Origin of the sequence: Providencia zhijiangensis (assembly GCF_030315915.2) — a bacterium.
Taxonomy (GTDB): Bacteria; Pseudomonadota; Gammaproteobacteria; order Enterobacterales; family Enterobacteriaceae; genus Providencia; species Providencia zhijiangensis.
The window spans coordinates 2,998,569-3,056,239 of record NZ_CP135990.1; the positions used below are offsets into that span (position 1 = coordinate 2,998,569).

Annotated in this window: 47 protein-coding genes, 3 tRNA genes and 1 riboswitch (2 of these 51 cut by a window edge); of the genes, 19 read left to right on the plus strand and 31 right to left on the minus strand. The window is 43.0% G+C overall.

What is annotated here, in order from left to right:
- The 8 genes from rseP to rpsB all read right to left on the minus strand — a co-directional run.
- On the minus strand, nucleotides 1-1,266 hold the 5' portion of the coding sequence (gene rseP, locus QS795_RS13675) for a sigma E protease regulator RseP (RefSeq protein ID WP_318626539.1). The gene continues 87 nt to the left of window position 1, outside the view; the window shows 1,266 of its 1,353 coding nt (coding positions 1-1,266); it begins with the start codon at nucleotides 1,264-1,266; its stop codon lies beyond the left edge, outside the window.
- A gap of 8 nt (nucleotides 1,267-1,274) precedes the next feature.
- Nucleotides 1,275-2,141 (minus strand): phosphatidate cytidylyltransferase, encoded by an 867-nt coding sequence (cdsA, locus tag QS795_RS13680; protein WP_154599812.1) that lies wholly within the window; start codon nucleotides 2,139-2,141, stop codon nucleotides 1,275-1,277.
- Between the two features lie 6 nt (nucleotides 2,142-2,147).
- Nucleotides 2,148-2,900 (minus strand): polyprenyl diphosphate synthase, encoded by a 753-nt coding sequence (uppS, locus tag QS795_RS13685; protein ID WP_036956360.1) that lies wholly within the window; start codon nucleotides 2,898-2,900, stop codon nucleotides 2,148-2,150.
- A gap of 181 nt (nucleotides 2,901-3,081) precedes the next feature.
- The gene (ispC, locus tag QS795_RS13690) at nucleotides 3,082-4,275 is read right to left on the minus strand and encodes a 1-deoxy-D-xylulose-5-phosphate reductoisomerase (protein ID WP_154603344.1); all 1,194 of its coding nucleotides are present in this window, start codon (nucleotides 4,273-4,275) and stop codon (nucleotides 3,082-3,084) included.
- A 149-nt stretch (nucleotides 4,276-4,424) separates the two neighbouring features.
- Nucleotides 4,425-4,982: a ribosome recycling factor gene (gene frr / locus QS795_RS13695; protein WP_036956356.1), complete on the minus strand. Its 558-nt coding sequence runs from the start codon at nucleotides 4,980-4,982 to the stop codon at nucleotides 4,425-4,427.
- A 108-nt stretch (nucleotides 4,983-5,090) separates the two neighbouring features.
- The gene (gene pyrH / locus QS795_RS13700) at nucleotides 5,091-5,819 is read right to left on the minus strand and encodes a UMP kinase (RefSeq protein WP_006814045.1); all 729 of its coding nucleotides are present in this window, start codon (nucleotides 5,817-5,819) and stop codon (nucleotides 5,091-5,093) included.
- Between the two features lie 206 nt (nucleotides 5,820-6,025).
- Nucleotides 6,026-6,877 (minus strand): translation elongation factor Ts, encoded by an 852-nt coding sequence (gene tsf, locus QS795_RS13705; protein ID WP_036956353.1) that lies wholly within the window; start codon nucleotides 6,875-6,877, stop codon nucleotides 6,026-6,028.
- Between the two features lie 134 nt (nucleotides 6,878-7,011).
- Nucleotides 7,012-7,737 carry a 30S ribosomal protein S2 gene (gene rpsB, locus QS795_RS13710; RefSeq protein WP_036956352.1) on the minus strand — a complete coding sequence of 242 codons (726 nt, stop codon included), beginning with the start codon at nucleotides 7,735-7,737 and terminating at the stop codon, nucleotides 7,012-7,014.
- Between the two features lie 687 nt (nucleotides 7,738-8,424).
- On the opposite strand from rpsB, the gene map reads away from it, so the two are divergent.
- The 4 genes from map (at nucleotide 8,425) to QS795_RS13730 (ending at nucleotide 13,755) form a co-directional block, all read left to right on the plus strand.
- Nucleotides 8,425-9,222: a type I methionyl aminopeptidase gene (gene map, locus QS795_RS13715; RefSeq protein WP_036956350.1), complete on the plus strand. Its 798-nt coding sequence runs from the start codon at nucleotides 8,425-8,427 to the stop codon at nucleotides 9,220-9,222.
- 106 nt (nucleotides 9,223-9,328) lie between these two features.
- Nucleotides 9,329-11,968, plus strand: coding sequence for a bifunctional uridylyltransferase/uridylyl-removing protein GlnD (glnD, locus tag QS795_RS13720; RefSeq protein ID WP_286270633.1), 2,640 nt, complete (start codon nucleotides 9,329-9,331; stop codon nucleotides 11,966-11,968).
- 60 nt (nucleotides 11,969-12,028) lie between these two features.
- The gene (gene dapD, locus QS795_RS13725; RefSeq protein ID WP_132496506.1) at nucleotides 12,029-12,856 is read left to right on the plus strand and encodes a 2,3,4,5-tetrahydropyridine-2,6-dicarboxylate N-succinyltransferase; all 828 of its coding nucleotides are present in this window, start codon (nucleotides 12,029-12,031) and stop codon (nucleotides 12,854-12,856) included.
- A gap of 512 nt (nucleotides 12,857-13,368) precedes the next feature.
- Nucleotides 13,369-13,755 carry a DUF3461 family protein gene (locus tag QS795_RS13730; protein ID WP_154603346.1) on the plus strand — a complete coding sequence of 129 codons (387 nt, stop codon included), beginning with the start codon at nucleotides 13,369-13,371 and terminating at the stop codon, nucleotides 13,753-13,755.
- A 62-nt stretch (nucleotides 13,756-13,817) separates the two neighbouring features.
- On the opposite strand, the gene QS795_RS13735 is transcribed toward QS795_RS13730, so the two are convergent.
- Genes QS795_RS13735 through QS795_RS13745 form a run of 3 tightly spaced genes read right to left on the minus strand, consistent with a single transcriptional unit; the run spans nucleotide 13,818 to nucleotide 15,394 of the window.
- Nucleotides 13,818-14,270: a flavodoxin gene (locus QS795_RS13735; RefSeq protein ID WP_286270630.1), complete on the minus strand. Its 453-nt coding sequence runs from the start codon at nucleotides 14,268-14,270 to the stop codon at nucleotides 13,818-13,820.
- Between the two features lie 23 nt (nucleotides 14,271-14,293).
- Nucleotides 14,294-15,052, minus strand: a complete 759-nt coding sequence (truC, locus tag QS795_RS13740) for a tRNA pseudouridine(65) synthase TruC (RefSeq protein WP_181477515.1) — start codon at nucleotides 15,050-15,052, stop codon at nucleotides 14,294-14,296.
- A 3-nt stretch (nucleotides 15,053-15,055) separates the two neighbouring features.
- On the minus strand, nucleotides 15,056-15,394 hold the full coding sequence (locus QS795_RS13745) for a YqcC family protein (protein WP_154603349.1): 339 nt from the start codon (nucleotides 15,392-15,394) through the stop codon (nucleotides 15,056-15,058).
- Nucleotides 15,395-15,642: 248 nt separating this feature from the next.
- Between QS795_RS13745 and QS795_RS13750 the strand changes: the two genes are divergently transcribed.
- Nucleotides 15,643-16,539 carry a VirK/YbjX family protein gene (locus QS795_RS13750; RefSeq protein ID WP_154603350.1) on the plus strand — a complete coding sequence of 299 codons (897 nt, stop codon included), beginning with the start codon at nucleotides 15,643-15,645 and terminating at the stop codon, nucleotides 16,537-16,539.
- A gap of 385 nt (nucleotides 16,540-16,924) precedes the next feature.
- Here the strand turns inward: QS795_RS13750 and syd are convergent, their stop codons facing one another.
- Nucleotides 16,925-17,485, minus strand: coding sequence for a SecY-interacting protein (gene syd, locus QS795_RS13755; RefSeq protein WP_154603351.1), 561 nt, complete (start codon nucleotides 17,483-17,485; stop codon nucleotides 16,925-16,927).
- Between the two features lie 158 nt (nucleotides 17,486-17,643).
- Between syd and queF the strand changes: the two genes are divergently transcribed.
- The 3 genes from queF to xni all read left to right on the plus strand — a co-directional run bounded on the left by queF (nucleotide 17,644) and on the right by xni (nucleotide 20,760).
- Nucleotides 17,644-18,489, plus strand: coding sequence for an NADPH-dependent 7-cyano-7-deazaguanine reductase QueF (gene queF, locus QS795_RS13760; RefSeq protein WP_286270615.1), 846 nt, complete (start codon nucleotides 17,644-17,646; stop codon nucleotides 18,487-18,489).
- Nucleotides 18,490-18,592: 103 nt separating this feature from the next.
- Nucleotides 18,593-19,960 carry a nucleotide 5'-monophosphate nucleosidase PpnN gene (gene ppnN, locus QS795_RS13765; RefSeq protein WP_154638747.1) on the plus strand — a complete coding sequence of 456 codons (1,368 nt, stop codon included), beginning with the start codon at nucleotides 18,593-18,595 and terminating at the stop codon, nucleotides 19,958-19,960.
- A 44-nt stretch (nucleotides 19,961-20,004) separates the two neighbouring features.
- Entirely contained in the window at nucleotides 20,005-20,760 is a 756-nt protein-coding gene (gene xni / locus QS795_RS13770) for a flap endonuclease Xni (protein ID WP_154603532.1), read from the plus strand.
- Nucleotides 20,761-20,817: 57 nt separating this feature from the next.
- Here the strand turns inward: xni and rlmM are convergent, their stop codons facing one another.
- From rlmM to QS795_RS13785, 3 genes are read right to left on the minus strand one after another with little or no spacing between them, the layout of a single operon-like run.
- A complete protein-coding gene (gene rlmM, locus QS795_RS13775; protein ID WP_286270614.1) occupies nucleotides 20,818-21,921 on the minus strand; it encodes a 23S rRNA (cytidine(2498)-2'-O)-methyltransferase RlmM in 1,104 nt (367 codons plus the stop codon).
- Nucleotides 21,914-22,309: a DUF423 domain-containing protein gene (locus QS795_RS13780; RefSeq protein ID WP_036956331.1), complete on the minus strand. Its 396-nt coding sequence runs from the start codon at nucleotides 22,307-22,309 to the stop codon at nucleotides 21,914-21,916. The genes rlmM and QS795_RS13780 overlap by 8 nt, the downstream gene beginning before the upstream one ends.
- A 27-nt stretch (nucleotides 22,310-22,336) precedes the next feature.
- Complete coding sequence (locus QS795_RS13785) at nucleotides 22,337-23,278, minus strand: transcriptional regulator GcvA (RefSeq protein WP_154603355.1); 942 nt, start codon at nucleotides 23,276-23,278, stop codon at nucleotides 22,337-22,339.
- Between the two features lie 658 nt (nucleotides 23,279-23,936).
- On the opposite strand from QS795_RS13785, the gene csdA reads away from it, so the two are divergent.
- Both csdA and csdE read left to right on the plus strand, forming a co-directional pair.
- A complete protein-coding gene (gene csdA, locus QS795_RS13790; protein WP_181477519.1) occupies nucleotides 23,937-25,142 on the plus strand; it encodes a cysteine desulfurase CsdA in 1,206 nt (401 codons plus the stop codon).
- An 11-nt stretch (nucleotides 25,143-25,153) separates the two neighbouring features.
- On the plus strand, nucleotides 25,154-25,615 hold the full coding sequence (gene csdE / locus QS795_RS13795) for a cysteine desulfurase sulfur acceptor subunit CsdE (protein ID WP_154603357.1): 462 nt from the start codon (nucleotides 25,154-25,156) through the stop codon (nucleotides 25,613-25,615).
- A 33-nt stretch (nucleotides 25,616-25,648) separates the two neighbouring features.
- Here csdE and tcdA read toward each other — a convergent pair whose 3' ends face one another.
- Both tcdA and mltA read right to left on the minus strand, forming a co-directional pair.
- The gene (gene tcdA / locus QS795_RS13800; RefSeq protein ID WP_154603358.1) at nucleotides 25,649-26,461 is read right to left on the minus strand and encodes a tRNA cyclic N6-threonylcarbamoyladenosine(37) synthase TcdA; all 813 of its coding nucleotides are present in this window, start codon (nucleotides 26,459-26,461) and stop codon (nucleotides 25,649-25,651) included.
- A 52-nt stretch (nucleotides 26,462-26,513) separates the two neighbouring features.
- On the minus strand, nucleotides 26,514-27,605 hold the full coding sequence (gene mltA / locus QS795_RS13805) for a murein transglycosylase A (protein WP_154603359.1): 1,092 nt from the start codon (nucleotides 27,603-27,605) through the stop codon (nucleotides 26,514-26,516).
- A gap of 227 nt (nucleotides 27,606-27,832) precedes the next feature.
- On the opposite strand from mltA, the gene QS795_RS13810 reads away from it, so the two are divergent.
- The 3 genes from QS795_RS13810 to QS795_RS13820 all read left to right on the plus strand — a co-directional run bounded on the left by QS795_RS13810 (nucleotide 27,833) and on the right by QS795_RS13820 (nucleotide 28,177).
- Nucleotides 27,833-27,909, plus strand: a tRNA-Met gene (locus QS795_RS13810).
- Between the two features lie 87 nt (nucleotides 27,910-27,996).
- Nucleotides 27,997-28,073: transfer RNA gene (locus QS795_RS13815), tRNA-Met, on the plus strand.
- Between the two features lie 27 nt (nucleotides 28,074-28,100).
- Nucleotides 28,101-28,177, plus strand: a tRNA-Met gene (locus QS795_RS13820).
- A gap of 157 nt (nucleotides 28,178-28,334) precedes the next feature.
- On the opposite strand, the gene amiC is transcribed toward QS795_RS13820, so the two are convergent.
- The gene (gene amiC, locus QS795_RS13825; RefSeq protein WP_286270609.1) at nucleotides 28,335-29,585 is read right to left on the minus strand and encodes an N-acetylmuramoyl-L-alanine amidase AmiC; all 1,251 of its coding nucleotides are present in this window, start codon (nucleotides 29,583-29,585) and stop codon (nucleotides 28,335-28,337) included.
- A gap of 393 nt (nucleotides 29,586-29,978) precedes the next feature.
- On the opposite strand from amiC, the gene argA reads away from it, so the two are divergent.
- Nucleotides 29,979-31,319 (plus strand): amino-acid N-acetyltransferase, encoded by a 1,341-nt coding sequence (argA, locus tag QS795_RS13830; RefSeq protein ID WP_154603360.1) that lies wholly within the window; start codon nucleotides 29,979-29,981, stop codon nucleotides 31,317-31,319.
- Between the two features lie 115 nt (nucleotides 31,320-31,434).
- Here the strand turns inward: argA and QS795_RS13835 are convergent, their stop codons facing one another.
- The 13 genes from QS795_RS13835 to rppH form a co-directional block, all read right to left on the minus strand.
- A complete protein-coding gene (locus tag QS795_RS13835; RefSeq protein WP_154603361.1) occupies nucleotides 31,435-32,010 on the minus strand; it encodes a hypothetical protein in 576 nt (191 codons plus the stop codon).
- A 29-nt stretch (nucleotides 32,011-32,039) separates the two neighbouring features.
- Complete coding sequence (gene recD, locus QS795_RS13840) at nucleotides 32,040-33,959, minus strand: exodeoxyribonuclease V subunit alpha (protein ID WP_286270661.1); 1,920 nt, start codon at nucleotides 33,957-33,959, stop codon at nucleotides 32,040-32,042.
- The gene (gene recB / locus QS795_RS13845; RefSeq protein ID WP_418055354.1) at nucleotides 33,959-37,570 is read right to left on the minus strand and encodes an exodeoxyribonuclease V subunit beta; all 3,612 of its coding nucleotides are present in this window, start codon (nucleotides 37,568-37,570) and stop codon (nucleotides 33,959-33,961) included. The genes recD and recB overlap by 1 nt, the downstream gene beginning before the upstream one ends.
- Nucleotides 37,567-40,461: a pitrilysin gene (gene ptrA, locus QS795_RS13850; RefSeq protein WP_318626543.1), complete on the minus strand. Its 2,895-nt coding sequence runs from the start codon at nucleotides 40,459-40,461 to the stop codon at nucleotides 37,567-37,569. Before ptrA ends, recB begins: the two co-directional genes overlap by 4 nt.
- Nucleotides 40,462-40,477: 16 nt before the next feature.
- On the minus strand, nucleotides 40,478-43,852 hold the full coding sequence (gene recC, locus QS795_RS13855) for an exodeoxyribonuclease V subunit gamma (RefSeq protein ID WP_286270604.1): 3,375 nt from the start codon (nucleotides 43,850-43,852) through the stop codon (nucleotides 40,478-40,480).
- The gene (locus tag QS795_RS13860) at nucleotides 43,830-44,198 is read right to left on the minus strand and encodes a type II secretion system protein (protein ID WP_154603365.1); all 369 of its coding nucleotides are present in this window, start codon (nucleotides 44,196-44,198) and stop codon (nucleotides 43,830-43,832) included. The genes recC and QS795_RS13860 overlap by 23 nt, the downstream gene beginning before the upstream one ends.
- Nucleotides 44,195-44,638, minus strand: a complete 444-nt coding sequence (locus QS795_RS13865) for a DUF2509 family protein (protein ID WP_154603366.1) — start codon at nucleotides 44,636-44,638, stop codon at nucleotides 44,195-44,197. The genes QS795_RS13860 and QS795_RS13865 overlap by 4 nt, the downstream gene beginning before the upstream one ends.
- Nucleotides 44,635-45,249 carry a prepilin peptidase-dependent protein gene (locus QS795_RS13870; protein WP_318626545.1) on the minus strand — a complete coding sequence of 205 codons (615 nt, stop codon included), beginning with the start codon at nucleotides 45,247-45,249 and terminating at the stop codon, nucleotides 44,635-44,637. The genes QS795_RS13865 and QS795_RS13870 overlap by 4 nt, the downstream gene beginning before the upstream one ends.
- Entirely contained in the window at nucleotides 45,243-45,764 is a 522-nt protein-coding gene (locus QS795_RS13875) for a prepilin-type N-terminal cleavage/methylation domain-containing protein (protein ID WP_318626547.1), read from the minus strand. The genes QS795_RS13870 and QS795_RS13875 overlap by 7 nt, the downstream gene beginning before the upstream one ends.
- A gap of 399 nt (nucleotides 45,765-46,163) precedes the next feature.
- On the minus strand, nucleotides 46,164-47,015 hold the full coding sequence (locus tag QS795_RS13880) for a thymidylate synthase (protein ID WP_154603369.1): 852 nt from the start codon (nucleotides 47,013-47,015) through the stop codon (nucleotides 46,164-46,166).
- Between the two features lie 175 nt (nucleotides 47,016-47,190).
- Complete coding sequence (gene lgt, locus QS795_RS13885) at nucleotides 47,191-48,087, minus strand: prolipoprotein diacylglyceryl transferase (RefSeq protein WP_154603370.1); 897 nt, start codon at nucleotides 48,085-48,087, stop codon at nucleotides 47,191-47,193.
- A 100-nt stretch (nucleotides 48,088-48,187) separates the two neighbouring features.
- On the minus strand, nucleotides 48,188-50,434 hold the full coding sequence (gene ptsP, locus QS795_RS13890; RefSeq protein WP_286270593.1) for a phosphoenolpyruvate--protein phosphotransferase: 2,247 nt from the start codon (nucleotides 50,432-50,434) through the stop codon (nucleotides 48,188-48,190).
- 4 nt (nucleotides 50,435-50,438) lie between these two features.
- On the minus strand, nucleotides 50,439-50,972 hold the full coding sequence (rppH, locus tag QS795_RS13895; protein WP_006659219.1) for an RNA pyrophosphohydrolase: 534 nt from the start codon (nucleotides 50,970-50,972) through the stop codon (nucleotides 50,439-50,441).
- Nucleotides 50,973-51,085: 113 nt separating this feature from the next.
- A riboswitch (TPP riboswitch) is annotated at nucleotides 51,086-51,177 on the plus strand.
- Nucleotides 51,178-51,238: 61 nt separating this feature from the next.
- Here rppH and thiB point away from each other — a divergent pair.
- From thiB to rapA, 5 genes are all read left to right on the plus strand, one after another.
- Nucleotides 51,239-52,243, plus strand: coding sequence for a thiamine ABC transporter substrate binding subunit (thiB, locus tag QS795_RS13900; RefSeq protein ID WP_154603372.1), 1,005 nt, complete (start codon nucleotides 51,239-51,241; stop codon nucleotides 52,241-52,243).
- Entirely contained in the window at nucleotides 52,219-53,823 is a 1,605-nt protein-coding gene (gene thiP, locus QS795_RS13905; RefSeq protein ID WP_318626548.1) for a thiamine/thiamine pyrophosphate ABC transporter permease ThiP, read from the plus strand. The genes thiB and thiP overlap by 25 nt, the downstream gene beginning before the upstream one ends.
- Nucleotides 53,816-54,514, plus strand: a complete 699-nt coding sequence (thiQ, locus tag QS795_RS13910; RefSeq protein WP_154603373.1) for a thiamine ABC transporter ATP-binding protein ThiQ — start codon at nucleotides 53,816-53,818, stop codon at nucleotides 54,512-54,514. The genes thiP and thiQ overlap by 8 nt, the downstream gene beginning before the upstream one ends.
- Before the next feature lie 75 nt (nucleotides 54,515-54,589).
- A complete protein-coding gene (locus tag QS795_RS13915) occupies nucleotides 54,590-56,941 on the plus strand; it encodes a DNA polymerase II (protein WP_286270588.1) in 2,352 nt (783 codons plus the stop codon).
- 334 nt (nucleotides 56,942-57,275) lie between these two features.
- Nucleotides 57,276-57,671 carry the 5' end (the start) of an RNA polymerase-associated protein RapA gene (rapA, locus tag QS795_RS13920; RefSeq protein ID WP_286270586.1) on the plus strand. It continues 2,511 nt past the right edge of the window, so 396 of the gene's 2,907 nt are visible here — the first part of the coding sequence; it begins with the start codon at nucleotides 57,276-57,278; the stop codon falls past the right edge of the window.

Consider the following 57,671-nt stretch of genomic DNA (forward strand, 5'->3'; position numbering starts at 1 on the left):
TCGCTCAGACACTGGACTCCCTTTAATTTTTTCAATTAATAAGAAGAGTAAGTGCCCCCCATCTAACACAGGCAATGGAAATAGATTGATGATGCCTAAGTTCACGCTAATCAGCGCAATAAACATCAGATAATATACCAAGCCTGACTCTGCCGAAACCCCCGCACCTTTTGCGATAGATACCGGCCCGCTCAAGTTATTGAGTTTGACATCCCCAACAACCAGTTTACCCATCATATTGACTGTCAGTTTCATCAACTGCCAAGTCTTGCCGCTAGCTTGAAATAGTGCAGATACAGGGTTGTATTGCTGCACTATTTTATATTCATCAGCTAGCGGTAATACAGTTAGTTCGACACCTGCAACGCCAAAACGCTCACCTTTTTTACCTTCCTGAACATCAGGAACTAAGGTTAAATCAATCAATGTCGAATTACGTTGTACGGCTAATTTTAATGGTGTCCCCGGATTATTTCGGATTATTCTCGTCACTGGATTCCAAGTATCCAGTAGCTCTCCGTTGACACTGATAATTCTATCTCCCGGTTTTAAACCGGCACGCTCGCCCGCTAAGCCTTCCGTCACTTTATGGATGACAGGGGCAACCTTCGCAGACACTGGCATAATCCCTATTGATAAAATAGGATCCTGCTTTTCAGGATCAAACTGCCATGCGCTTAAATCTACTGTTTTAGAAACCGGCTCATTATATCCTTGAGGTAAAACTTGTGCAGTAAATTCCCTATCACCAATTTTACTCACTAGTGCTAAACGAACTGAATTCCAATCAGGTGTTTCGATACCGTCTATCGATTTTAGTTCCATCTGAGGCTCAAAATTTGCCTCAGCAGCAATGGAATTTGGCTTAATGTTATCAATGACTGGGCGAACAGACGGAATCCCAATCATAAAGACAATCCAGTAGACAACAATAGCTAGCAAAAAGTTCGCAAGAGGCCCCGCGCTGATAATGGCGGCACGTTGTCCAACGGTCTTATTATTGAAAGCTAAATGACGGCGTTCTGGGCTTACTTCACCAACACGTTCATCGAGCATTTTGACGTAGCCACCAAGCGGGATCAACGCTAAAACAAATTCTGTCCCATGTTTATCGACTTTACGCCATAGCGTTTTACCAAACCCTATAGAGAATTTTTCAACGTAAACACCGCAACGGCGTGCGACCCAATAATGCCCAAATTCGTGCACTGTAATCAGCACACCAATCGCAATAATAAACGCCGCTAAGCTCCAAATAAATCCCATTAATCTTCCTAAAGACCAAAACCGTTAAAAACTAACAAATTCAGCCCTGCAAATACAGGGATTGCCGCAGTTAGACTATCAATTCTATCGAGTATCCCACCGTGACCTGGAATTAAATGGCTACTGTCTTTAATACCGGATTGGCGCTTAAACATACTCTCTGTTAAGTCACCGAACACCGATACTACAACAACAATAATTGAAGTCACTAGTAAATAATCTGGCATTGCAGGGATTGGTGCATATAAGCTAAATAACCATGAGATAATTCCAGCGGTAATTAAACCACCTATTAACCCTTCCCATGTTTTCCCCGGAGAAACTTTTGGTGCCATTTTATTGCGACCAATCGTACGTCCAAATGCATAAGCACCAGAGTCAGCCCCCCACACCAATAACATAACGTAGAGTAACCACCATGCCCCTACAGAAGTATCAGCTTGGTAACCAATGGTTCTTAATACCATCATGCCACTATAGAAAGGCACGATAGTTAATACGCCAAACAATAAGCGAATGATGACCGATTTACCCCATGAGGCAGAAGCTGGGTATGTCACAACCAATAAAATGGCGGCAATCCACCAGATTAAACCCGCCCATAGGCTATATAAAATAAACGGAGAACTTGAAAGTGCGGTCATGTCTGGTAAAGAAAATTGAATTGCGAGTAATACCGCCGCAAATACAACCGCTAAACCGATACGTTTAGTTTGTGAATGCCATCCTGCAAATTGCGCCCATTCCCATGCGCCCAACGCACAGACTGCGATCACCACTAAACCGAAATTTGCTGGGGACAGTAAAAAAAGTGCAGCTATAACAATTGGAATTAAAATCACCGCAGTGAGTAAACGATACTTCAGCACATCCATCCCCTTTTATTTGACGAGTTCGTCATCTGATTCTGCTCCACCATAGCGCCGTTCTCGCTTGCTAAAAGCATCGACTGCATCCTGAAACACCATTTCATCAAAATCTGGCCATAAAACGTTGGTGAAATAAAATTCCGCATAAGCAACCTGCCATAACAAGAAATTACTAATGCGATGTTCTCCACCTGTACGGATCACCAAATCGACACACTCTTGGTCATGCATACAAACATGGTCGCTAATCGTACTTTCAGTTACGTCATCAATAGATAACTCACCACGACTCACTTTTTCATAAACTTGTTTAACGCTATTAACAATATCCCAGCGTCCACCGTAGTTAGCGGCAATATTCAGTTGTAAACCTGTGTTACCTGCGGTTAATGCTTCCGCTTTATCAATTCTTTTTCTTAAGGTTTCACTAAAGCGACTAACATCACCAATAATTTTCAGTTTTACGTTATTTTTATGCAGGTTTTTGACTTCATTATCTAATGCAAAAACAAACAGATCCATCAACGAACTGACTTCTTTTTCTGGTCTTTTCCAATTTTCACTGCTGAATGCGTAAAGTGTCAGGGAACGAATATTATTCTTTACTGCAAAACGCACAGAACTACGTACAGATTCAACACCTGCTCGATGACCAGTAATTCTGAATTTTCCTCTCTGTTTTGCCCATCGCCCATTACCATCCATAATGATGGCAACATGCTTAGGCATCATAGAATCAGAGAGATTTTCACCACTAGAGTTCATTAAATGTTAATCCTTGTCTGTACTACTTGGGAAATCTGACTCAATCATAACTCTTATGATTATAATTGCTGATAAGACACATCCTTAATATGCTTATTGTTGATAAGCTTTCTATTCTCAACACGCCACATATTAAAGATATATTATAGTTATCAGCAACTAAATAAATCACATATCAAGATTAAAATTCTTGAGCAATTAGCTGAGCTGCTTCACGACGAGCACAAGCATCGATTTCTAAGACCTCGTCAATGGACGTGGGTTCCGAAAAATCTAATTTATCCATAATCTTGTGATTGATTTTTGCAATATCTGTAAAGCGAATTTTCTCTTCTAAGAAAGCACCGACAGTAATTTCATTCGCGCCATTTAATACGGTAGTCGCCGCTTGCCCTTGGTGACATGCATCAATAGCCAGTTTCAGACAAGGATAACGTTGGTAATCAGGCTCCACAAAAGTCAGCGAAGATAACGTAGTGAAATCCAAAGGCTTAGCGCCCGACATAATGCGCTGAGGATAGGCCATGCTGTACGAAATTGGCGTGCGCATATCCGGCGTTCCTAACTGGGCGATAACACTCCCATCACGGTAGCGAACCATAGAATGGATCACAGATTGAGGGTGAATAATTACCTCCATCTGCTTTTCGTTAGCATTAAAGAAATAGCAGGCCTCAATATATTCCAGACCTTTATTCATCATAGTCGCGGAGTCTACCGAGATTTTGCGCCCCATAGACCAATTAGGATGATTACATGCCTCATCAGGTGTCACCTGGTCAAAGTAAGATAACGGCGTATCTCTAAATGGCCCACCAGACCCAGTTAATACGATGCTGGAAATCCCAGAAGCCGTCAGGTCGGCAAAGCCTAAATTCAATTGAATTTCTTCAGGTAAGCTTTGAAAAATCGCGTTATGCTCGCTATCAATCGGAAAAACTGTCGCTTGGTGCTCTCGAATCGCATTAAAGAATAAACGGCCACTGGTAATCAGAGACTCTTTATTCGCTAATAATATTCTTTTCCCTTTGCGGATTGCAGACAACGTTGGGAGTAGCCCCGCCACGCCAGTAATGGCAGACATCACTTGATCCGCTTCATCCAATCCAGCAAGTTCAATTGCAGATTCTGTACCGGATAAAACCTCTGTTTTGCAGTTATTTTCCGTCAGAATAGTGCGTAACGCTTTCGCTGCGCTTTCGTCAGCCATTGAGACATACTTAGGATTAAATTCAAGGCATTGGCTTGCCATCTCAGTCACATTTTTACCTGCGACTAATGCAAGAATTTGGAATTGATCAGGATTTTGACGAACAACAGAAAGTGTACTTGTACCGATTGAACCTGTAGAACCCAGGATAGTAAGACGTTTCATAGTGATCAGATACTCTGTATTAATTCAATACTGAGATTATATCAGCTTAGCGATGAGAAAGGATTGTTTAATAGAAATGATAAATAATAAAGCCATACTAAAGCACACTTTTAAAAAATGTGTTCAGATGGCTTTATTATCAAGATGGATTAAAACTCCATCAGCTCCGCTTCTTTCTGAGCTAAAGCTTCATCCACTTTTTTGATGAAGTTATCAGTCAGTTTTTGGATGTCATCCTGTGAACGGCGCTCGTCATCTTCACTGATTTCTTTGTCTTTCAGTAAAGCTTTAACTTTATCGTTAGCGTCACGGCGAACGTTACGAATCGCGATACGACCTTGCTCTGCATCACCACGAACCACTTTGATTAAGTCTTTACGACGCTCTTCCGTTAATGGAGGAAGTGGAACGCGAATAACAGTACCTGCTGAAGATGGGTTCAGACCTAAGTCAGACGCCATGATCGCTTTTTCAATTGCAGGTGACATGCTACGGTCAAAAACAGAAATTGCTAATGTACGTGAATCTTCAACAGTCACGTTAGCTAATTGACGCAGAGGCGTTGCTGAACCGTAATATTCAACAGAAATACCGTCTAACAGGCTTGGTGAAGCGCGGCCAGTACGAACTTTGCTGATTTGACTTTTTAGTGCTTCGAGGCTCTTTTCCATACGGTCTTGAGCATCTTTTTGGATTTCGTTAATCACGTTATCAACCCTTAAGAACTTGTTATTAAAGGCCGCAAAGCAGCCTCGCTTAAATTGTCTGAATTTATGTTAGATAATACATTCAAACTCAGGTCATGTCTCTGAGTATTAATTGTGAGAAATCAGAGTTCCTTCGTTTTCACCCATCACAACACGGCGTAATGCGCCTGGCTTATTCATGTTGAAAACACGAATTGGCAGGTTGTGATCGCGTGCTAGCGTAAATGCAGCTAAATCCATAACTTTCAATTCACGCTCAAGAACTTCTTGATAATTCAGATTTTCATACAGAACGGCATCAGGATCTTTGGCAGGATCTGACGAGTAAACGCCATCAACTTTTGTGGCTTTCAGTACAACATCAGCTTCAATTTCAATACCGCGTAAGCAAGCTGCTGAGTCCGTTGTGAAGAATGGATTTCCTGTTCCCGCAGAGAAAATAACCACACGGCCGTGACGCAGTAAGCTGATAGCTTCAGCCCAGCTATAGTTGTCACACACACCATTAAGTGGAATAGCAGACATTAGTCTTGCGTTAACGTATGCACGGTGCAGCGCATCACGCATTGCCAGACCATTCATCACGGTTGCCAGCATCCCCATATGGTCACCAACAACGCGGTTCATGCCAGCTTGTGCCAGACCGGCACCACGGAACAAGTTACCACCACCAATAACCACACCGACCTGTATACCCAGTTCTATAAGTTCTTTGATTTCCTGAGCCATACGATCTAAAACGCTAGCATCGATACCAAAACCTTCTGCACCTTGTAGAGCCTCGCCACTTAGTTTAAGCAGAATACGCTGATAAACGGGTTTTGCATTGGTTGCCATGAGTTGTGTCCTAACAGGTCATTATTGGAGTCATACATATAGAGCCTCGCTCTATATGCCGAAAAATGTATTTGATACAGAATGCTACACAAAAATAGTTCAAGTTACAGGATGTTGAGTCGCTACACCAAAAGAGGAGAATGCATGCAGCTTGAAATATGTAGTGTATTAAAGAAAGGCCGCCAATCGGCGGCCCTTTTCGTTGATTACTTGCTCATTGCAGCAACTTCTGCTGCGAAGTCAGTTTCAACTTTCTCGATACCTTCACCAACTTCAAAGCGGATGAAGTTAGTTACGTTAGCACCTTTTTCTTTCAGTAAGTCACCAACAGATTTGCTTGGATCCATTACGAAAGGCTGGCCAGTCAGAGAGATTTCGCCAGTGAATTTGTTCATGCGACCGATAACCATTTTTTCAGCGATTTCGCGTGGTTTACCAGATTGCATAGCGATGTCTAACTGAATTTGGTGCTCGTGAGCAACAACGTCAGCTGGAACGTTTTCTGGAGTTACATATTCTGGCTTGCTTGCAGCAATGTGCATAGCGATGTGTTTCAGCAGTTCTTCATCTGCGCCTTCGCCAGCAACCAGAACACCGATACGAGCACCGTGCAGGTAGCTACCTACTTGTGCGCCTTCCAGAATAGCAACGCGACGGATATTGATGTTTTCACCAATTTTCGCAACTAAAGCTGTACGAGCTTCTTCGAATTTTGCTTTCAGAGCGTCGATGTCAGCGTTTTTATCAGCAACAACTGAAGCTAAAACTTCTTTACCGAATGCTAAGAAACCAGCATCTTTAGCAACGAAGTCAGTTTCGCAGTTCAGTTCGATCAGCGCACCAGTTTTACCGTCGTTGAAAACTTCAGTCAGGATAACGCCTTCAGCAGCAACACGGCCTGCTTTTTTAGCTGCTTTCGCTTGACCTGATTTACGCATGTTGTCGATTGCTAATTCGATGTCGCCGTTAGCTTCAACTAATGCTTTTTTACATTCCATCATACCTGCGCCAGTACGTTCGCGCAGTTCTTTTACCAATGCAGCGGTAATTCCAGACATGTGATTTATTCCTCGATATGCCTCACGGGACTTTCCCACAAGGATAATTCTGATTCACAGAGACAAAAGGGGCCTAAGTAGGCCCCTTCTAACCAATATATAGCAATACCTGGTTAATAAGGGCTTTTGCCTTATTATTCAGCTTCTACTAAGCTTTCTTCTGCTTGAACAGCCAGATCTTGTGAACGACCTTCACGAACGGTGTTTGCAACAGCGCCCAGATACAGTTTGATTGCACGGATTGCATCGTCGTTACCAGGGATAACGAAGTCGATACCGTCTGGATCAGAGTTAGTATCAACGATAGCGAATACTGGGATACCCAGGTTGTTAGCTTCTTTGATAGCAATGTGTTCGTGGTCTGCATCGATAACGAACAGAGCGTCTGGTAAACCGCCCATATCTTTGATACCGCCTAAGCTGTTTTCTAACTTACCAAGTTCACGAGTACGCATCAGCGCTTCTTTCTTGGTCAGTTTATCGAAAGTACCGTCTTGTGACTGAACTTCCAGATCTTTCAGACGCTTGATTGACTGACGAACAGTTTTCCAGTTAGTCAGCATCCCACCTAACCAACGGTGGTTTACGAAATATTGATCACAGCTTCCAGCAGCTTCTTGAACGGCTTCGCTTGCAGCACGTTTAGTACCAACAAACAGAATCTTGCCTTTACGAGAAGCAATTTTAGTCAACTCAGCCAGAGCTTCGTTGAACATTGGAACAGTCTTTTCCAAGTTGATGATATGAACTTTGTTACGAGCGCCGAAAATGAAAGGTTTCATTTTAGGGTTCCAGTAACGAGTCTGGTGACCAAAGTGAACGCCCGCTTGTAACATATCGCGCATGGAAACAGTTGCCATTTTATACCTCTGTATATAAGTAATTGGGGTTATGCCTCCACGAATCCCATGCTACCGACTCTATAGCTGCGTCTAAACGCATAAGAGCACCCCGGCGCACGTGCCGATTCGTGTGTGTTATTACACAATTGAGTTTTAGTTTACGCACATCCAATCGATGCCTTTAAGATTCACTCACTAATCCAAATTAGATTAAAAAATGAGATAAAGAGAAAAATATGGATTGCCGGCGCGCTTTATATCATAAAATGCAGTTACAATCCAATAATTGTTGTTTTTTTCGCTGATAAAAACCAAGCGCATTATTCAAATCTCAACGAATTTTGCCCGTTACAAAAGAACCACTGAGCAAATATAGAACAACAACAAAACGATAGCGAAAAATGGCCAAGATGAAAAACTCATCATCAAAAATCGACTGGCGATTTTGACAATTTGTGCTCTAAAAAGCTCAATTTGAACAAACCACGCCTGAGGCTTGGCTTACCCTGTGCTCCATTATCTGTTTTTAATCGGCTTGTATAATCGGATTGTGGGCATCTAAACATATCGCCTACTAGTTGGCAGAAAATGCGGTGACTGTTACCATACTCGGCATCAACGGTAAAAATGTCGCAACAATTGCCCATTTCCAAACCCTTTTTTTAACATGTCGCAAATCCCTGCTGACATATATGGACTGAACTCATGGCTATTATTATCAAAACTGAAGAAGATATTCAGAAAATGCGTGTTGCTGGTCGCCTAGCAGCTGAAGTGTTAGAAATGATCGCACCGCATGTTGTGCCGGGAGTCAGTACAGGTGAATTGGATCGCCTTTGCCACAAACACATTGTTGAGCAACAACAAGCGATCCCAGCCTGCCTTGACTACCATGGTTTCCCTAAGTCTGTTTGTATTTCTGTGAATGATGTTATCTGCCACGGCATTCCAAGCGACGATAAAATTCTGAAAGATGGTGATGTGGTTAACATCGACGTCACTGTCATCAAAAATGGTTTCCACGGCGATACCTCTAAAATGTTCATCGTCGGTAAACCGACTATCCAAGGTGAGCGCCTGTGCCAAGTGACGCAAGAGAGTCTGTATCTGGCAATCCGAATGGTGAAACCAGGTATTCGTTTACGCACCATTGGTAAAGCCATTCAAGAATTTGTTGAGAAACAAGACCTGTCCGTTGTTCGTGAATATTGCGGCCACGGTATCGGTGAAGGCTTCCATGAAGAGCCACAAGTTCTGCATTATGATGCCGATGACAGCGGCGTTGTGCTGCAAAAAGGCATGACTTTCACTATCGAACCAATGGTGAATACCGGTGATTTCCGTATCCGTACCATGAAAGATGGCTGGACAGTCAAAACTAAAGACCGTGGTTGGTCTGCACAGTACGAACACACTTTAGCAGTGACTGACAACGGCTGTGAAATTTTAACTCTGCGTAAAGAAGAAGAGCCTTTTATTTCAGCGGTTCTGATCAACGAGTAATCGTATTTCAAGCTCCTCCTAGGGGGAGCTTAGTTTTTCTGTTCATCCCCCCTAAAAAAACGTAAGCTGATCATAATTTCTGTATGGCTCTCAACACGGACAGATGATGATGACGGCACCTTCAAACAGCTATTTATCCCCCACTCAATTCCAACCTTCCGATCTTGAGCTCTCAGCGCTTCGGCAACACGTTGACCAATTTGATGCTTGGCTAGAATCTGCATTTCACCAAGGAAAAAATGTTGTGGATTTACTCCGCGCTCGCAGTGACTACCTTGATGCCCTGCTCACCAAGCTTTGGCAAAGTTACCATTTTGACCAATGTTCAGGGATGTCGTTGATTGCCGTCGGAGGCTATGGTCGTCATGAGCTACACCCACTATCAGATATCGACATTTTAATTCTCAGCCAGCAACCGCTTCCTGAAGAGATTGCGGCTAAAGTCGGTCAGTTCATTACCCTGCTGTGGGATTTGCGTTTTGATATCGGGCACAGTGTTCGCTCATTGGAAGAGTGCATTGACGCTGGAAAACAAGACTTAACCACAGCGACTAATCTGATTGAATCGCGCCTAATCTGTGGTGATATCACCCTATTCTTAAGCTTACAGAAAACCATTTTTAGTGATGATTTTTGGCCTTCCGCCACATTTTTTGCCGCAAAATTAGCCGAACAGCAGGAACGCCATCAGCGTTATCACAGTACCAGCTACAACTTAGAGCCAGATATTAAAAGCAGCCCCGGCGGATTGCGGGATATTCATACCTTACTGTGGGTAGGCCGCCGTCATTTTGGTGCGACAACCGTCGATGAAATGGTCGGCTTTGGTTTCCTCACCGAAGAAGAACGTCAAGAGCTCAAAGAGTGTTTATCGTTTTTATGGAAAATCCGCTTTGCCTTGCATTTAGTGGTCAAGCGCTATGACAACCGACTACTGTTTGATCGTCAATTTAGTGTCGCACAATCATTAGGTTACACCGGCGAGCGGAACCAACCTGTCGAGCGCATGATGAAAGATTTCTATCGCGTCACTCGCCGCGTCAGGGAATTGAATCAAATGCTGCTGCAACTGTTTGATGAAGCTATTTTGGCCTTGAATCCCAATGAAAAACCGCGTCCTATTGATGAATACTTTCAACTACGTGGCAACTTAATCGATGTGATTGACGAAATGCTGTTTATTAAACAGCCAGAAGCTATTTTGAAAATGTTCTATCAAATGGCTCGCAACCCCAATATTGAAGGGATCTACTCCACCACATTACGCCAATTACGCTTTGCACGGCGCGATCTGAAAGTCCCATTATGCGAAATCCCTGAAGCTCGCCGCATGTTTATCAAAATATTGCGCCACCCAAGAGCGATAAAGGGAGCCTTTGTGCCGATGCACTTACACAGTGTTCTCAGCGCCTATACACCATTTTGGAGCAACATTGTCGGGCAAATGCAATTCGACCTGTTCCACGCCTATACGGTGGATGAGCACACTATTCGCGTCTTACAGAAAATCGACAGTTTTACGCAGGAAGAGAATCGCCGCGAGCACCCGCTATGCGTCAGTGTTTACCCTAAGATTTTGCAGCCGGAACTGTTGCGCTTAGCAGCGATGTTTCATGATATTGCTAAAGGGCGCTCTGGGGATCACTCCGATTTGGGTGCTGAATTTGTCTATGAATTCGCCCTTCAACACGATTTTACAACCAAAGATGCCGAGCTTGTCTCATGGCTGGTGAAAAACCATCTATTGATGTCCGTGACAGCCCAACGCCGAGATATTCAAGACCCTGATGTGATTAAACAGTTTGCAGGGGAAGTAAAATCGACAGCACGCTTAAATTACCTAATGTGCTTAACAGTTGCCGATATTTGTGCCACCAACAGCACATTATGGAATAGCTGGAAGCAAAGCTTGATCCGCGAGCTCTATCTTTCAACCGAGCATCAACTCAACCAAGGTATGCAAAGCACTCCCGACCTTCGCGAGCGGATTCGTCACCATCGCTACCAAGCGCTATCGCTACTGCGCCAATCTCATGTCGATGAAGAGCATCTCAACACTCTGTGGTCACGCTGTCATGCAGATTATTTCCTGCGCCATACGCCGATTCAACTGGCTTGGCACGCCAACCATTTGCTCAAGCACGATTTAACACAGCCTTTGGTGTTAATCAGTACTCAGCCGAAACATGGCGGAACAGAAATTTTTATCTGGTGCCACGACAAAGCGCATTTATTTGCAGCCGTTGCTAGTGAGCTGGATAGACGCAATCTAAGCATTCATAGCGCTCAAATTTTTACCAATAAAGATAATATGGCGATGGATACTTTCGTGGTGCTCGAACCTAACGGCTCGCCACTTTCGAAAGATAGATATGAACATATCCGCAAGGCGCTATTACTGGCAGTTCAGCAACCTGAAATTCCGTTACCAAAACCGCGAACACTCCCTGCGAAGCTACGCCATTTCAGCGTGCCAACCAAAGTGAATTTTCTACACTCCAATAATGACCGCCGTACCTACATGGAGTTATTCGCCCTTGATCAACCCGGCTTGCTCGCCAAAGTAGGCCACATTTTCGCTCAGATGGAAATTTCTTTATACGGCGCCCGCATCACAACCATTGGTGAAAAAGTCGAAGACTTTTTTGTATTGGCAGATAAAGAACACAAAGCATTGGATAAAAATATGCAACAAGAGTTATCAGAAAGGTTGACAGAAGCCCTTAAATCGAAGGATAAAATATAGTGCCAGTCTCATTGATGGCATGTTACCTGACTGAGAACCATTGTAGGAGAAACAGCATTAATGCAACAATTACAAACAATTATTGAGCAAGCATTCGAAGATCGCGCATCCATTACTCCAAATACCGTTACCCCAGCGGTTAAACAAGCCGTGATGGAAACCATCGCTTTATTAGATAGCGGTAAACTGCGTGTTGCAGAAAAAATTGCGGGTGTTTGGGTCACTCACCAGTGGCTGAAAAAAGCCGTTTTATTATCTTTCCGTATTCATGATAACCAAGTCATCGAAGGCGCTGAAAGCCGCTATTTTGACAAAGTTCCGATGAAATTTGCGGATTACGACAAAGCTCGCTTTGAACGTGAAGGCTTCCGTGTTGTTCCACCAGCAGCCGTACGCCAAGGAGCTTATATCGCCAAAAACAGCGTGTTGATGCCATCTTACGTTAACATCGGTGCGTATGTTGATGAAGGAACCATGGTTGATACATGGGCAACGGTTGGTTCTTGTGCGCAAATTGGTAAAAATGTTCACTTATCGGGTGGTGTTGGCATCGGAGGTGTTCTGGAGCCATTACAAGCAAACCCAACAATTATCGAAGATAACTGTTTTATCGGCGCACGTTCTGAAGTCGTTGAAGGCGTAATTGTTGAAGAAGGCTCCGTGATTTCTATGGGCGTTTATCTGGGTCAAAGCACCAAGATTTATGACCGTGAAACGGGTGAAATTTTCTATGGTCGCGTACCTGCTGGCTCCGTTGTCGTTTCTGGTAACTTACCGTCCAAAGATGGTAGCTACAGCCTGTACTGCGCAGTGATTGTGAAAAAAGTCGACGAAAAAACCCGCGGAAAAGTCGGCATCAATGAGTTACTAAGAAGTATTGACGAGTAATTATAAATGAGTGGCTTACTCGTAAGTTACCGAATCAATTACTCATCAAACTCTACATACTCTCACCTTCCCCTACATTTTAAGGGGCATAAGGTGTAAAACGCGAAGCTACCCCGAAACGCATGTCCATCTGCGAATCGGGTAGCCGAGTGTCCCATCAAGCTATTGTTCCACTGATCCATTGATTCACAATGGAAAATCCCGCACTTCAAGCATAAACCTCTCGTTAAGTCAGCAGAAGCCTCTGGGTTATAGATAGATAACGTAAATAATAAAGTAGATTCTATTACAAACAGAGGTTGGTCAAACTGGATTAATCGCGCATAATATGACCGAGAATTTACTGCCCTTGGTCAATTAGCTGCTATTATTAGATGGTTATTTTGTAACTAATCATTTTATAAGCAATTAGGGCTCAGTAAATGGTTATAAAAAGAGACCGCTTTGTTTATAGCCCTTATTTATAACCCTAAAAGTCATCGACACAGTCCCTTACGATTAAGCGAGCTAACATGTACGACAATTTGAAAAGTTTAGGCATCAGCAATCCGCAAGATATTGACCGCTATTCCCTGCGCCAAGAAGCTAATAACGATATTTTAAAAATTTACTTTCGCAAAGATAAAGGCGAGTTTTTCGCTAAAAGCGTGAAGTTTAAGTACCCACGCCAGCGTAAGACCGTTGCAGCAACTGATGGCAGCAACAACTTCAAAGAAATTAACGAAATCAATACTAACTTACGTTATGTAATTGAAGAACTGGATCAAATTTGTCAAAACGACCAAACTGATATTGATTTAAAACACAAAATTTTGGATGACCTACGTCATTTAGAACACGTTGTGTCCAATAAAATCGCGGAAATTGAAGCAGATCTCGAGAAACTCACTCGTAAATAATCAGCTTCCTCACTGCACTGTAAGCCAATATGTTTACAGTGCAGATGCATAATGCACGCTATTTACAGCATATCCCCCCAAAACTGTAACCACGCTTTGGCAAACTCTTCAGGCTCTTCCACTTCTGTCGCATCAATAAACAGCACATCACCAATACGGCTGCCAGATTGCTCAGCTAATAGCTCATCAAACTGTTTACCAGCCCCGCAGAAGTTCTCATAGCTGCTATCACCTAAAGCAATCACGCCATATTTCAATTCAGGCTGATAGCCGACAACATCTTTAATTTCATAGAAAAGCGGCGCAATAGTATCGGGAATATCGCCTTGTCCGGTGGTGGAGGTGATCACTAAAGCAATGCCCTCTCCCGCATTGTAAATTTGCCAATCCGCCAGAGTTGGCTCCTCAAACACTGCGACTTCATGTCCTTGCTGTTCAAAGATCTCTTGCGCCACCTCAGCAACCGCTAATGCGTTGCCATACACCGTCCCGACAAAAATTCCGATTTTGGACATTACGCCCTCCTTATAAAAACCTGTCAAACAGGATAATCAATCACATTAATGTCGAGCTTCGAGACAGTATCACCCCATCCAAATTGCTCAACTAATGATAGCCATTGTGCATCCCATGGCGCGACTAACGATATTTTTTCTTCTGTTATAGGGTGAATAAATATTAGCTGACTAGCATGCAGCATCAAGCGAGAAACTGAAAAATGCTCACTCACACCGCGGTTTTGTCGTAAGTCCCCATGTTTACTATCCCCTATAATTGGATGACGTAAATGGGACATGTGGCGTCTTAATTGGTGTTTACGTCCAGTTTCAGGCTTAAGTTCAACAAGGCTAAAACGCGCAGTATCATAGCGCCCAATCGCTACTGGACACTCAACTGTCGCTAAAGGTTTGTAATGGGTGACACACTCTTGTAACCGTGGCTCTTTAGTGGCATGTTTATCCGCAATTTTGTCGAGTTCCTCGAGCAACGGATAATCCAATCTATCCCCTTGTGTAACGTAGCCTCGCACAATCGCATGGTACACTTTTTCCATGGTATGCTGCTCGAACTGCTCGGCGAGTGACCTTGCTACCTCACTGGATAATGCAAACAACAACACACCCGATGTCGGTCTATCAAGACGATGGATTGGAAAAACATGCTGCCCAATTTGGTCACGCAGTGTTTGCATCACAAACACCGTTTCTTTGCTGTCGAGCCAACTGCGGTGCACCAACATGCCTGCTGGTTTATTAACAGCAACTACATACTCATCTTGGTAGATAATATCCAGCATCCGTTATTCACCCATCACGGTGAATTGAAAGTAGCTATCTAACTCACGCAAATGATCGAGGAATGCAATAAAGCGCCCTTCTTCATCGTCTTTGTAGATCTCTTCAAAATATGGTGCGATAGCAAAATTGCTCGGCAACATGGCACCTTGATCAATCATCGCAGTCAACCGAGGAATTAAAATCCACTGTAACCATTGCGCAGCCTCCATCGTATCGATGGCGAAAGGTTCTACACTTTCAAACGCGTCTGGACTTGGTGGTACTTCTTCCCATAAGGATTTGGCTCTCATCTCTATTTCAAGATGACCGAGTTTCTCAAGGATGCGTTGCTCAATATTCATACTAAAACCTATTCAACTATAATAATTCAAAATATACCGTATTTTTGGGTGCAGTTCTGTCGCAAACATGGGGATGAGACAAACAAAAAGCAATAATATGTCTAAAAATTGACTTTCAATTTTCCATTCTTAACATTTATTAAAATAATGAATATTTGTTTATCATTCGTTATATGTTCAGCATTTATTATCAAATGTTTTTCTACACAGTTTGCTTTTTTCATTATTAACATAAAGATGGTTTATCTATGGGACTATTAAAGCAGTGGCGTCAACAAAACAAGACATGGAAATCTTTCACTAACAAATACGTACAGCTAAAAAGAAAGATCCGCATTGCTAAGTTGCCTTCACAACAATATCAGCAATATCAATCGATGTGCGATACATACCAAAGCGCCCAGCTATCAGCGACTATCGATGGTGTACCTCAATTTATTGAGCGACCAATCAACAAATATCTGCATAAAGCATGGAGCGGTAAACAGAAATTATCCACTGCAAGCTACACGTTAGATTTAATTGAAAAAACCTTTACGCCTGAAGCTATTAACGCCATGTTTTCAGATAAACGAGATGGCTTAACGGTCGCGAATATTGAGCTAAAATCTGGTGATTTTGCCCAATTAAAAATGATTTATTCTCAATATCCACGTGAAGGGGATCTCTCCATCCATTTACTCAATGAAACAGGTGATGAAATCTATTTGATGAGTTTCTCATTTGGTGAACAAGGCCAGCTGTATGTCTGCTCTCTACAAGGGCCATCGACAGAGCAGAGTGTAGAGCAAGTGAAATCCATCACAAAGCAGATGCATGCAATGAGGCCTAAAAACCTTTTGATGTCTGCTATTTATGCGGTAGCTGCTTATTTCCAAATCAAATCTATTCTCGGAATTTCAAATAACAGCCATATCAAAAGCCAGCATTTAAAATCTAGCTACGATACCTTTTGGGAGGAATGTGGCGGCGTTTTAAATGCTGAAGGTTGGTATCAATTACCGCTTCAAGAGCCGATGCGTGATATCGAATCAGTAAAAAGCCAGAGACGTTCTGAATTTCGTAAGCGCGAAGCACTGAGAGAAGCTATGTCCCAAAGCATTATTGAGTCCCTTACCCAATACTCAAACTCAGCTCAGAAATAAAAAAAAGTAGCCAGTTAAAACTAACTGGCTACTTATCTCTCAATTGACTTGCATCCTGCAATGCGACTTCCTGCCGCCTAACATCCTGTTAGATAAAAATTTAGCAGACCAACTGTTCTGCTAGGTTATCCATTTCCTTGTTTTTTATATGTAAAAAGCTAAACAACTACCCTGTCCAGCCCGATAAGAATGTATTAAATCCATTAACCAAACAACCTAGTGTTCTACATTCTGGTTATTCAAAAAATAGTAAAAAACTTAAAATGGATAGTAACGCCATGAAATTAAAAGTTAAATAGTTCTCATTTCAGTAAAATGAAAAATTATTAAGACATGGCTTAACCAAATTGTAGGCAATAACCTACAACACCATGCTATACATCTCTTACCCCTGAGATGATATAACGGGCTTCAGTTGTTGAATAAAGCTCGCAAGATTTTCTGCAATAACTTGTCGTTGCTTGCTTCCAAACGTTTCTACAATAATTTCTCCGGTTAAATTACACATAGAAATCATCTCTAATTCAGAGTCTAACGTAGCAATAAACAGCGTTGGTGCTAACTTTAAGCGCTTTTGAGTCACCAAATGCCCAATCAAGTTTTCCTGTAAGCGAATAAAGTCCTCCTCGCTCCACACTTGCACCAAATTCAATGACAAGTCACCAAATGTCGCACTCATGTCTCCAGCTAACTGAGTGGTATAAAAAGCGTGAATATCGTCCTGTAATTGGAGATCTAGCGCATTAGCCACATTATTTAAGCTTTTCTCTTCTAATGGAAACGGTTGAGGCTCCCAATAAACCACATCATCACCAGTACGAACGATGCAAGGAGAAGGTACCCCATACAGCTCAGCAGACACCGGCGGAAGCCCCGTTGCTTCTTGCCACTTAGCCACATACTGGCTGGTAAAATTTTTAATTAAATCAGAGATTATTGTATTCATCGTTTTTCAATTGTGAGAAATGACATTATTGAAACCAATTTAAATTGGCAGACTCAATATTACGGATAAGTGGTATTATGACAGAAGTTAACCAGCGAATAAAACGCACTCAGTTTGCCAATGTTCAGCACTGACACACCGAAAAGATAAGGATCACAATGTCTCACTATCAAAATAACCCCGCTCTCGATAATTTAACCCTCGGGAAAAAGACGGCTTATAATGACCAGTATGATGCCACTTTATTGCAAGCGGTGCCCCGTAGCCTTAATCGTGATCCTTTGGATATTCATGCTGATACACTGCCATTCCACGGTGCCGATATTTGGACACTGTATGAACTCTCTTGGCTAAATGCCCGTGGCGTTCCTCAAGTGGCGATAGGCTCTGTCAGTGTAGATGCGACAAGTGAAAATCTGGTGGAGTCAAAAAGCTTTAAGCTTTATCTGAATAGTTTCAATCAGACCCGATTCGAAACGTGGGAAAATGTGCGAAGCGTTTTGCAAAATGACCTAAGCCGCTGTGCTAATGGCGAGGTTAAGGTTACACTTTATAAACTTGATGACTTCACTCAGCAAGCCATTCACCCATTCCAAGGTGTCTGTATTGATGAGCAAGAGATTGACATCGATAACTATGAATTTAATCGCGACTATTTGGTCGATTGCACCCAACCAGAGGTCGTCGAAGAAACCCTCGTCAGCCACCTGTTGAAATCAAACTGTTTGATCACCAACCAACCTGATTGGGGCTCAGTACAAATTCATTATCGTGGTCCGAAAATTGGCCGTGAAGCGTTATTACGTTACCTCGTCTCATTTCGTCATCATAATGAATTCCACGAACAGTGTGTGGAGCGCATCTTCAACGACATAACAATACTGTGCAAACCAGAAAAATTATCGGTGTATGCACGCTATACTCGCCGAGGTGGGCTTGATATCAACCCATGGCGCAGTAATGAACAATTCGAGCCTGACACGGGTCGTTTGGCACGGCAATAAGTACCTACTAAATTGAAAATCAGTGTAATTTAAGAGAATGCTATTTAAATCATTTTCAATGTAATTCACGCGTCAAGAGCCCAATTGGGCAAAGGAGTGTTACTTGATTACTCATATCAGTCCATTAGGATCTATGGATCTATTGTCTCAGCTTGAAGTCGATATGCTGAAACGTACGGCGAGCAGCCATTTGTATCAGCTATATCGAAACTGCTCCTTAGCGGTATTACATTCAGGAAGTCTAACTGACAGCAGTAAAGAGCTTTTAGAAAAAAGTGCAGGTTTTGATATCAACATTTTACGCCGTGAGCGTGGTATCAAATTAGAGCTTATCAACCCGCCAGAAAAAGCGTTCGTTGACGGTAAAATTATTCGCTCATTGCAAGCAAACTTGTTTGCCGTACTGCGCGACATCCTGTTTGTTCACGCTCAAATCAGCAACGCCAAACAGCAGTTACATCTTGATTTAGAAAACAGCACTCACCTCACTAATATGATCTTTTCCATCTTACGTAACGCTCGTGCGCTACATATTGGTGAAGAGCCGAATATGATCGTGTGCTGGGGTGGTCACTCCATTAATGAAAATGAATACCTGTATGGCCGTAAAGTCGGTAATGAACTAGGCTTGCGCGAACTGAACATCTGTACGGGCTGTGGACCTGGAGCCATGGAGGCACCAATGAAAGGTGCCGCGGTAGGTCACGCTCAACAGCGCTATAAAGATAGTCGTTTTATCGGGTTAACTGAGCCATCCATCATCGCGGCTGAACCACCTAACCCATTAGTGAATGAACTGATCATCATGCCAGACATTGAAAAACGTCTTGAGGCATTTGTCCGTTTAGCCCACGGGATCATTATTTTCCCTGGTGGTGTAGGAACTGCAGAAGAGCTGCTGTATCTGCTGGGTATTATGATGGATCCTGAAAATACCGAGCAAGTGCTGCCATTAGTCCTGACTGGGCCGAAAGAGAGCGCTGAATACTTCTCTGTTTTGGATGATTTTATTCGCCATACTCTGGGAGATGAAGCGAGCAAACATTACCAAATCATTATCGACAACCCGCAAGAAGTGGCACGCGTGATGAAAAAAGGTATGTCTGCAGTGAAAGAGTGCCGTCGTAATACGGGTGATGCGTACAGCTTCAACTGGTCGATTAAAATCGCCCCTGACCTACAGCATCCGTTTGAACCAACCCATGAAAATATGGCGTCACTGAATCTGCATCCGGGCCAATCCCCAGAAAAACTGGCTTCAGATTTACGCCGTGCTTTCTCTGGAATTGTCGCCGGTAACGTCAAAGAAGTCGGCATGAAAGCGATTGAAAAACATGGCCCTTTCAAAATTCATGGGGATAGCGACATCATGAAACGCATGGATATTTTACTCCAAGGTTTCGTGAAACAGCATCGTATGAAGTTGCCGGGTGGCACCGCTTACGAACCTTGCTATGAAATTGTGAAATAATCACCTACGCGCCAAGGATGGCGCGTTTAACCACCAAACGGCTTATGATCCATTTATTAATTATTGATGCTTTAAACTTAATTCGACGTATCCACGCGGTTCAGGGTAGCCCATGTGGAGAGACCTGTTTGTCCGCTATTTCTCAGTTGATTAACCACACTAACGCCACCCATATCGTGGCAGTATTTGATGAAGAAGGTCGCCACCATAGTTGGCGTCATGAGAAACTGCCTGACTATAAAGCCGGGCGTCAGCCTATGCCTGAAAACTTGCAAGCTGAGTTACCTCAGCTCGTTGCTCAGTTTGAAGAGAATGGTATTCATTGCTGGCAATCTGAAGGTGATGAAGCTGATGATTTAGCCGCAACTCTTGCCAAACGTATTGCCGATTCTGGGCATACCGTCACCATCGTCTCTACCGATAAAGGTTACTGCCAGCTACTTTCTCCAAACCTGCGTATCCGTGACTATTTTCAAAAACGTTGGTTGGACGTACCTTTCATCGAGAATGAATTTGGAGTCAAGCCTGAACAACTACCTGATTACTGGGGTTTAGCGGGGATCAGCAGCAGTAAAGTTCCTGGGGTGGCAGGTATTGGCGCAAAAAGTGCCACGGAGCTACTTCAGCGATTCCACACGATTGAAAATCTGTACGCCAACTTTGATGCTCTTGAAGAGAAATGGCAGAAAAAACTGATTAACCAACAAGAAATGGCGCTTATCTGTCGCGATATTGCCACATTAAAAACAGACATTGCCTTGAAAGGTAATCTGAATCAGTTACGCTATCAAGCTAAATAGCAGGCACAAAAAAGGTCACTTCACAGTGACCTTTTTACTATTCAAGCCAACTTTGACTTAATAATATTCACGTGCCATTGGGTTTGCAGACCAAACACGTTGTACATGCACGGTGACTTCTTCACGGTCATGATACAAATGTTTCGCGTGGATCAGAACGTTGATACCATTCTCTTTCAGCTGAACTTTCATTTTTTCCAGAATATGCGCGACTTCTTCATAACGCTTTTTCATCGGCAGCTTCAAGTTAAAAATGGTCTCGCGGCACCAGCCTTCTTGCAGCCACTGAGTCATTAATGCGGCCACTTTGGCAGGTTTTTCCACCATATCACATACGAGCCACGTGATATTTTGAGAGGTTGGCTTAAATTTAAAACCATCTTCACGGTGATGTCGAACTTGCCCTGTATTCATCAGGCTTTCCGCCATTGGACCATTATCTACCGCTTCCACCATCATGCTGCGTTTGACAAGCTGGTAAGTCCATCCTCCCGGACATGCGCCTAAATCCACTGCTTTCATGCCACTCGCTAAACGCTCATCCCATTCTTCATAAGGAATAAACACATGGAAAGCCTCTTCCAACTTTAACGTCGAGCGGCTTGGTGCATCCGATGGGAACTTCAAGCGTGGAATACCCATATAGAAATTCGAGCTATTATTCGAATAAGAATAACCAGTATAGCAGCACCCCGGCGCAATAAAGAACACGTGGACGACTGGACGTTTAAAGTTCTCTTGCGCTAATAAGATTTTCTCTTGGCGTAACGCATTACGTAGAGGTACCGTAAATTTACGGCAGAATTTCATCAATTCTTTTGATTCATTGGTATCCGCAACTTCAACACGCAGATCCCCCGCTCTCTCAACCTGCTGGCTAAGCGCATTCACAATCGGTGTGACTCTATCTTCTGGTGGTAAATCTTTTAATAAATCACCCACCACAAACATTTGGCGAGCAAAAATCAATTCACGAAATGGAAGTGTACGCGCAAGGATGTCCGCATCCTCAGATTGATAACATTCGAAAATAACATAGCCGCTATTTTCTTTAACGCGGGCAAAACCGTAAATTTCGCGTTGCCCTGCTTTATCTGTAATTTCTGCTGCGCACTCTTTTTCAAAGCCCGGGCGGCAATATAATGCAATTTTATTACTCATTGCGTGACGCCGATTTCCTTAGACGCATAGCGCCAATAACAACTAAAAGCCAGCCAACGAGGAAGCAAACGCCACCTATTGGCGTAAAATAAGAGAAGTATTTTACCTGCAATAAGGCCATACAATAAAGGCTACCGCTAAAAAGAAGTATCCCTACGGAGAAAAACACACCAGCCCAATAGAACCACAAAATGACTTTACGCAGTAATACCGCACCCAGCACCATTAATGCAACGGTATGAAACATTTGATAACGTAGCCCTGTTTCAATCCAAGCCATTTGATGAGCGCTCATAATTGGAGAAAGTGCATGAGAACCAATGGCACCAAATGCAACAATAAAAAATCCACTAATCCCTGCAAAAATTAACATCAAACGACTATTCACAATAGCACCTTCGTTTTAACTGTTTGATTATTGTATATGCGTCAAATCTTGGTCATTGGTAATAAAGCCAAGCTTTTCTTGCTCACTGGCTGCTTGCGCAAGGATCCATTGACGAAATGCCGCTATTTTCCCTAAATCGGCCTGACTCTCTTGGCAGACCAGATAGAATGCATTTTTACTGACTAATACTTCACTAAACGGACACACCAATCTGCCGGCATCAATCTCATTCTTTGCCATCACATTATTGGTTAATGCCACCCCTTGCCCATGAACTGCTGCTTGGATCACCATGGCACTGTGACTAAAAATAGGCCCTTGCTGCACATTCACAATATTTTGTAGATCTAATTGCTTAACATAAGCTTGCCAATCACGACGAGAAGAATCATGAAGCAGCGTATGCTTAGCTAAATCTTCCGGGTTCTTCAGTTGATTTCCCCCGGTCATCAATGCAGGTGAACACACTGGCATTAAATATTCGGCGTAAAGTCTGTCCGTTCTTAAGCCTGTCCAGTTTCCTCGGCCATAAAAAATGGCCACATCCACATCATCCGCTAGCTTATCTTCTTCCCGATCAACAGCTTGAATACGCACATCAATGCCAGGGAAAGCTTGGTTAAATCCAGAAAGCCGAGGAACCAGCCATTGTATCGCGAAACTTGGCGATAAACTTACAGTTAGTGCGCCTTTTGCACTTCTGGCTTGAAGCTTTCTCGTCGCTTCATTTAAAGACGAGAAAATTTCCTTGATATCAAGGTAATAACTTTGCCCTTCTTCCGTCAGCAGTAGTGATCGATTTCGACGGCGAAATAGTTTTAATCCGAGGAAATCTTCTAAGCTTTTTATTTGATGACTGACAGCTGCCTGTGTCACAAATAATTCATCTGCCGCTTTAGTAAAACTTAAATGACGAGCGGCGGCATCAAACACTCTCAGAGCATTTAAAGGCGGTAATCTTTTAGACATAATCTCTTCGACTCAGCTTCGTTATACGCATTAGTTTTTCTCATCCGAAGCATTATAAATTGTCCCTTGAGGATACGCCAGTAAATACCTATAGTATGCGCACTTCCTAAGCCGGAACGAAAAGTTGCAGAGTTTAGTTACTTTGAAACTTTTGGCTTTGTGGTTGTGATGTTGTGTTTGCAAGTTGTCTGGTTAATCCAGGCTTTGTAGCGATTGCTACTGTTTTTTTTCACTTCCTGTACATTTACCCTGTCTGTCCATAGTGATTTTTATAGTGCACCGCCTAAGCGCGGTGCTTTTTTTATTTTGGGCGACATAAAATCCCTTATGAAAGATAAAAAAACATTATCCCATCGGATTTCGAGTAAAAAAGCCCATAAAACGCATCTTAAATTAAATTTAACCATTCGGTTAAAAAGCAAACCTTCATCGACTTAGTGCGTTAACTTTTTTCAGGCGCGCAATTATTCAAAAATTTGCGCAAAAATCTTCCTGTTAAGTGTAACAAATTATTTCTAATAATCGATAACTGAATAACATTTTTTATCTCCATCTACTTATTCACTGTTTTCCGTTATTATCATAATCAACGCATATTCATAACCACAACTATAGCCACATTCACCTGTTGGATAGCTAACATCAAAGAATCAGCATAATGGATAACTTTAACGCTCCTCAATTTCGTCAGCAATTTCCAGCCATCGGCTCTGACATTGTTTTCCTTGATAGCGCCGCCACCGCCCTAAAACCCTTGGATATGATCAACGCCTCTGACGATTACTACCGTTTTTCAGGTAGTTCGGTCTATCGCGGGCAATCTCCCGAAGCATTAAAAATTACTCAATTGTACGAGCAAGGTCGCGTATTAACGGCAAAATATATCCAAGCGCCAGACGAAAAATCCATTATCTGGACACGTGGCACCACTGAATCTATTAACTTGATTGCGCAGAGCTATTTCCGTGAGAAACTTCAAGCAGGTGACGAAATTATCGTCAGTGAGACTGAGCATCACTCAAACTTACTGCCGTGGCTGATGTTGGCACAACAAACAGGTGCAAAGATCGTAAAATGGTCGGTGACTCCTGACTTAACCTTAAATCTCAATGCGCTGCTATCGATCTTGAACGCCAAAAGTAAAATTGTTGCCGTAACGCAAATGTCTAACGTAACGGGCTACCAGCCGGACATTAGCGCGATAACCACACTTGCTCATCAATTTGGTGCAAAAGTCGTTGTTGATGGCGCTCAAGGCGTTGTACACCATCCTCTTAACGTCATGGAAACTAATGTAGATTTCTACGCGTTTTCAGCACACAAATTATATGGGCCAACAGGTTTAGGCATCTGCTATGGAAAACCTGAACATTTAGCCAATATGAGTCCATGGCATGGTGGCGGTAAAATGTTAAATCACGTTGATTTTTCAGGTTTCACCCTCGCCCCAATACCTCAACGATTTGAAGCTGGAACCCCGAATATCGCAGGTGTAATAGCCTTTTCAGCTGTGCTCAAGTGGCTTTCAACGCAAAAATTAGCGCAAGCAGAAGCCTATACTTGCGCCTTGATAGACTATGCCTATGAGCAGCTTTCTCAACTCGAAGGTGCGATTTGCTATCGCACGCAAAATTCGCCACTTTTATCTTTCAATTTCCACAATATTCACCATAGTGATTTAGGGCTTTTCTTGACCGAACAAAAAATTGCATTACGCTATGGACAACATTGTGCTCAACCATTGATGGATTCACTCAATATCAGCGGGTGTTTACGTATCTCCGCCATGCCATATAACAACAGGCAAGATATTGATAAATTTATTGATTCAGTGAAATTTGCACTTTCGATTTTAAATGATTAAAAGGTAATCTAATGACTTTGTCTCGACATGAACTGGCTTCTCATCCATTTGGCACAGAAATTGTCATTCACGAAATCGTTGAACAGTTTTCCAAACAAAAAGCGTGGGAAGATAAATATCGCTTACTTATTCAACTCGCGAAAAAACTGCCCTCTCTCACAGAAGAAGAAAAGCAGCAGACTCAGGAAGTTCATGGGTGTGAAAACCGTGTATGGATTGGCGCTATTCTCAATGATGATGACACATTCCATTTTTATGGGGATAGCGAAGGACGTGTAGTGAAAGGGTTATTTGCTATTTTGCTCGCCTGCGTTGAACAGAAAAATGCACAGCAAATTTTAGCAACTGACTTCGATGAGATTTTCAGCCAGACTGGCTTATCAGGGCAACTGAGTGAATCCCGCCAAAATGGGATCCACGCATTGATTACTGCAATCAAAAACATTGCGGGTGAAATGACCCCAGCAGAATGATTATTCCGTTGAGGCTACACCGTAGCCTCAATTCTACTGTTTAGCTTCTCTTTGTGCCTTTGCGACCATCTTTTTCAACGCATGGGACACCGCAATAAAGCCAAAACTGGCCGTCACCATCGTGACCGCACCAAATCCTGATGCGCAGTCCATACGTTTTGAACCATCTGCCGTGCTTTTCGCTGCGCACACCGTTCCATCACTCTGTGGATAGACCAACTGCTCCGTCGAAAATACACAATCGATTCCCAATTTACCTTTGCCATTTTTCACGACATTAAAGTCTGATTTCAGACGTTCGCGTAATTTTGCTGCCAAAGGATCTTGAACTGTCTTTGCTAAATCTGCGACTTGAATTTGGGTCGGATCGATTTGACCACCAGCGCCTCCCGTCGTCACGACAGGAATTTTAAAACGTCGACAATATGCCAGCAGCGCCGCTTTCGGTCTTACACTGTCAATGGCATCAATAACGTAATCAAATCCCAAAGAGAGGTATTCAGCCACATTATCCACCGTAATGAAATCATCGATAACATTCACGGTACACTCAGGATTGATTGCCAAAATGCGCTCTTTCATCACATCAACTTTAGGTAGCCCCACCGTTGATTTCAATGCATGAAGTTGGCGATTCGTATTTGTCACGCAGATATCATCCATATCTATCAGGGTGATAGCACCAATACCTGAACGCGCCAATGCTTCAGCAGCCCACACGCCAACGCCGCCCACACCAATAACACACACATGTGAACGTGCAAAAAGATGAAGGGCTTGTTGCCCATATAAACGCCCGATTCCAGCGAATCGCTGCATCCACGCATCAGAAAGCTGAGCTTGCATAATCACAAACAACCTTAGTTAAAACGAAAATCGAATAAACAGTAAATGAGGGCTACATCGCACTAAAAACAGGCTGGCTCTTTTTCAGAACCCATACTCGGCCATAGTGGTTATAAAAACCGGCCATTTTACCTGCATCGTGCCCTGTTCCATGATAAATATCGAAATGGTGCCCTTTAATTGCGCCACCCACATCAAGGGCAACCATCATACGCATTTCGTATCTACCCGTAAATTTCCCATTGCCATCTAACACAGGAACTTCGGCTAGCAATGCGGTTCCCGGTGGGATCAAGGTTTTATCCGATGCTACCGACGCTTTTGCCACTAATGGCACCGCACTCGCACCTCTGACAGGGACGAAAGATTGCGGTTTAAAGAAAACAAACGATGGATTACTTTCAAGTAATTCACGCACTTCTTGTTCACTGTGGGTGTTTGTCCAGTCGTGAATAGCCTGTAGGGACATTTTTTCTAAAGGCACTTCGCCTCTATCAACTAGCACCTTGCCAATACTTTTATATGCATGACCATTTTTGCCTGCATAAGCGAAGAAATTCAGTGGGCTACCATCGCCAAAATCCACGTAACCACTGCCTTGCACTTCCATCATAAAATTGTCGACAGGAGAATCGCTGTAAGCCAAGATCAGATTGTTACTGAGTGCACCATTATATATTTGCGCACGGCTAGGTAAGCGCCCCTTGCTTTTTGACGGCATACCATACAATGGATGGCGGTAATTACCTTGCGGCGAGCGGCGAGCTTCAATTACTGGCGTGTAGTATCCCGTGAATTGGACGTTTCCGTAATTGTCCATCCCTTCCATTTGGAAAGCCGACAAATTGAAACGCGATAACTGAGCAGGATCGCCCCCTGCCATCAACCAGTTTTCTATTGCGTGGTAAGTTTCATTATTGTTGTTGAATAAGCGTGGCGATGCATTTTGAATTTCCGTCACTTGGCGATTAAAATCCGGCGCATTTATTGGTCGTCCTTGCACGTTAACTTGATTAACTTGTTGCAAGTCTCTATGCAATTTCCCGTCTTTATATTGTTGTCCTTTATCTGTTGGATGAGATTGACACCCAGCCAGTAAAGAAAAGAAGACGCCCGCGATTAACCCTTTCAGCCATGAATTCATCTTTATACCACCTAACACATATCCAATATGAAGCGCACAATAGCAAACCCAAATTGAGAATGAAACGGCTATAAATATTTAGTGAGGTTATTTTTGGATTAGAAACCTTTAAAGAACAAAAAAACTACATTTTGTGCGATTTTTAAACACCACTTAATGAAAAATGAAAAAAAAACACGAAAAAACTTGCATCAGATCTCATCCCGAGTATAGTGCCCGCTATCGGACGCGGGGTGGAGCAGCATGGTAGCTCGTCGGGCTCATAACCCGAAGGTCGTTGGTTCAAATCCAGCCCCCGCAACCAATTTCTTAATTTAGTCAAACTTGATTCAGTCAAAGTAAATTCAGCAGTAAAATCAAAGTAGTATCCCAAAGTAGTGAAATATTCAGGCGCGGGATGGAGCAGCATGGTAGCTCGTCGGGCTCATAACCCGAAGGTCGTTGGTTCAAATCCAGCTCCCGCAACCAATTCCTGATATATTTAACCTCTTCAGTCGCGGGGTGGAGCAGCTTGGTAGCTCGTCGGGCTCATAACCCGAAGGTCGTTGGTTCAAATCCAGCCCCCGCAACCAATTCTTTTTTCTTTTCTTATATACCCTTTACTTCATTTTCCTTAGCCATATCAAAACCAAAACTGATTCTTAATCACTTAGTTTCTTGTTTTCAGCCAATAAAAAAGGCGACTCACATTGCTGTTTGCCACCTTCTTCGATATGTAAAATCTCGCAATTAATTACGGATAGCTAGCTCACCACCATTACGGAAATAAGCTTTGATTCCTTCAAAAATCGACTCAGCCATCTGCTGTTGAAACTTAGCGGTTTTGAGTTTGCGCTCTTCCTCTAAGTTACTGATAAAGGCCGTTTCCACTAAAATGGATGGAATTTCTGGGGCTTTTAATACCGCGAAGCCAGCTTGATCCACTTTGTTTTTATGTAGCCGGTTAACGCGGCCCATGCGTTTTAAAACTTCATCCCCAAACTTCAAGCTGTCATTGATCGTAGCTGTTTGCACCAGATCTAACATGGTGTGGTCGAGATACGCATCGCCGCTTTTACTCACACCACCAATTAAGTCAGCTTCGTTCTGAGTTTGAGCAAGGTAACGCGCCGTGTTACTGGTTGCCCCTTTCGTGGACAATGCGAAAACCGATGAACCATTCGCTGAACGGTTGGTAAATGCATCCGCATGAATAGAAACAAACAAATCGGCCTGCATCTTTCTCGCTTTCGCCACGCGAACTTTTAATGGAATAAAGACATCCTCATTACGCGTCATATAGGCCCGCATTTTCGGATCTTTATCAATCAGCGTTCTCAAGCGACGAGCGATTTGTAAAACCACATCTTTTTCACGGATCTTATACTTACCAATCGCACCGGGGTCTTCCCCACCGTGGCCTGGGTCAATCATAATGACAATCGGCCTATCGGTACCCGCTTTCCCCGGTTTTTTCGCCTGTACCGGCATACTCTCTTCTAAATCACCTTTGTTGTAATCTTCAAGGAGTGCCAATAATGGGTCGTCGTTGGTTTCAACACCTTTACCTGGATAGAAATCCATGACTAAACGGTGTTTAAATTCAGCAACTGGCGGTAGAGTAAAGAACCGAGGAGATACTTTGTTTTTAACTTCGAAAACCAAACGTACCGTTTTAGGATCAAACTGCCCGACTCTCACTAATTTTAAGTAAGGGTCTCGAGACTGAATTTGGCTACCCATATTCTTAAGAACGTTATTTAATTGAACGCCCTCTAAATCAACAACAATACGCTCAGGATTGTTTAAAACAAACTGGCGATACTTTAAAGGAATGCTGGATTCTAGAGTAATACGGGTATAACTCGAGGCTGGCCAAATACGAACGGCAACAACGCTACTACTGGCAGCAAAACCGAATGGGCTGACACTTAATAGCATAACTGCCGCCGCACCTTGCAATAGGCGACGTTTTGATGGGCTGTGATCTTGATGACTCATCAATAATTCCGAATCTATATCCTGAAAAGTTTAATAATATCTAAGACAAGAGATAATATATTAGCGACTAATTCGCACTCTATCTAGTTCTTCATCCTTTGTCATTACCAATCTATTCTATTTATATCCCAGCACGCATCTATTCAATGCAATATAAACGCCACACTTGCGTAATTTAAATAGTTAATGATGCTCAATTGTCGAATAACATTTATTGGCAATTATCTGATATGCAGATTGTATTGTTGTGATTATATCCATTTATATTTAGAGATATGTAAACCTTAAAAATAAATTTGTTACTTTTATTGTCCTAACTTTTACTTGATATTTTCCGCCAAAAAGAATAAAAATACAGTTATTGCGAATAAAAATTCAGTTAAGAGGGTGATTATGAAAGAGCGCAGCACCGAGTTGGTTGATGAATTTCGCCATTCGGTACCTTATATAAATGCCCACCGTGGCAAGACATTTATCATCATGCTTGGCGGTGAAGCAATTGCGCATGAAAATTTTCCTAGTATTGTCAACGATATAGGCCTACTGCATAGCCTTGGTATTCGTATTGTCGTTGTTTATGGCGCTCGACCTCAAATTGAAGAGATCCTCGCTGAACATAATTATGATGCCATTTATCATAAACATACCCGCGTTACTGATGCGAATACCCTTGAATACGTTAAGCAGGCTTCTGGAGCATTACAGCTCGACATTACCGCTCGTTTATCGATGAGTTTAGGCAATACGCCATTACAAGGGGCACACATTAACGTCGTGAGTGGTAATTTTGTGATTGCGCAGCCTTTAGGTGTCGATGATGGGATTGATTATTGCCATAGCGGCCGCATTCGTCGCATCAACGAAGATGCTATCAACGCTCAACTCGATAATGGATCTATCGTGTTAATTGGTCCTGTGGCAGTCTCTGTCACAGGTGAAAGCTTTAATCTTACCTCTGAAGAGATTGCAACTCAGCTTGCCGTTAAAATTAAAGCCGAAAAACTGATTGGTTTCTGTTCATCTCAAGGGGTAGTCGATAAAGACGGTAATATTCTGTCTGAACTCTTCCCGAATGAGGCGGAAACACGGATCCAAGAATTAGAGTCTGAAGGAGATTATTATTCTGGAACAGTTCGCTTCTTGCGTGGCGCGGCTTCCGCCTGCCGCCGAGGCGTACGCCGTAGCCACTTACTTAGCTATCAAGAAAATGGCTCGCTGATCCAAGAACTCTTCTCTCGTGATGGTATCGGTACACAGATAGTCATGGAAAGCTCAGAAAAGACTCGCCGTGCGAATATCAATGATATCGGTGGGATTTTAGAGCTGATTAGACCCCTTGAGCAGCAAGGTATTCTAGTTAGACGCTCACGGGAACAACTCGAAATGGAGATCGATAAGTTCACAATCATTGAACGTGATAATTTGGTGATCGCTTGCGCAGCACTTTACCCCTATCCTGAAGAGAAACTAGGCGAAATGGCTTGCGTGGCTGTTCATCCTGATTACCGTAGCTCATCACGCGGTGAAGAATTACTACAGCGGGTTATGGCACAAGCTAAACAACTTGAACTGGATAAACTGTTTGTCTTAACCACAAGGAGCATTCATTGGTTCCAAGAACGTGGTTTTATTCCAGCAGAAATTGAGATGCTTCCTGTCAAAAAGCAGGCACTTTATAACTATCAGCGTAAATCGAAAATTTTAATGCTGGATATTAAAAGCCAAGCCGCTTGAAATCGCCCAGAAAGTTGGCAAACAAATTAGTTCGCCATACTCTCTAACTAACGTTCATAAACCCAGATATTCAAGTAATACTCTGGGTTTTTCTTTGATACGACCTAATCTTAAGTTAAGCCATTTGTACTACTCGGCACTTCTCGCACAGTGGGTTTTGCTCTAACAGTGGACGTAAAATCGCTTCCATTTCAGCAAAAGAGGTACCGTAAAAATAGAATGCGGTTTCTGTTGGGCCATCCCAAACACCGTGGATCCCACCGATATCTTCAACCGCTTCATCAAGCTGATCAAAAAGATCGTTAATATCATTATTTTCATAGACTTCATCAGCTAAATCTGTGCCATTGAAATAAATCGCCAACCCTTCATCCGCTCCAAAATCGATTTGAACGTCTTCACCATGAATAGTTAAGCGGGAACCTTTAGGGGCTAACATCGCCGAAAACATTTGAATAATCAGGCTGATATTCTCATCACTTGCATCACTTAGTGCCAATTCAATATCACACTCAGCAACTTCGCCATTTTCAGCTAATTGGGTACCACCACCACTAACTTGGATTTGCCCTTCTTTACCTAATTTTTCCATGGCTTGATCAAATGCATCTTCCAAATCTGCACGGCGAGCAGGATCAATTTTGGCATTCAATGTTACTGTCACGGCGGTCATTTGTTGCTGGTTTTCCATATTGGTACCTTAAATGTCTAGGAATTAATTTAACTGCTCAAACCGTAGTGTTCAAACTGTAGCGCTAAGCCACTACGGCGTTTAGTCGGTGTTTCTATCGCACGGCGTAACACTTTTTTGCTGCCATACAATGAAAGTTCATTTTTAGCTCGTGTCATCGCGGTATAGACGAGCTCTCGAGTGATTACGGGCGAATATACATAAGGTAGAACCAAGGCGGTATGAGCAAACTCTGAACCTTGAGATTTATGAACCGTCATCACGTAAGCCGTTTCATGTGTTGGCAGTCGATTGGGTTGGATCCCACGAATGGAGCCATCAGGAAACTGGAAATAAGCTCTCATTTGCCGCTCTTCATCTAACAAGATAATACCAATATCGCCATTAAAGAGGCCTAGTGCGCTATCATTACGGCTGATCATAACCGGCCTTCCAACATAATGCTTATGCTGCAAGTTATACGGTTTTGTAATTAATCCTTGGCGATGGAGTAATTTTTCAAGTTTGTCATTTAAACCAGAAACCCCGTAAGCCCCTTCCCTCAATGAGGCAAGTAGACGGTATTGATTAAATTTATGTAGGACATCGGCAGGATTTTCCCTTGCTTTAACGGCTAGTAAATAGTGCTGATAGAACCCTACAGCATCTAATAACATGTTAGCGTAGCTTTCACTAATTTCAGCTTCAGCATCGTTTTCGTTATCTGGCATAGCGTTAGGAATATAGTTATGAATATCCGTGAAACCCTGCGTAAGAATATCATCCACCCTTTTCACATTTCCGGCATTGACGGCGAAAGCCAACTGGCCAATTCCTGAATCCGCAGAAAAACGATAACTGTGTCTTAATAGACATAAACTATCACGGATAGCAGGCCCTTTATTTGAAGTAAATTCACTTAATGAGCATCCTGCCAATCGCTCCAGCTGAGCGGCTCGCTCAGGGCTATAGCCTTTATTCGCGAAACGGCAGATATCCCCTAAAACCGCCCCCGCTTCAACAGAAGCGAGCTGATCTTTATCACCTAAAAATATCAATTTAGCTGAATCAGGCAGTGCTTCAATGAGCTTACCCATCATGGGTAAATCCACCATGGAAGCTTCGTCAACAATCAAGATATCAAGTGCTAGCGGATTATCACGGTGATAACGAAACTGCTGGCTTTCAGGCTGAGCCCCTAATAATCGGTGTAATGTTTTGGCTTGAGAGGGGAGTGATTCACGCTCATCGTCATTTAGCGGCAGCTGTTTCATCGCATACCCTAATGACTCGGTTAAACGAGCGGCAGCTTTACCTGTTGGGGCGGCTAATTCAATACGCAAACGATGTTGCTGTTGATGGCCTAACTTAATCAGCGCCGCTAAAATTTTCGCGACCGTCGTCGTTTTCCCCGTTCCAGGTCCCCCTGAAATAACCGAGACTCGGCTAGTTAACGCAATAGCAGCGGCAATTTTTTGCCAATCTATCTGCGTTGATTCAGGGAAAAGCTCCGTTAAAATCGGCTGAATTTTCGAATCATTAACAATATTATCATTCCTAACATCGGCTAATTCAGTTTCTGAAAAGAAGTGAGCTACGCACTGCTCGTATTGCCACATACGCTGGAAATAAAGGAAATCACCTGATAGCAGCAATGGAGCAACAGACCCTCCCTCAACTTCACACACGGATTCACTGGATAATAATGCAGCTCTGATAGCGGCTTGATTTGGTTCTCCAATCATTTGCCATAATTGCGCCGTAAACTCAGGATGTCTTCCCATAAATAGCACGTCAGGGCGAATATCCTCCAACGATAAGCAAACATGTCCAGACATAGTTTCTGCACTAAGCAGCGCTGCCACTACCAATAAAATCGAGTTATCTTCATTCGCAACGTTATAGGCGAATTGCACATCAAGAGGCGTGAATATACGCGCTTCAATAGCTTGATTAAATAACGCTTTCATCATTGTGGCTCCTTAGATTGAGCATCATGAAATAGCGCATCAAACTCACTGATAAATTCAATTGCTGGTCGATAAAAGAAGATGCCATTTTGAGAATCTATGCGTTCAGTTCCCCGTAAAAAGAGATAATAAACGCCGCCAAAATGAGTTTCATAATCGTAATTTGGCATCCTCTGTTGTAAAAAACGGTGTAATGCCAGCGAATAAAGCTGATATTGCAGATCATATCGATGGTCAATCATCGCTTCTGCCATCGCCTCTTGAGTGTAATAAGAGGCATCTTCACCTAAATAGTTGGACTTATAATCCAACAAATAAAACTTCCCTTTCCAGCAAAAAGTTAAGTCGATAAAACCTTTTAAAATACCTTGTACTTGCTCAAAGCTCAGAGGGGGGCAATGTTTTGATAGAGGGTCATACTTGTGAGTAACACGATCAACCTCCTTTGCATTGAGCAAGCTATCAATCGGTAAATAAAACTGCATTTCATCCAGCCTATCTTGAGCTGGAATAGCCGACAAACAGAGCCCATCATCAGCTAACGGTACATTAAGAATGGCATTCAACCAACCTTGTAACATAGAAACCCATTGAGTATCAAAGCCTGCTACTTGTAGTTTTTCTTCTAGCCATTCGGATGAAATGTCACCTGAAAAATCAATTTCTTCCATCAAACTATGTAAAAATGTGCCTGGCGCAGCACCTTTAGGGAATTGGTGCGGAGTCAGTGTGTTTTCTTGGGTTTCTTGCACCTCAACATCATGACTGACTTCAATATCCATCTTAGGGGCTAATGAGTTAGCAAATTGCTCAGCAGATAAGGTTTGCTCTTCTTCTCCATGGGAGGTGCTATAACTCAGACCGGAATAGCTTGTTACACGCCAGCTATCATCAAAGTGCCGAGAAACCGCTCTTGCTGATAATTCATCACTGGCCTCTTTAGTTAAATCCAGTTTTACCATTTCAGGGAGATCTATCGGTTGCACATCAATCACATCATTACTGAGTGCTTCGAGCATACTGTTGAGTAAAACACTGTCGCCTTCTTGGCCTTTTTGCAATAAATACCCCAGCGCGGATAGGTGCAAATCCGTATTACCTGCTTTTTTCCGGTTGCCTTTGATAAGCGGCGCGACTCCAACACTACAGTGATAAATAGCGCGAGTGAGTGCCACGTAAAGTAAGCGTAAATCCTCAGCTAAACGTTCTTCATCCGCTAGTTCGACATACTCTTGCGAATCATCAAGGTCGAGCTTCGTAACGTAATCATCACGGTCATGAAACAGGCCTTTTGATTGAGGCAAAAAGTTACTCGCAAACGGCAACCAGACAATTTTATATTCTAGCCCTTTAGACTTATGTATGGTGCTGATTTGCACCAAATGTCTATCACTTTCAAGGCGCATCTGTTGTGCATCTGATTGATGGTCTGGGTGAGCAATCTGCTGCGCTAACCAACGGGTTAGTGTGTGCTCACCTTCAAGTTGGAGAGACGTCTCTTGAAGTAATTCACCAATATGCATGAGATCCATCAAACGACGCTCACCTTCAGAACCCGATAGCAAGGTTTCAGCGATATGTCGCTTGGACATAATCCCACGTAACATGGGTAAAACACCGCGCTTACGCCAAATTACAGCATAGTGAGCAAACTCATCAACTAAGTTTTCCCACGCTTTTTCATCGTAATTTAGGTTATCAATATCTTCCGCCGTTAAGCCTAATAACCCCGTCGCTAAGGCGCTTCGCAACACCCGTTCTTTTTCTGGTGTTAATACTGCCAATAATAGCCAGAGAACCTCTTTAGCTTCTTGGGTCGCAAACACGCTTTCTCGATTTGATTGGAATACCGATGGGATATTCAGTTGATTTAGCGCATCACGGATCAATATCGCCTCACGACGACTGCGCACTAATACGGTGATATCCGAAGCTTCTACAGGCGTTTGCTGCTGCTTATTTTCAAAGTAAGTGGTCCCTTTCAAACCACCAGCAAGATATCGTCCTATTTGTGCTGCACATTGCTGCGCAAGGGCTTGTTCATATTCAGAAACGGAAACAGCTTCAGCTTGCTGCTGCCAGAAAGTGAGCGCTTTCACTTCTTTCCCGTCATGGATCAGTTTTTTGTGGCGATTATGAGCCGCAAAATTAACGCTTTGAAATGGAATTTGTTCAAAAATAAATGGGTTTTCAGCATGGTGAAAAACCTGATTAACCGCCTCAACCATACTCTGTGATGAGCGATAGTTTGTCTCTAACGTATAGTGAGCACTAACTTGCTTTTTCGCCGCAATATACGTGAAGATATCCGCACCACGGAATGCATAAATGGCTTGTTTCGGGTCTCCGATAAACAGCAATGCAGTGTCTTCAGTTTCCCTATAAATACGCTGAAAAATACGATATTGCTGCGGGTCAGTATCTTGAAACTCATCAATCATCGCCACAGGGAAGCGCTTAGCAATCGCTTCGGCAAGTAATGCCCCACCGTCTTGATGCAGCGCTCTATCCAGTCGAGTTAGCAAATCATCAAACCCTAATTCACCGCGCGTTTGCTTTTCATGAGCGATAGTTTGGCGTACTTCACTAATCGCCTGCGGGATAATTAAATCTTTAATCGTCAGCGCCTGGGCAAGCAATTCATCCACTAATCTGAAAACAGAATGGGAAGGCCCCGAACCGCTTTTGGATTTTTCATCTAATCGAGATTGCGCAAAACGCTCTAAAATATCTCTTGGTAATTGATAATCATCGGTGCTTTGTTCTGCCCAATCGGTTATTTTTTCTAGCCACGCTGGTAAATAACGCGCGCTGTAGCTACGTTTGTCTACATCAGAATCAGAGATTAGCTTTTCAAAATCAGAGACATTTTTTGCCCATAAATCTTTTAAATTCTGAATTAAACCAATCAAACGTTGATGGCGCTCTTCAAGGGTTTCAGGTAATTCCGGCTGATTGATAATGGCAGGAATATCCCCTTGCAAGAATGGCTTAATGTCATTCAATAGTGCTTCAGGCCCATTCCACTCGGCATGAACCACTTTAGTCATCGAATAATCCAGAGGATAAAAATGACGACGCCAAAAATCCGCACAGGCTTGTTTCTGGATAGGAAATTCATCTTGGATCATGGTTTGCTCAAACAAAATGCCTGATTCAAACGCATTGTGCGCTAACATTCGTTGGCAAAAACCATGAATGGTGTAAATAGCCGCTTCATCCATTTGACGCTCAGCAGCTAATAGCCAATTCGCCGCAAAAGCGCGTTGTTCTTCGCTCGATAATTCTGTTAACAGTGTGAGATATTCTGGTTCCGATTCAAATCCCAAGCCATGTCGTAAACACGCCAAGCGCATCTTATGAATACGCTCACGAATACGCCCACGTAATTCATTGGTCGCTGCCTCAGTAAAGGTCACAACTAGAATTTCTTCAACACTTAAAGGTCTAGGGAATGCATTTTCACCCCCTAAACCTAATAATAGGCGCAGATAGAGGATCCCTATCGTATAGGTTTTGCCTGTACCAGCCGATGCTTCAATTAACCGCTGTCCACGTAATGGAAGTGTATAAGCATCTAACAATTGGGAACTCATCTGCACCTTATTCACTCAACATTTTCCTTGATAGGTAACATCTTCTGAAGATCTGAAGCTTGTGGGTACAACACCCAGTTTTTCAGTTTTGCATACCCTGATTTTTCATCAACACCCTGACCAATCACTTGAGATGCCATTGCTAAACCTTGGTGTTTTAAAACCGCATTTTCATAATACGCAATCACTTCAGCTTGAGTGGCAGTCTCTAGTCTCGCTAACACTTTATCTCGAGAGTCAAAACTGAAAATATTACGAGAAAAATCGGAACCATAGCGCCCCACTTCTTCATAGAATGTTTGTGGCGGCTGTTTCATTTCCGTAATAATGGATTGTTTATATTGCTCAAACTCAGCAGAAGGCAATTTTTTCAGCTTATCCAGAGTGACTTTATAGAAATCTTGATAGCGAGTATTGAGATAATCTGGTGTTTTAGCATTACTTTGCAGCAAGAAGCCAATACCCCACTGATCACCAAGCCCCACCTTGAAAGCAAATACGGCATAACCTAATTGCTCATTGGTTCGTAATTGGTCGTAAAACCACGGCTGAACAATTTTAGATAAAATACCAGACAGAACCGCACCATCGATACGGTTATAACCATCAGGAATAAATAACTCAGCCAATGCGTTATCACTGCTATTACCTTGCTTATGGAAATCTGCCAGATAGGTTTTATTCACCACAACGATGTCACCACTCCACCAATTTTTACCCTTGCTCTTTAACAGCTTACTGACGTCTTGGATAGTTTGAACACTTTGCTGCTGCGTAATATTACCCACAACTAATGCTTGTAAGGCGGCACCTTCAACGACGGAATTACGGTAGTCAGTTATATCCTTCAAAGTGATAGTGTCTAAAGCGGCTAACCGTTGCTCCTGTTCAAAATAAGGAACACTGTTAAGGCGCTGCAATGGCTGCATGGCTAGCTCGTATGCTTTCGCATTGTTTGCCACTTCGATTTGTTCTTTGTACCAAGATTTAGCCTGAGCCAGCTCTCTTTCTGTTGGCTCAAAACTTAAATATTCCTTGGTCATGGATAAAAACAGCTCCGATAAATGCTGAGTATAACCGCTCGCATTTAATTGTAACCCAACCCCTTGAGAGACGGAGACGGACATCCCTGCCACGGAAGCTTGATACTGTAATTCATCCATTTTTAACGATGAAATATATTGCAATAAAGAACCAGTGACTTGTGATTTTGCTGTTTTGTCTTGATCGTTATAGCGCAGGTCTAACGTAATACTTGCCTTCGGTTCATCAGCAAAATACTGACTTGGCATATACAGCACACGTGTATTCCCTTCCTGATAAACCATTTCAGGATGTTTATACGCTTTATCCGTTTTAATCAGGGATAAGTTATCGGGAATATAAGGGTTTAATTTTGGTAATTTAAAAGTCATTTTTGACTCTAAACCAGCCCATTCCGTGAACTGTTTTTCACTGATTTTATCGACTTGGTAAGGCGCATCGACAAAGTAAGCTTTTTTATTACTCGGTTCGTTCGGGCTAATAAACCAAATACGTGCATTTTTCGCTGTCAGTTCAGAAAGTCTCTGTTTTATCGCTGCAGGATTATATTTATCTGCAACATAATCAGAATCTAGAACGTGATTAACAGGCATAGTGATCATTTGGTCAGAAAGCCATTCGATATAGTTCATGTCTCTAACAATGGAACCATAACGAAATGATAGATTGAGCACTTTGGCTATTTCATCAAAATAATCTTGGTTAACGCCTTGTTTTTTAATCAAATCAATATAAGCAAAAATAGCTGCGATAACTTGATCACGCTCTGCTAACCCTTTGTCCGTTAACGTGACATAGATAGAAAATGAGCCATAGTTACGATCAGCATTTGGTGACGCAGATGCGCTGATACCTTCTGCTAATCCTTGAGAAATAAGCCAATCAGATAACGTTCCCGGACTACGATTTCCAATTAAGTAGCCGATGTATTCATCACTCTTGCTACGAAAATCGACCATATTGTTTTTGATGCTAAATTCGATTTGCAATGCTTTTTGTGGCTGAGAGGGAACATAGTGGATCACAATCCCCTTTTCTTTATCCGTCACTGCGGGGATCGTAACCGCTGGTACTGACGCATTAAAATTAGGAATACGTCCAAAGGTTTCATTGGCAATTTTCGCTAATTGTTCAATAGATTGGTCACCATACAATACGCCATTCATTAAGTTTGCTGAGTAATAACGTTTGTAGAAACTCACTAACTCATCTTGGAGCTTGCTATTGGGTTTGTCCTTCAACGTTTCCAGATTTCCACCTGCAAAGCGAGAGTTTGGATGTGCAGGGTTTAGCGTTTCAGAACGAATTTGCCAAATACGCATACCATCACGAGCACGAGCCATGGTGAGTTCTGCATTGACAGCATTACGTTCTTTGTCTGCATTCACGGGGTCAAGTAACGGCTCAGCGAGCGCATCCGCTAGTCTATCAGTAGCAGCCTCAAGAGCTCCATTTTCAACTTCAAAATAGTAGGCGGTGCGATGTGGTGCCGTACTGGCGTTATGGCTTCCGCCGTGTTTTTGTAAAAACTCAGAGAAGCTACTTGGCTCAGGGTATTTTTTAGAACCCATTAACACCATGTGTTCTAAGTAATGAGCAAGCCCTAACTGGCTATTCGGGTTTTCAATACTCCCTACGGGTAATGCAACTGCCGCTAACGACTTAGTTGCTTTAGGGTCTGAAACCAGTAAAACAGTCATATCGTTATTAAGTTTGATTGCTTTATATTCTCGCGGATCACTGACGCTTTTATTGATAGTCTCTGGCAAAACTTGCCAAAGTGGCTGCGCAGCAATGGCACTACCGACAAACAGTAGTGATAACAAGAATAAATGAGCGATATGTTTCGATAATCGTAACATTCTTAGATGCTCTCCCTTATTTTAAGTACTCTGCCATCGGCAGTAAGAAGCGCCGAGTATTACTCAGCAGCGATTCAATCAATGAACTATTTATGCTTCTGCAAGCTCTCAATACATAATCATCTTCCATTTCACCCACTTTCATTTGGCTTCCTTGTAGGCTTTGCAGTAGCGCCGATAACGCCTTTTGCTGCACATCTTCCGACATAAAGTCATATTCCTTTGTTTTTTTATCAAAACACGCCGAAATCCAATTCCAACCACTCTGGTTTAGCAGAATTAGTGGTGTATTCATTCCTTCACAATACCCTTCAATAAGCGTATTCAAGTGTACTTTTGCATACTCTGAGGATATGGCAGAAAAATGCCAAACACTGTTTTCTCGCCCTAATGCGATGCTTTCACCTTCACGAACAAACGCATTAAAAAACAAATGTTCTATCCATAATTGCACGCCATCATTGGCAGTAAGATAAGCAGGTCGATAACGCAATATTCCTGACTCGTGAACATTTCGCAATAAACCTGTAATTTTGATCTCATGTATTTCACACTCAATCGGATAATCGACACGTCGATCGCCGTACTCTTTCACTTTTTCAGCTAATGGAGCAATATCATTCAATTGCTTCTCCCAAAATAGCTGGCCAAATTGTTTGGCGGGTAATTGCCCTGAGGCTTTTAATGCATGATAAAGGGGATTTGGGTCTTCATCTTTGACTAACAAATCTAGCACTTGGTCATTGATTTTATAGCGTTGCAATCCCCCCAATACAAATGGCTCTTCCTCTGGAAGTTCAGTCTCTTCAATTGAAAAATGCACTTTTAAGCGTTGTTGAAAAAAGCCACGTATAGGGTGTCGATAAAAACGTAAAATCTGTTCTAACGATAACTCTGTAATAGGTTCTCGTTGTTCTAATACTGACGTAAACGACTTAGCCGCTTGCTCTACGCTTTTTGCGGCTGGCAGCCACTCTTGTGCAAAGCTTTGATAAAGCGTGTTAGGGATAAAGTTTTCTTTCGCAAATGGCACTCGATTATGCTCAGTGACTAAATACTGTTTTAGCCGCAGTGAACTTTCATCGATATTCAATGATTGATCGCCCTGTAAGCAGAAACTCTGACAGATATACTCCAATAATTCAGTGACTAGCACCGATGGATTGCACTCTTGGTTATCTCGAATTGAACGTCCAATGTAGCTAATATAGAGTCGCTTCGTCGCTGAATTTAATGCTTCTAAGAATAGATATCGGTCATCATCACGGCGCTTTCTATCCCCTCGCTGGACTTTTTCTGCCATTAAATCAAACCCGAGGGGCGGTACATTACGTGGATATGCACCATCGTTCATACCCAGTAAACAAACTACTTTAAACGGTACAGAACGCATTGGCATTAGCGTGCAGAAATTCACTGCGCCAGCAAGAAAACGCTGGCTGATTTTTTCGTCGTCAAAGCAAACCGATAGCTCGTCACGAATTAAACGTAATGGGATGGCTTCTTGGTAATTGGCAGTCAGGGCATTTTCAATAATTTTATGCCATTGTGTCGTGAGTAAGGTTAAGACGATTTCAGTTTCACTATCGACTTTGAAGCAGCTATCAATTAATTGCTGGCAGATCTCCTTCCACTCATCGAGTGTACGTTCTTGCTCTAAGCGTGTTCGCCATTCTCTAAGTGTATCGATGAGTAATGCTAATTTACCTGCCAATTGAGCTGCGAGCCCACTGCATTCATCATACGGAAGCACGCCATTCCAAGGGCCATTACGGCTATCCATCGCATAGCCAAGTAACATTCGGCTTAAACCAAACTGCCACGTATTTTGCCCAATAACGGGTAAAGATAGTGATCGTACGTTATCGTCATCAAGCCCCCAACGAATACCGGATTCATTGACCCAGCGCCTTAATAAACTCAGTTCACTTTCATCAATATCAAAACGCGCGGCAAACGCTGAAACTTCTAATAACGCCAGTACTTGCTCCGTTGAAAAGCGGCTTTGAGGCAAATCCAATAACATAATAAAAGCTTGTAAGATTGGATGGGCTTGTAGTGCCTTTCTATCTGAAATAGAGAATGGAATATAGTGTGATGAGCTAGTGTTACCGAACACAGCTTGAATATAAGGCGCATAACTGTCGATGTCAGCGACCATGACAATCACATCACGGGGGGTTAATGTAGGATCTTCTTCAAATAGAGCCAATAAGCGATCCTGCAAAACTTCAACTTCACGCTGAGCACTATGACATGAATGAAATGTCACAGATTGATCGCTTGGATGGAGTGAGCGCTTCAGTGAGCTACTTTCATACTCATCTAATGTCACGCCTAGCTGTGCGTGATTTTCAAGATCGAGAATATCTTGCTGTAAATTTTCGAGAAGGTTATTTCGCCCATTATCAACAAAGGCAGAGACTTCATTGGCGGCTTCAATTTGAGAAATAAAATATAAGTTATCCCGACCAAGCTTGCCCCACGATGCTAACAGTGGGTTTGCTAAATTTTGTTCACCTTCAGCATTAAATAAGTTGATAGCGTGCTCATCAATTTTAAAACGGGAAATTTCGTGCTTATCCAAATAGTGGCGCAATTTTCGTTGCTGTAATCGCGCTAAAAAGGCACTGCTTTGAATGTCTCCCCAGTAATAGCGACATGGATTGGTAAACATTAAATGGATATCTGAGTGTTCGGCAATTGCATTAAGCGCTTGTAAATACACAGGCGGCAACGAGGAAATACCACAAATAAATAGGCGCGATGGTAAATTTTTAGCTAACTCTGGCGATACTTTAAGCTTATCGATAAAACTCTGATATAGGTTTGCTCGATGCCAAGGCGATTGACCCAGCTGCTCTGTATATTCCACCAAACATAGCCATAATCTTTTTTGCCACAATTGATTTTCACTGAGCCCATCAATCAACTCATTACGTTGCCACAGAGCAATCCACTCCGGTCGGTAAACCAAATATTGGTCAAATAAATCGGCAATACGCCCTGATAATTGGTGCAATTTACGCTTGTCTGAATCGTCTTGCAGATAGTGACGTAGAGGCTCAAACTCAGCTTCATTAATGACATTGGGTAAAATTGTCATTAACTTCCATGTCATCGCTTGTTTAGTGTAAGCGCTCTCTTTAGGAATATCTGGAAGTACTCGACGGAACATATCCCAGATAAACGTAGCAGGTAATGGGTAGTTAATATTGGCGGCTATTCCAAAGCGTTTAGCAAGCTCTATCTGTAGCCATTGAGACATACCGGGGCTTTGTACTAATACAATTTCTTGCTCAAAAGGATGAGATAGCGGGTCATTCTCCATTAAGTGTGCAATTAGCTCTTTGAGTAGATCTAATTGGTTAGAATGATAAACCTGAAACATGACTCTCTCCTTTTGCACACATCCAGCGACTTATCGAATACAGTTTCCCGCCCACTAACAAGGACACCTTAGATTCACTACAGTTCCCAAGGATTGTAGAATGCACGATTTTTATCTGTTCTCTCTGGGGCTGATACCCTATTTCCAATGGAACTTTATCATTAGAAGAGCGCTTACCTTCTAAAGTACCATGTAGAGACCGAACTGCCTGTGAACCTTGGTATATTTGATTAAAATTCAAAGCGATATATTGGCTGTAGTTTAGCAGAGCTATCAGCAAGATAGCAAAAACAACCACCGCAATCATCGACTCTACCAGCGCAAATCCTTGCTGTGAATTCTTCATTGGCAAAATCCTTTAATCGCCACAGGACAATAATCAATCCAGCCATTTTCTCGCGCTTGTAAGCGCCCTTCATTCCATATCGGCACAACCCATCGATATACCGTTAGCGATTGGTTTTTCGATAATTCACCTTTACCCGATAAAATGAATTGGTTATTTTTATAATGCTTAAGGCAACTCACCCACCCGTGATTTGTTTCTCGTTGACATACCCAAGGGCTCGCTTTTTCTGCCTTTAATTTCCAATGTTGAGCGAGCCCCCATGACAATGCTGATTCTGCCAAATTGAATGATTGATAGTATTTTTCTTCGCGGCTTAATTCATGGCTAGCCCGCGCTTGGTAATAATTTAGTGCTTTCAGCAAGATAAGCCCGACACTCATTAGCACCATCACCATGACTAAGGCAATATTGCCTCGCTGCGCATTTGTTTCCCTCATGGCACATTCCTTAACATCACGGAGGAACGATAATCAAACGTTCTATTCGGCAATAAAATGCTTTCAACTGTCATCGACATGTCTAAAACTTTTGTTGCAGGCCGCCAATCAAAGGTCAGTTTATTAACTTTCACCATGTTCGGGTCAAACAACGAGTGCCAACGGGTACCATCGCAATTTGTCACATTACGGTTAGATTCCAGCTTATTGTCATGTAGCCTGAATCCAAAGAAATCGGAATGTAATGAATGACTTGGCCCTATAACCCATCCCCCAGATAAATCTTGGTCATAGGCAAAAATAATGCAGGAGTTAGCCTGACGACTTAAGAACTTAGAGCTGATGGTAATTGCCTTTCCTTCACAATGAGGTTTGGAAGGTGACTGGCTGCAATGACCAATTCGACGAAAATCTTTTTCCATATTAATCAACACCTGCCTGACCTCTCTATCCAATTGATATTGAAAAAAAGCCTGAAATAGTTGCTTAAATAACACGGGGATCGTATTCATCGCTGCAATGCAGACTAGACAACCAATTAGCATCGCAATCAGTGTTTCTAGCAAAGAGAAACCTTTTTCTGCTTTATGCTTTTTAGTGTGATTCAACATTTGGGCACGCCTGCTAATATTTGTGGGCTGCAACTGCGAACCCGACCCGCAGATGAAATAATCACGGATATTTGGTCACTTTCATTGTTGAGCTCAATTCGAAAAGGGCTACTTGTCCCTTGCCTACCGTAAAAGTGAATCGATTGTCTAGACGCATGCTTGAGCTCAATACGCTCAAATTTTTCCCCCTTAAATTGGCTAATTTGTTGCGCTGTATCTGCATCTGTAACCACTAAATGCCACTCTTTTGATGTAAAACTTACTGTCATAATACGGTGCTGATTTAAATAAATGCCTTCCATTAGATTACTGTAGATAAATTCGGCAGTTTGCCTAGCAGCATCAATAAGTTGTAGCCGTTTCACTTGCTGTTGCCATTGATAAAACGCAGGCAGAGCAACAATTGAGCACAGAAACAGAACAACCAGTATTTCAATTAAAGTGAATCCCTGCTCATCAATGTTGTACTTTAGCCACTTTATTTTTCCATGTACCAAATTTGTCTGTTCTGGCATTTCTTTATCTCTCTCAACCGTTATCTACGGGGAGCTTGGATGAAAACTTCTCAGCCCAACAGTCTTCATTTACCATTCTTCGTAGCGCTTCCCAGCAAAATGTCACTTTTGCATTTTCCTTGAATGCTTTTGGAAACGGCTTCGCAAAATTAATCGTAAAGATAAAAAAGTGTTCCCTCAAAATAAGGGAGACAGGTCAGAATAGCTTTCGGGGATAAAGCGAAAATGGGAAATAGCGGAAGTAACAAGGGTGAAAGAGAGTAAGAGTTAACAGGGATGTAAAGGTATGGAGCAACTTAGAAAATCGAGTGAGCTGTAAAGATAATAAAAAATAAAGGCATAAACCGTATTATTTACAGGGTATATGCGTATCTATGCCTTTATATCAATCCACCCGCATTAGACCGTAAATGGATATTTTATTGCTTCGTGGCACTGATAATCGTCTAAGGTGAAATCATCAGTTGTTACCCACGTTTCAAGATCTTCCAATGATTTAATTGCAGGGTTAATCGTTAAGCTTGGAGATGGGTATGGTTCACGTTTTAATTGAACATCACGCATTAAAGGCAGTTGATTTTCATAAATATGTGCATTCACAATTTTATGATAAGCCTTACCTGCTTTATGACCCGTAATACGCGCCATTAAAGCCAGTAAAACAAAGCATTGGACCTGATTGAAGTTGAGGCCAAGAGGCACATCGCAGCTACGTTGATAAGAGGTTAAATGCAGCGTATCGCCAAGTAGTGAAAACGTATGGGTGTGCATACAAGGACGTAAGCAGCCCATTTCGAACTCTCCGGGGTTATAGAAAGTCACGATTTCGGCGCGGTCATCAATACCGTTTTTCAGGTTATTAACCACTTTCTTTAATTGGTCAAGATGAGAGCCATCAGGACGCTGCCATGATCGGCCTTGGACGCCATAAACGCGCCCCATATCATCTTCACCTTTACGATGCGGGTTATCTAACCATGCTTGGTTTTCATTAGCATTGGCATTCCAAGTGTTACAACCAATTTCACGGAACTGCGCTGCATTATCATAGCCACGTAAGTACCCTAATAACTCGGCAATAGCGGCTTTATAAAAGCTTTTGCGCGTTGTAATTAAAGGAAATTGATTGTTGCCCACATCATATTCGAGATCGGCATTAATCACGGTTAAACAGCGGACACCAGTGCGCTTATTTTCAACCCATTGACCTTCATCGATAATACGTTGGCATAACTCAAGATACGGCTTCATAGTGGCTCTCTTACTCCGAAATACAGGCGGTTTGTGCTATCGAATATCCCTCAATAACACAAACCGAAAATGACTTAATTTACTGCTTATTAACGTGATTTACTGTCTGCGTTATTTACTGCCTACGTGACTAGCTATATACGCTACTTGCTATCTGCGCTATTTTTTATCAACGCTACTTACTATCAACGCTTTTAGCAGGCTTATGGGCAGGGATATTTTTACCGTATTTGTAAGCCCAGATAATCATCAATACACCGATAATAATCATCGGAATCGAGAGGATTTGCCCCATACTGATGCCACCGAATAAACCTAACTGTGCATCTGGTTGTCTGAAGAATTCAACGATGATACGGAATGCCCCATAACCGATAAGGAACAGACCCGATACGCTCCCCATTGGGCGAGGTTTACGTACAAATAAATTCAATATCAGGAATAAAACGATGCCTTCTAAAACCATCTCATACAGCTGGGATGGGTGTCTTGGCAATACACCGTACTGCTCGAGAATAGGCAACAGAGACGGATCTTGTGCCGCAAGTTGGATATCTTCACTTCTTGAGTGAGGAAATAAAAACGCCCATGGTGTATCTAGGGTAACGCGACCCCATAACTCGCCATTAATAAAGTTACCGATACGCCCCATTCCAAGACCAAAAGGAATCAAAGGTGCAACAAAATCAGAAACTTGTAAGAAACGGCGTTTCGTGCGATAGGCAAACCACATCATGGCACAGATAACCCCAATCAAACCGCCATGGAAGGACATCCCGCCATCCCATACCTTGAACAGATACAGAGGGTCATCTAAGAAAACAGGCAAGTTATAGAAGAAAACATAGCCAAGTCGTCCACCCACAAATACACCGACAAAGCCAATGTACAACAAGTTCTCGACTTCATTTTTTGTCCAACCGCTGTTTGGCTTAGAGGCGCGACGCCCTGCTAGCCATAGCGCAAAAACGAATCCGACAAGGTACATAAAACCATACCAGTGCAAAGAGACTGGGCCAATCGAGAACATTACGGGATCAATTTCCGGAAATGCTAAGTAGCTGTTACTCATCGTTCCCCACTTTAAAATAATTGAGTCAAAAATTATGCCGCATAATAACACGAGGTTATTGTCCGCATATAATTACATATTAATAACATAGAAGATCAAACTAGATCCCGCCACGCACAAAACCACCAAGTCCATTTCTTTCCATAAACTCGCTGATCTTATGCCGGACATTTTCGCTGGTTTCTGCACTGAGCAAATCAGGTACTAACTCAGCCATCAATTGAGGATCAAGCTGACGAATTAAATATTTCATGCGAGGAACACTGCGCCCACTCATACTCAAACTACGATAACCCAATGCAATCAGCACCATAGCGCTTAATGGTTGCCCCGCCATTTCACCGCACACACTAATCGGCAAACCTATACGCCGACATTCCATATATACCATGGATAGAAAACGCACCACCGCAGGGTGCAGGTTATCATAGAGCGCCGCCACATGAGTGTTATTACGGTCGACGGCAAGTAAATATTGTGTAAAGTCGTTGGTACCTATTGAAATAAAATCAACTCGCTGCTTTAACTCTGGCAGCAAAAACAGGAGTGAAGGTACTTCCAACATCACGCCAATTGGAGGTAAATCAATCGATTTTCCGAGTTGTTGGCTCACTTCATTTCTGGCGCGATTAATCAGCCCGATAGCTTCATCCACTTCATTAATGCTAGTGATCATCGGCAATAAAATACGTAAATTGCCCGTATCTTGGTTAGCTCTCAGCATAGAGCGCAGTTGGATCAAAAATATTTCAGGTTGATCCAGCATCACGCGGATCCCGCGCCACCCTAAGCAAGGATTTTCCTCGCTGATCGGCATATAAGGCAGTTGCTTGTCTGCGCCGATATCTAAAGTTCTTAATACCACAGGTTTCGTTGCAAAAAGTTGCAGTACATCCCGATATAACTGCTTCTGTTCATCCTCAGATGGGAAACCGTTGTGCAGCATAAATGGCAGTTCGGTTCGGTAGAGTCCAACACCATCCACCCCATCATGAATTTGCTGTTCATAGCGAGGGCTCAATCCGGCGTTGAGGCAAATATCCACATGCTCACCGTTTTTGAGTACTGCATCTTGAGAAAGTGTGCCTTCCGCTAATCTGCTAAGCACATTTTCTTCTTCAATAATTTGCTGGTATTCCTGTGCGATGAAGTTTTCCGGCTCAATAAACACTTCGCCACGATAACCATCCAAAATCAGATGGCGATTATGTAATAAAGAAGGCTCAATATCCGCCCCCATAATCGCGGGGATCCCCATCGCTCGGATCAAAATCGCAGAGTGAGAGTGAGTTGCACCATCGCGCACAATCACACCCGCTAATTGCTCAAGCGGTAATTCAGCAAGAACGCTCGCACTTAGCTCATCAGCCACTAAGATAAAACGGTCTGGCCATTGGCTGGTTGGTGTCAGTGAATCATCGAGATGAAATAATAAGCGCTGCCCTAAGGTACGAAGGTCGGAGCCGCGCTCTCTTAAATAGAGGTCACGTAAACGTGAGAATTGCAAAGCGTAATCTTCGATGACGGTTTTCACCGCCCACTCAGCCACCGCGCCTTGATTGATCGCCGTAAATAACCGCTTTTTCAGTTGGGGATCATTAAGTAAGTGGTTATATAGGTCGAAAATAGCCGCGCTTTCTTTCGATGAACTCGCCATAAACCGCTTACTAATACGACGAAATTCTGCTGCCGCACTTTCCAGCGCTATCACCAAGCGTTGACGCTCTTCATCAATATTTAATGTGGTCGCTTGATACACATTGTCTAAAGAAGGTTGAGAGGTATCTTGCCAGCCATAAGCCATCGAAATTCCTTGAGAAACAGGAATAGCTTTGAGACGGTTTTGGCGATATTGCCCGAAAATACCTTTTGTTTGCGCTTGGGATAATATCACCGCTAACTGCATCGATAGCGTGACCATAAAGGACTCTTCAGTTTCGCTGAATAACCGTTTTTCTCGCTGTTGAACCACCAGTACGCCCAGCAATTGGCGTCGATAAACGACAGGCACGCCGAGAAAGGCTTTGAGCTGCTCTTCTTTGAGTTGGGGAAGATATTTGAATTGCGGGTGTTCGCGAATATCGGCAAGGTTCAACATTTCCGATTGCCGACCGACAGCGCCAACAACCCCTTCATCGAATCCTAAACGAATAGCAATCCCGCTAGGCTTTTTCAGCCCGCGGGTTGCCATTAGGTAATAACATTGGCGAGGATGATCGGCTAAGTAAATCGAGCACACATCAGTGCGCATCGCTTTGCACGTCTCGTTGACCAAAACTTCAAGAGCTTGAGTGAGACTGGTCGCCATCGCGACCTTTTCGACAATGTCACGTAAACGCGTCAACATAGGCTTACTTAACTCCGCGCCTACGATTATTAAAAACAGGTCGTTGTGGTAATTTCTGTTCCTGCAAAGGCATAACTACGGGAGCGAATTCCTTCATCACACGGCGATAAACTTCGCGCTTAAAAGAGACCACTTGCCTAACAGGATACCAATAACTGACCCACCGCCAGCCGTCAAATTCTGGCGATTTACTGCGCTGCACGTTTATATCGGCGTCATTACATTGGAGTTGAAGTAAAAACCAACGTTGTTTCTGTCCAATACAAACAGGTTTTGTATCCCAACGCACCAAACGCTTAGGTAATTTGTAGCGTAACCAATTACGGGTAGATGCAAGTAACCTTACATCTTTACGCTGTAGTCCGACTTCCTCGTATAACTCACGATACATCGCTTGTTCTGGCGATTCCCCCGGGTTAATCCCACCTTGAGGAAATTGCCAAGAATGCTGACCATAACGGCGAGCCCATAAGACTTGACCTTGCCGATTACAAATTACAATTCCTACATTCGGGCGGTAGCCATCATCATCGATCACTAGACTACCTCAATAACCAAATTTGAAAGATGCCTAATTGTTTCACACATACCCAAACTGGTAAACCTATATCAATACAGTTTGCAGATATGTCTGAAGTAATTACAATAGTCTGCGTCTCAACGGGGTGCCATTTGGGCTGAGAAATAACCCGTAGAACCTGATCCGGCTAATACCGGCGTAGGGATTTGAGCTACCGCCTACAAATTATTGTATCGGTCCCTCCTCAAATCCTGTGTTTTTTTATGATTTACGCAGGAATTAAAATGACTAAAAATAAACTCTTTACCTCACTCATTGCTTTAACCACCTTAAGTTTCGCTGCATTCGCCTCTGCCGAAAAACCAACGTTGACGGTGTATACCTATGATTCCTTTGCTGCGGAATGGGGCCCAGGCCCGCAAATCAAAAAGAATTTCGAAGCACAATGCGAATGTGAGTTAAAACTGGTTTCTCTAGGGGATGGTGTTGCACTACTGAATCGCCTACGTATGGAGGGGGAAAAAAGCAAAGCCGACATTATCTTAGGGTTAGATAACAACTTACTCGACTCCGCAGAAAAAACCGGCTTATTTGCCCCTGCAGATATCAAAACGGATGCGCTTAAATTACCTATCGAATGGACAAGCAAAACATTCATTCCTTATGATTATGGTTATTTCGCCTTTATCTATGACACAAATAAAATCAAGCAACCGCCAAAAAGTATGGACGAACTGCTTGATAGCAAAAATAATTGGAAAATCATTTACCAAGATCCACGCACCAGCACCCCTGGTTTAGGGTTGATGTTGTGGATTGAGAAAATCTACGGCGATAAATCAGCTGATGCATGGAAAAAAATGGCAGCCAAAACACTGACCGTGACCAAAGGTTGGAGTGAATCCTATGGGCTGTTCTTAAAAGGTGAAGGAGATTTTGTCCTGAGCTACACCTCTTCGCCGGGTTACCAAATTTTAAATGATAAGAAAGACAACTACGCAGCGGCGCTGTTCGATGAAGGGCATTATATGCAAGTCGAAGTGGCGGCAAGATTGAAACACAGCCCGCAGCCAGAGCTGGCAAAACAGTTCTTACAGTTTATGTTAACTCCTGAATTCCAAGGCACATTACCAACTACTAACTGGATGTATCCGGTTATCGATATGCCGTTGCCTGAAGTGTATAACGTGCTACCACTACCTGCTAAATCTCTGCAATTTAGTGCGGCGGAAGTGGCTAAAGAACGTCAAACGTGGACGCGTTTATGGCAAACCGCCGTCAGTCGTTAATCAATTTAACCTTATTACCGGGGGTAATAGCCTCCGGTCTTTTAATCGTCGTTGCCCTTCTCGCTTTTGGGGCTCTGTGGTTTTTCGCACCTGAAATTTCCCTCAGCGAGATAATCGACGACGATTATTTATGGCATGTCATCGGTTTTACGTTTTGGCAGGCATTACTTTCCGCGATTTTTTCCATTATTCCCGCTATTTTTCTTGCAAGAGCTCTGTATCGCCGACGATTCTGGGGAAGAACGCTATTGCTCCGCTTGTGTGCAATGACCTTAGTCTTGCCAGTTCTCGTCGCTGTTTTCGGTATTTTGTCGGTATATGGGCAAACCGGATGGCTAGCAAAGTTGTGCCTATGGCTCGGTGTTGACTATCAGTTTTCCCCTTATGGTCTGCGTGGCATTTTATTAGCACATATCTTTTTCAATATGCCGCTCGCCACCCGCATGTTACTTCAATCCCTTGAAAATATTGCGATTGAACAACGGCAAAGTGCCGCTCAATTAGGGTTCAATGAGTGGCAACAATTTACCATTCTAGAGTGGCCTTATTTACGCCGTCAAATGTTGCCAACAGGCGCGCTGATTTTCATGCTGTGCTTTGCCAGCTTTGCGACGGTACTGGCTCTGGGCGGCGGCCCTGCCGCGACCACTATCGAACTCGCAATTTACCAAGCGCTGAGTTACGACTTTGATTTAGGACGTGCCACACTACTTGCGTTGATTCAACTGGGATGTTGCGTAGGATTAATGCTTATTTGCCAACGTATTAACCATGCTTTTTCCGTTGGGTTTAGCCACCAAACATCGTGGTTTGATCCTGCTGACAATCTATTTCGCCGTCTACGTGACTGGCTGGTGATCGCCGCAGCTATTTTACTATTAATTCCGCCGTTATTAGCAGTTATTGTTGATGGGCTCAACGGCCAATTACTGGATGTTTTACAGCAACCTGCGTTATGGCAAGCCACGTCCACCTCGCTGTTTATTGCACTCTGTGCGGGAGTTCTGTGTGTGATCCTCACGCTAATGCTGCTGTGGAGTAGCCGTGAACTGCGTTTAAGAAATGCATTAAAACTTGGACAAGCTATTGAGCTAAGCGGGCTGATTATTCTGGCGATGCCGGGCATTGTGCTGGCGACTGGCTTTTTTATCTTTTTTAATGAAACCATTGGAATACCCGAAACGCCTTATCCGTTGGTGATCATGACTAACGCCTTGCTCGCTATCCCTTACGCGCTCAAAGTGCTGGATAACCCAATGCGAGATCTGGCTCAACGCTATAACCCATTATGCCAATCACTCGAAATTACTGGTTTTAATCGATTTAAGATCATTGAATTGCGAGCATTACGCAAACCTATCGCACAAGCATTAGCATTCGCTTGCGTGATTTCGATTGGGGATTTTGGCGTGGTCGCCTTGTTTGGTAATGAAGAGTTCCGCACCTTGCCTTACTATCTTTATCAGCAGATTGGTGCGTATCGAACCAATGACGGCGCGGTTACCGCGATGTTATTGCTGTTACTCTGTTTCTGCCTGTTTAGCCTGCTCGAACGCCTATCGGGGAAAACTCATGATTGAATTACAAAATCTGGATTATCAATACGATAACCTAAATATGCATTTTGATATTGTGGTAACTTCGGGGGAACGAGTTGCCGTAATGGGTCCTAGTGGCGCAGGCAAAAGCACGCTGCTCAGCCTAATCAGTGGGTTTCAATTTCCTCGCAGCGGCACTATCACCTTAAATGGTGAAAATCATACATTTACCCCCCCAGCTAAACGCCCTGTTTCCATGTTATTTCAAGAAAATAACCTGTTTGCTCACCTAACCGTGAGGCAAAATATTGGGTTAGGTTTACAACCGAGCTTACGTTTGAGTGCATCACAAATGGCTGACGTCGAACAAATGGCACAGCAGGTTAGTTTAACCGACTGTTTAGACCGAACACCGGCGCAATTATCCGGTGGGCAGCGTCAACGAGCCGCGCTCGCCCGCTGTTTAATTCGTAACCAACCGATTTTATTGTTGGATGAGCCATTTTCTGCTCTCGACCCTGCATTACGCAGCGAAATGCTGCAATTGCTCAATGACGTTTGCGTGAGTAAATCCATCACGTTATTAATGGTCTCCCATAGTATTGAAGACTCACTACAAATCGCCCCTCGCAGCTTAGTGGTTGCCGATGGTGCGATTGTGTATGACGGCGATACTGAAACACTGTTACAAGGCAAAACCGACGCTTCTGCATTATTGGGCATTTCTAATTAGCTCGATAAATAATACTGTATAAATTCCCACTACTCGCGTATATTAATTTGCAGATTATTTACGCGAGTTTCCTTTATGCCTCAGTCAAATACCCCCGCTGAAAAAGGCTTTATTCTTAGCCGCCATTGGCGAGATACCCGATACGGTGTCGAGGTAAGCTATTGGTTACTTACGGATAATCAGCCGCAAAAAGTTATTGTTCCCTATCAGCAAGCGGTCGGTTTTTTACCTGAATCCAAGTTTCCGCTCGTACGCCATTTAATTGAAGGGCAAGCCGATATCAGTTATCGCGCCGTTGAACTGCGGGATTTTAAACGCGAAAAAGTCTATGCCATCTATTGCCAGCAATATCGTCAATTACAAAATCTGGATAAAAACTGCCAAGCGCTAGGTGTTGAGCTGCTGGAAACCGATATTCGCCCTTGTGAGCGTTATTTAATGGAGCGCTTTATTACCGCACCCGTGTGGTTTTCTCGCAATCATCAGGGGAAATATCAACTCAAACCCTGTGAAGGTTATCGCCCGACACTGCGCGCCGTTTCCCTCGATATTGAAACGAGCCAACATGGAGAGCTTTACTCGATTGGATTGTCTGGCTGCGGTGATAATGTGGTGTTTATGCTTGGCCCCGAACAAGGCCCAGCTCTGAATGACCAACATCGACTCGTATATGCCACGAGCCGCCCTCAATTACTTGAAAGACTGAACGAATGGCTGCAACAGTACGATCCCGATGCCATCATCGGCTGGAACCTGATCCAGTTTGATTTGCAAGTCTTACAAAAGCATGCGGAGCGCTATGGCATCCCTCTGTTACTCGGTCGGCAAGGGAAAAAACTCGAATGGCGAGAACACGGTTTTAAGCAAGGCGTCTTTTTTGCCTCTGCTGAAGGTCGCTTAATTATCGATGGTATTGATGCGTTAAAATCGGCAACGTGGAGTTTTAGTTCATTCAGTTTGGAATCCGTTGCTCAGCAGCTACTTGGGGAAGGGAAAGCCATCGATACTCCTTATGATCGCATGGATGAAATTAACCGCCGCTTTGCTCACGATAAACCCGCCCTCGCTCATTACAATATTCAAGACTGTATTTTGGTGCATCGCATCTTTGAAAAAACCGATTTAATGGCGTTCTTGCAAGAGCGTTCGACGGTGACAGGATTAGCAGCCGATCGCATGGGGGGCTCTGTGGCCGCCTTTTCCCATTTATATATTCCTCGGCTACACCGTTTAGGGTTTGTTGCCCCCACACTCTCAGAGCAAAAATTTCAGCTTAACCCCGGCGGGTTCGTGATGGATTCACAGCCCGGTTTGTATGACTCCGTTTTGGTGCTTGATTACAAAAGCCTGTATCCCTCTATTATTCGCACCTTTTTAATAGACCCAGCTGGCATGATTGAAGGGCTTGCACACCCAGAACCTGAACACTCTGTTGAAGGGTTTCGCGGTGCTTGGTTTTCCCGTACGACCCATTGCTTACCAGATATTGTTAGCCACATTTGGCAAGGCCGTGATAAAGCCAAACAGCAAAAAAACGCCCCACTTTCTCAAGCCCTCAAAATTATTATGAATGCTTTTGCGGGGGTCTTGGGTGCCGATGGATGCCGCTTTTTTGATCCACGATTAACCGCGTCAATTACCATGCGCGGTCATGAAATTATGCGAATTACCAAACAATTGATTGAATCCCAAGGGTATCAGGTGATTTATGGAGATACTGACTCCACTTTTGTTTGGCTGCGAGATCCCCATACCGATGAACAAGCCCAAAAAGTGGGTTATCAACTGCGTGACCATGTGAATAATTGGTGGAAACAGCATCTTAAAGAAGAGTGGCAACTTGATGGCGTGCTCGAACTTGAGTATGAAACCCATTATCGGCGCTTTTTGATGCCAACAATTAGAGGCACAGACCAAGGTAGTAAAAAACGCTATGCGGGTTTAAGCCAAGATACGATGGTTTTTAAGGGATTAGAAACTATTCGCTCTGACTGGACGCCCCTCGCACAAAACTTCCAAAAAGAGCTGTATACGCGCATTTTTTATCGCCAGCCTTATCGGGAATTTATTCGTGACTATATTCATGCCATTCGTTCAGGAGAATATGACGATCGCTTGATTTACCGCAAGCGGCTACGGCGTAAATTGTCAGATTATCAACGTAATGTGCCGCCTCATGTGCGCGCTGCCCGTCAAGCCGATGAATATAATTTGAAATTACAGCGCCCTTTGCAGTATCAAAATGGCGGGTGGATCAGCTATCTCATTACTCAGGCAGGCCCTGAACCCTTAGAGACCGTGACCGCGAAACCTGACTATGAGCACTATATTCTTAAGCAAATCAAACCTATCGCCGATGGAATTCTGCCATTTCTGCAAGATGATTTTGACGCCATTTTGACTGGGCAAATCAATCTTTTGTTTTAAAGCCTAACGAACAGCGAGAATTGTACAATTCTTATTACAATTGCCGCATTTTTAACAGGTGACGATAAGCGAATGTTGAATTAATATAACGCCCCTTTGATATCTCGACCTGTTATACGCACAGCTTGGCGAGAAAATCGGCTATACTCATCATAATTCGAGCAGCGCGACTCGAAAGAGAAAAGAGCTATAATTGCCAAACGGCAAAACGATTAAAAAAATTTCGCATCACCCTTGGTATATAACCGTTATATCAACACTGGGCAAAGACACCGGTTAGTTGTCTTAAACATCTAAAAATAAACAATCAAAATTATGGAATTAAATTAAACCTATGCCATTTACTCTTGGTCAACGCTGGATCAGCGACACAGAAAGCGAACTTGGGTTAGGCGCCGTCGTGGCTATTGATGCCCGTATGGTGACGTTGCTTTTCCCTGCCACTGGGGAAAATCGACTGTACTCACGTAGTGATGCCCCAATTACCCGAGTGATGTTCAACGAAGGTGATACCATCACCAGTCACGAAGGTTGGCAGCTACAAGTTGAAAGTATTCAAGAAGATAAAGGGTTATTGACCTACACAGGAACGCGTTTAGACACCCAAGAAGCGGATGTCAGCCTAAGAGAAGTGTTCCTTGATAGCAAGCTAACGTTTAATAAGCCACAAGATAGACTGTTCGCCGGTCAAATCGATCGTATGGATCGTTTTGCTCTGCGTTTTCGCGCA

Bases quoted from the DNA above. Each gene is read 5' to 3' on its own strand.
- cdsA (WP_154599812.1), bottom strand. From the start codon at position 2,141: ATGGATGTGCTGAAGTATCGTTTACTCACTGCGGTGATTTTAATTCCA.
- uppS (WP_036956360.1), bottom strand. From the start codon at position 2,900: ATGAACTCTAGTGGTGAAAATCTCTCTGATTCTATGATGCCTAAGCAT.
- ispC (WP_154603344.1), bottom strand. From the start codon at position 4,275: ATGAAACGTCTTACTATCCTGGGTTCTACAGGTTCAATCGGTACAAGT.
- pyrH (WP_006814045.1), bottom strand. From the start codon at position 5,819: ATGGCAACCAATGCAAAACCCGTTTATCAGCGTATTCTGCTTAAACTA.
- tsf (WP_036956353.1), bottom strand. From the start codon at position 6,877: ATGTCTGGAATTACCGCTGCATTGGTAAAAGAACTGCGCGAACGTACT.
- rpsB (WP_036956352.1), bottom strand. From the start codon at position 7,737: ATGGCAACTGTTTCCATGCGCGATATGTTACAAGCGGGCGTTCACTTT.
- map (WP_036956350.1), top strand. From the start codon at position 8,425: ATGGCTATTATTATCAAAACTGAAGAAGATATTCAGAAAATGCGTGTT.
- glnD (WP_286270633.1), top strand. From the start codon at position 9,329: ATGATGACGGCACCTTCAAACAGCTATTTATCCCCCACTCAATTCCAA.
- dapD (WP_132496506.1), top strand. From the start codon at position 12,029: ATGCAACAATTACAAACAATTATTGAGCAAGCATTCGAAGATCGCGCA.
- QS795_RS13730 (WP_154603346.1), top strand. From the start codon at position 13,369: ATGTACGACAATTTGAAAAGTTTAGGCATCAGCAATCCGCAAGATATT.
- QS795_RS13735 (WP_286270630.1), bottom strand. From the start codon at position 14,270: ATGTCCAAAATCGGAATTTTTGTCGGGACGGTGTATGGCAACGCATTA.
- truC (WP_181477515.1), bottom strand. From the start codon at position 15,052: ATGCTGGATATTATCTACCAAGATGAGTATGTAGTTGCTGTTAATAAA.
- QS795_RS13745 (WP_154603349.1), bottom strand. From the start codon at position 15,394: ATGAATATTGAGCAACGCATCCTTGAGAAACTCGGTCATCTTGAAATA.
- QS795_RS13750 (WP_154603350.1), top strand. From the start codon at position 15,643: ATGGGACTATTAAAGCAGTGGCGTCAACAAAACAAGACATGGAAATCT.
- syd (WP_154603351.1), bottom strand. From the start codon at position 17,485: ATGAATACAATAATCTCTGATTTAATTAAAAATTTTACCAGCCAGTAT.
- queF (WP_286270615.1), top strand. From the start codon at position 17,644: ATGTCTCACTATCAAAATAACCCCGCTCTCGATAATTTAACCCTCGGG.
- xni (WP_154603532.1), top strand. From the start codon at position 20,005: ATGATCCATTTATTAATTATTGATGCTTTAAACTTAATTCGACGTATC.
- rlmM (WP_286270614.1), bottom strand. From the start codon at position 21,921: ATGAGTAATAAAATTGCATTATATTGCCGCCCGGGCTTTGAAAAAGAG.
- QS795_RS13785 (WP_154603355.1), bottom strand. From the start codon at position 23,278: ATGTCTAAAAGATTACCGCCTTTAAATGCTCTGAGAGTGTTTGATGCC.
- csdA (WP_181477519.1), top strand. From the start codon at position 23,937: ATGGATAACTTTAACGCTCCTCAATTTCGTCAGCAATTTCCAGCCATC.
- csdE (WP_154603357.1), top strand. From the start codon at position 25,154: ATGACTTTGTCTCGACATGAACTGGCTTCTCATCCATTTGGCACAGAA.
- tcdA (WP_154603358.1), bottom strand. From the start codon at position 26,461: ATGCAAGCTCAGCTTTCTGATGCGTGGATGCAGCGATTCGCTGGAATC.
- mltA (WP_154603359.1), bottom strand. From the start codon at position 27,605: ATGAATTCATGGCTGAAAGGGTTAATCGCGGGCGTCTTCTTTTCTTTA.
- amiC (WP_286270609.1), bottom strand. From the start codon at position 29,585: ATGAGTCATCAAGATCACAGCCCATCAAAACGTCGCCTATTGCAAGGT.
- argA (WP_154603360.1), top strand. From the start codon at position 29,979: ATGAAAGAGCGCAGCACCGAGTTGGTTGATGAATTTCGCCATTCGGTA.
- QS795_RS13835 (WP_154603361.1), bottom strand. From the start codon at position 32,010: ATGGAAAACCAGCAACAAATGACCGCCGTGACAGTAACATTGAATGCC.
- recD (WP_286270661.1), bottom strand. From the start codon at position 33,959: ATGAAAGCGTTATTTAATCAAGCTATTGAAGCGCGTATATTCACGCCT.
- ptrA (WP_318626543.1), bottom strand. From the start codon at position 40,461: ATGTTACGATTATCGAAACATATCGCTCATTTATTCTTGTTATCACTA.
- recC (WP_286270604.1), bottom strand. From the start codon at position 43,852: ATGTTTCAGGTTTATCATTCTAACCAATTAGATCTACTCAAAGAGCTA.
- QS795_RS13860 (WP_154603365.1), bottom strand. From the start codon at position 44,198: ATGAAGAATTCACAGCAAGGATTTGCGCTGGTAGAGTCGATGATTGCG.
- QS795_RS13865 (WP_154603366.1), bottom strand. From the start codon at position 44,638: ATGAGGGAAACAAATGCGCAGCGAGGCAATATTGCCTTAGTCATGGTG.
- QS795_RS13870 (WP_318626545.1), bottom strand. From the start codon at position 45,249: ATGTTGAATCACACTAAAAAGCATAAAGCAGAAAAAGGTTTCTCTTTG.
- QS795_RS13875 (WP_318626547.1), bottom strand. From the start codon at position 45,764: ATGCCAGAACAGACAAATTTGGTACATGGAAAAATAAAGTGGCTAAAG.
- QS795_RS13880 (WP_154603369.1), bottom strand. From the start codon at position 47,015: ATGAAGCCGTATCTTGAGTTATGCCAACGTATTATCGATGAAGGTCAA.
- lgt (WP_154603370.1), bottom strand. From the start codon at position 48,087: ATGAGTAACAGCTACTTAGCATTTCCGGAAATTGATCCCGTAATGTTC.
- ptsP (WP_286270593.1), bottom strand. From the start codon at position 50,434: ATGTTGACGCGTTTACGTGACATTGTCGAAAAGGTCGCGATGGCGACC.
- thiB (WP_154603372.1), top strand. From the start codon at position 51,239: ATGACTAAAAATAAACTCTTTACCTCACTCATTGCTTTAACCACCTTA.
- thiP (WP_318626548.1), top strand. From the start codon at position 52,219: ATGGCAAACCGCCGTCAGTCGTTAATCAATTTAACCTTATTACCGGGG.
- thiQ (WP_154603373.1), top strand. From the start codon at position 53,816: ATGATTGAATTACAAAATCTGGATTATCAATACGATAACCTAAATATG.
- QS795_RS13915 (WP_286270588.1), top strand. From the start codon at position 54,590: ATGCCTCAGTCAAATACCCCCGCTGAAAAAGGCTTTATTCTTAGCCGC.